Here is a 57,341-nt window from a genome sequence, read left to right as displayed (position 1 = left end):
GCCCGCCGCAAACCAAGTGTTGTTGCCTTAGCGCAAGACAGCGCAGTGGCTTATCCATGGGCGTTCGCTACGGCCGACGCTGATGATCGGCGTGTAGCGATTTCGGCATTAAGCGGGAACTTGACCACTCCCCCAGTCGATCCCCCGATCGGCTGCCCGCTTGCCGCAAAGCTAAGTGAGGTCCGGCGCGACCGCCAGACAAAACGAATCATCCTGCTCTGAATCCAGGCAAGTGTGGCGTCCTGGATACAACTCAATGATTTATCAGCATACGGTTTATAATGCTGTGGATAGGCTCGCGGCATGCGGGATTGCCGCATGAAAAAGGGCCGCTCTCGAAAGAGCGGCCCCGTGAGATCATCGTTCTCTGCGGCGTCGAATGTCTACCGCTTAGGTCTCAGCTGCGATCCAGGAGAGTTCCGGATGCAAGCCTGAGCGACCACGACATCGTCTGCCTCAAGATCCCACTCGACATCGGATCACCTCCTCTCGGTTGTTGAAAGATGGGCATAAGCTGGCACTGTTTGCGGGCTTTGAAAAGACCCTGCGATGAGGTGTCCCGGCGCGCGGCGGCGCGAAGCTCGTCCGGAACTTTGGGCGGCCCTCTCTAGCCGTGCCGTCCCGCTCGCATTTCCATCGCGCGGCCGAAGCCTGCGAGCAGCGTTCCGAGTGCGAAGAGGCCGAGAACGGCGTACTGCAGAAAGTCCTCAACACCTTCCTTGTCGATCATGTAATCGGAGATATTGGCGTCGGCCGTCTTGAACCGGTCGAGGCTTTTCTCGCGGTCCGCTTCGGCTTCCCTGATCTTGTCGGCCGGCGCGTTTACCGCCTGCAGAAGAACGATGCGGTTGTCGTGGACCGCCTTGATCTGCACCTGCGCCGATTGCTGGATGCTGAAGGTCGCAAGCCGCCATTCGATCTCGCGCTTCAGGGGATCGAGATAAAACATCTGCATCGCCGTCGATCCGAGCAGCAATACGATTCCGATCAATTCGCCGAGCTGGTAAGCCTTAAACCCCATTGATATTCCCCGCCTTCACCCCGCGCTCAATTCCATCTCGGCTGAGCGATCAATATCGATAGAACGAATAGCCCGGCCAGAATTGCGGGCACCGCGAGAATGGCAAGGACGCCGGTGGCCAAGCCGGTTTGGCCATTCGTATGAAAGCGATAGCCTGTACCGACGATTGCGATGATGCCGGCGAGCACTGTGAGCCACAGCACGATGTTGAAGGATGAAACCGAGCCGTCGCCAATTCCGACGAAAAAGAAATAGCCAGCAATCAGCAGTGCAATGGCATCGACGGCGAGGAACAGGCGGTATGTTTTCATGGCGGCGGAATGTATCGGCTCCGCCGCCAAAAGCAATCAGTGGACGCGCTGTTTCGGCCTTACCCGTCCTCAGTCGGCCTTTTGCTCCGCGTCTAGGTAGATTTCTCCACCCATCTTGCGGAACTTTTCGCTCATCTCGGCCATGCCGACTTCCTTGTCGTTCAAGGTCGCGGCGTAGTCGCGGACGTCCTGCGTGATTTTCATCGAGCAGAACTTCGGTCCGCACATCGAGCAGAAGTGGGCGACCTTGTGAGCGTCCTTCGGAAGCGTCTCGTCGTGGAAGGCGACGGCGGTATCGGGATCGAGCGACAGATTGAACTGGTCTTCCCAGCGGAACTCGAAGCGGGCGCGTGAGAGCGCGTCGTCGCGAAGCTGTGCCGCGGGGTGTCCTTTGGCGAGATCGGCCGCGTGCGCGGCGATCTTGTAGGTGATGACGCCGACCTTGACGTCGTCGCGGTTCGGCAGGCCCAGATGCTCCTTTGGCGTCACGTAGCAAAGCATCGACGTGCCGAACCAGCCGATCATCGCGGCGCCGATGCCGGACGTGATGTGGTCGTAGCCCGGCGCGATGTCGGTCGTCAGCGGGCCCAACGTGTAGAACGGGGCTTCGCCGCAGGCCTTCAGCTGCTTCTCCATGTTGACCTTGATCTTGTGCATCGGCACGTGGCCGGGGCCTTCGATCATCACCTGGCAGCCCTTGTCCCAGGCGATTTTCGTCAGCTCGCCGAGCGTTTCGAGTTCGGCGAATTGGGCGCGGTCGTTGGCGTCTGCGATCGAGCCCGGACGCAAGCCGTCGCCGAGCGAGAACGAAACGTCGTACTTGCGCATCAGATCGCAGATCTCGTCGAAGCGCTCGTAGAGGAAGCTTTCCTTGTGATGCGCGAGGCACCACTTGGCCATGATCGAGCCGCCGCGCGAGACGATGCCGGTGACGCGATTGGCCGTTAGCGGCACGAAGGGCAGCCGCACGCCGGCGTGAATCGTGAAGTAATCGACGCCCTGCTCGCACTGCTCGATCAGCGTGTCGCGATAAAGCTCCCATGTCAGCTTGACGGGATCGCCGCCGCATTTTTCCAGCGCCTGATAGATCGGCACGGTGCCGATTGGAACGGGCGAATTGCGGATGATCCATTCGCGCGTGGTGTGGATGTTGCGGCCGGTCGAGAGGTCCATCACGGTGTCGGCGCCCCAGCGGATCGCCCACACCATTTTCTCGACTTCCTCCTCGACGGACGACGTCACGGCCGAGTTGCCGATGTTGGCGTTGATCTTCACGAGGAAATTTCGGCCGATGATCATCGGCTCGAGTTCGCCGTGATTGATGTTCGAGGGAATGATGGCGCGGCCGCGGGCGATTTCGCTGCGGACGAATTCGGGCGTGATGTGCTCGGGGAGTTCGGCGCCAAAGCTTTCACCATCGGCCAACGTGTCTTTCGCGCGTGCCAGCACAGCTTCGCGGCCGAGGTTTTCGCGATGCGCGACGTAGATCATCTCTTTCGTGATGATGCCGGCGCGGGCGCATTCGAATTGCGTGAGGGGCTCGGCATTCGCCGCGCGATAAGGGTGAAAGACCGTCGGAAAGACGCGCGCGGCATGGGCGTCCGAGACGTTGCCGTTATCTTCGGGCTTCACCGTGCGGCCGTCGTAGGTTTCGATGCCGGCGCGTCCAGCCATCCAGGCATCGCGAATGCGCGGCAGGCCCTTCTCGACATCGATGGTGGCGGCCGGGTCGGTGTATGGGCCCGATGGATCGTAGACGCGGAAGGCCGGCTCGTTGACGTCGGTCAGCGCGATCTCGCGGAAGGGCACGAGGATATCGTCGTGGCCCGCAGGGGAGGAATAGACCTTCGTCGACGCGCGGTGGGTCCCGACGGTCACTTTCGGCGCATGGATATCGGCGGCGCGGGTCGGTTTGTTCATGGCAGTTTTGCTCCTCTCCGCCACTCTCTTCGCGAGGGAATGGCTGGGCGTTGCAGCACACGCGAAAAACGCGCGCTGAAATTGTGCGTGCCCGGAAAGGTGCGGATTGGTGGCGCCGTGCCACTTTGTGCTCCGTCCCTTCGCCGGCATAACCCGGATCAGGTTCGAAGGGTGCTCGCGCTTCTAGACGCGATCTCAGCCGGAACACCGGCGCCCCTCGGATAACGGGGGGACTGTGACTCCTTCGGCCGGTGTTTGCAAGTGCAGTTGAGTCCGATTGGGCGATCGCTATAATGTGGGCTTAGGCAAGTGCAGCCTGCCGCTCGCCCCTTCAGGGATGGTGAATGCACGAAATAACGACGGTTTGAGCCTCTCTTCGGGCGAACGCGTCAGCAATGCGAGCACTGACAGAGATTTCGCCCTTGCTGAGGATCGAACCATGCGTGATTTTCACGACGCGAAATTGATGGCCAAATCGCTGCGAGAGGGTCTCGTGGCGTACGGAATAAATATCACCCATAGTCGCTGTCTCGAACTCGTGGCGAAGCAATTCGGTTTTGCCGATTGGAACGTTCTTGCCGCGCTTATCGATGACCCCAATAGGACGACGGACAGGCTAAAGCTTCCAAAGGATTGGTATGTCACGTCGTCGACCGAAGACGCGAAATCCTATCGCCTCGGTCTTGATCCCGCTACGCCTGGCGCGGCCCTCATCGAGTGTCTGTTTTCACGCGACCAACGGCAGGACCTAGCGGAAAAATTTGCGGTACTGATGCAGAGTGTCCATGCGGGATCATATGTCGGTCGGCGGCTGAGGCTGACGGCGAGCCTAAATACGGAAGACGCGGATCTTGGGACGATCTGGATGCGTGTCGATTCTAACGAGAGGCGGGGACTACGCTTCGACAATATGATCGGGCGGACTTCGAACGGGCCGCTCAAAGGATCGACGGCGTGGACGGAACGAAGCGTCGTTCTCGATGTTCCAAACGATGCCGCGAGTATCCATTACGGCTTCTTCTTACGAGGCTATGGCAAGGTATGGGCGCGGTCTTTCCGTCTGGAATGCGTCGGCGCGGACGTGGCACCCACGGCGTTTCATAGCCAATACTTGGAAGGGACGAGCAATCTCGATTTTACGCAGGCCGAAGGCTGCTAAGCCGCGATGGCCTGTTTGGCGACGGCGACCCAGCCTTTGATTTTCTCGATGTCGGGCGGGCGACCTTCGCGGAGAACGCGTTTTCCGGCGGACGTCGTGACGAAGCGCAACACGTTCGCGGAAAGAGCGATTGGGTCGGCTTCGGCGACCGCCTGTGCCGTCCGGTATCCGGCGCCGACGAGCAACTGCGCGTGCGTGCCCCTGAGGCCCGGCACTGCCATCACCAGGCGCGCCTGATCCTGCCAGTCGAGAAGCGTTTCGGCATCGAAATGCGGGTCGTCCAAGGCTACGGCAAGTTTCTCGGGATCTTGCGCGAGGAAATCGCCGACGCTGTAAACGCCTGCTGCGGCGATCCGATCGGCCGTCTTCGGACCGATCGATGGCGCGGCTTCGAGCGGATCGTCCGCCGTCAGGTAGGCGTGGGCTCCCGGCAAACGCTCGTCCAACTGGCCCGCGGTCCGCGGCGGCGATCGGTCGGCCGTACGGATTTGATCGGCTTGCGCAGCCATGGTCTCTGCACGTGGTCTCGGTGCCGGAGCATCGGGGAGCGCGGGCGGCTGTTCGGAGATTGCATTCAAGGCTACTGCCGATTTGGCGACGGCGAGTTCGAGCGGAGTGTCGTCGCGCACTTCGATGCGGGCGGCGCGTGCTTCTCTGCGTTCGGCGAGCTTCGGCGCCAATACTTCGGCGTAGTGCAATTCGCGAATGGTCTTGTCGTCTTCCGAGAGCGAATGGTTGACGACGCCAGTGGCGCGAAGCTCGTCGTAAATGGCGGCGACGAGCTTCCGGTCCTCGGCATTCGCGAGGCGCTTTTCGATGAACTTGCGCGGGATTTCGGTCAAGCTGAGGAATGTTTCGGCGGTCAGCGTCACCTCGGGCACCAGCGCATTCGCTTCGGAGATGGCGTGATCGAGAACCTTGCCGAAGCTCGCGGACGCGTAAATCAAAAGCTCGGCGACGATGTTCTTGCCGATGTTGTCGAGGCCTTCTTCGGGCCGCGTCGCGCCCTTGTGAATGTCATAGTGCGCGATGAGCTTTTCGTAATAGCGATGCGAGAACTCGGCGTTGCTGCAAACGAGTTCGGAAAGCCAGCGCGGTCCGCTCGAAATGCGAATATCGGGGGTTCCGTACCGCTGCTCGCCGAGCGCGCGCAGTGCGTCGTAAGAGCGATTGATGCTCCATTCGGTGGCGCGATGGACGGCGTTTTCAGCTTCCGTCTGGCCGGTGTGAAACGGCATCACGGGATCGGTGAAGTAGTGGCTCAGCACGCCCGCGGCGTAGACAGCTTCGGGCCAGTTGCAGGCCTTGAGTTCAAAGACGGTGCGGCCGTACCATTCGTTCACCTTCTCGATCGCGCCGCCCCAGTAGTTCTCGGAGACATGGAGGACGTGGTTCTTGAAATCCTTGAACGTGTTGTCCGGGTCTTTCGAACCCTTCAGATAAAGCTCGACATGCTTCAGGAAAACGCGCGTCCATTCTTCCTTGTCGTCGCGCTCCAAGGCATTCAGGGCATCAAGCGCGAGCTTGTGATGCGTGCCGTTCGCGTGCGTGGCGTAGACGATGCGATAGAGAAGCGACATAGGAGCCTCGGGGTGAGCAACCGCTCCCGATGGTCTACGTGAGTCGCGCCGACGGCTCGATTGATTCGGTCCCGGTGTTGCCGTTCATCAACGATTTTCGCGATTCCGCGCGTTTTTTTCCGCCGCGAGGTTGATGATTTCGGCGCTCCCCCGGCGGTCGCGGGCAATCCGGCGCGCAAGCGCCGCCCGTCGCGCCAGCTGGACGACATTCAATTCGCGTGGTGACGATTCGCTAGAGAGAACGCGCTGCAACGTCTCCGGAGAAAGTCCGCACGCGGATCCGAGTGCCAGGGCTTCTTCGCGCGCGACTGCATGTGCGGCTTCGACGTAGCCCATCAACGCGGCTGCGGCGTGGGCGCTACCGAGCGGGCCCGTGCGTTCGACGTTGCCGAGAAGGGAGAGAACGCTTTCGGCGATTGCAACGGCGGCGTGGTCGCCTCCGAGTAGAATCTTGGCGTGGCCATGCGCCGTCGCCTCCGGACCGCCGATCAATGCGGCATCGACCAAAGTGACGTCCCGTTGCTCCAGAACTTCGACGAGCGCTTGGAATTCGCGCGGCGTGCGCGCACCGAGATCGACGAGGACCGTGCCCCGCTGCGGCCCTGCCGTCACGCGTGGCTCGCCGTCGCCGATGAGCAGTTGCCGGAACGTCTCCGTGTCCTCGATCGCCGCGAGTACGATCGGGCATTCAGCCGCGACGTTCTCCTCGTTCGCGCGTTCAAGCATTTCGCCATAGCTCACGGACGGGGAGCCGGCGAGCGCCGCGTACATCGTGCGAAAATGGCAGGCCGCGATGCGCTCGGCGATCGCGGAGCCGAATTCGTCATTGCCGATTACGCCGATTGGCCGATTGTCGAGAGCCTGGCCCATTGCGTCGTGCCCTTATTGCTATTTTCCCTCACGCCACCAGGCCAAAGCGATCAGGGCGAGCAGAGCCGAAAGCGCTGCAAGGCCCGTGAACATCGGCGTCAACTTCACGCCCCGGGTCAGGAAGGCTTGACGATCCTTGAGGCCAAGCCAGCCGGACCCTGCCATCACCTTGGCGGCCGACATCATTGAGATACGCGGGACATCGACATCGGTTGCAGTCGCGAGGGCGTTGGATGCCTTGGTCCAGAAGACGCCGCCGCCCGTCGCGTCGGCGATCGGCTTCATTTTCTGATCCGTCGCCGTCACTTCGCTCATTTCGCGCGGATCTTCGACACCGGCATTGGCGACGGCCGTCAGCTGGCCGTCGGGACCTTCGGTTTCGACTTTATAAAGTCCCGGAAGCTTCACATCGATGGCCGAGCGCCAGACGCCCGGTTCAACCGGAACGGCGTCGAGCGTCACGTTCGAGGTATCGCCGCCGGGACCGAGGATCTTAACCTGGCCGACCTTGTCTTCCATCGAATGGCGCTCGATCGTGAGCTTCATGCCCTTCGAGGATGCAATAAGGCGTTCTTCTTCGAGGTCCGGCTCCTTCATCAGCCAATGCGAGAGACGGCGCAGGAGATCGGTGTGCGGTCCGCCGCCGTCGTAGCCGCGCGCCCAGAGCCACGCGTGGTCGGATGTCAGCAGCGCGACGCGGCCTTTGCCTTTGCGATCGAGGATGAGGAGCGGCTTATCTTCGGCTCCGTTCATGACGACGCGGCCGCGCTGGGGCGTCACTTCGGCCTGGCGGTACCATTTTCCCCACGACGGCTGCGGCGCGGCATCCGCGACCTGCGCAGCGTTCCAGCCCGGAAGATCTTTGGTGACGGGGTGCTTTTGTCCGTCGGCCGTGACCTTCGCCTTGAACGGCATCTCAAGGACGCGGCCGGTCGGTGCTGCGGGCAGTACCGGCGCGAGCGGCGTTTTGTAGATGCTGTAGGGGCTCGCGAAATCGTCGCCGGCGGCGATCAGCAGCGCGCCGCCGTGCTCGTTCACGTAGCGGGCGATGTTGTCGTAATAGAGCAGCTGTAGGATGCCGCGATGCTCGTAGCGGTCGAAAATGATCAGGTCGAATTCGTTGATCTTTTCCGAAAAGAGCTCGCGCGTCGGAAACGCGATGAGCGAGAGCTGATTGATCGGCGTGCCGTCCTGCTTCTCGGGCGGACGCAAAATTGTGAAGTGCACGAGGTCAACGGCCGCATCCGATTTCAGAAGGTTGCGCCAGGTGCGCTCGCCGGGGTGAGGTTCGCCCGAGACGAGCAGCACGCGCAGGTTCTCGCGGACGCCTTCGGCTGCGACCACGGCGCGATTGTTTGCGGTCGTCAGCTCGCCCTCGACGGGCTGCAATTCGATCTCGACGATGTTCGTGCCCGTATGCGGGATCGGCATGTCGATTTTGACATTGCGATTGATCTCGGTGCGCACCGTCTCGTCGGGCTGGCCTTCTCGGCGGATCTTCAGCGTCGCGGCGCCGGAATTGGCGGAGGGCGCGCTTCCCGTCTCGCGCACGGCGACTTCGATCGTACGCGATTGGCCGACGAGGCCGTAGCGCGGCGCCTCCATCACTTCGATGCGGCGATCGAACTCGTTGGGCTTGCCTGTCAGCAACGTGTGAACGGGCGCGTCGAAGCCGAGGGCCGTCGCCGATTTCGGAACGTCGTGGACTTGGCCGTCCGTCACGAAGACGACGCCGGCGATGCGGTCGGGCGCCGTGTCGGTCAAAGCGGCGTTGAGATCGGTGAAGAGGTTCGTTCCGGGCGGCGCCGACTCGGAGGGAACGCCGCCGGTGACCCACTTGATGTTGAGGTTCGGGATTTTCGCGAACTTCGTCTCGAGGTCGGAACGGATCGCTTCCATCTGCTTGGTGCGGTCCGCGAGCTTCTGGCTCGGGCTTTCGTCGAGGACCACGATCGCGACGTTGGCGAGGCTTTCGCGCTGCTCTTCCTTCAGGATCGGATTGAAGAGCGCGGCAAGCAGGGCCGCCAGCGCGGCGGCGCGAATGAAGGCGCCGCGCGAACGCCGGAAGAGCAGGATCAGGATCAGCGCGACAGCCAGCACCGTCAGGCCGATGAGGACCGGGACGGGGAGCAATGGGGCGAATGTGATCGACCAGTTCAAAGACTATGCCTCTATTGACCCAGCCGCTCGAGGAGCGCGGGAACGTGAACCTGATCGGCTTTGTAGTTGCCCGTCAGCGCGTGCATGACGATGTTGATGCCGCCGCGAAACGCCATCTCGCGCTGCATCTCGCCGCCGGGCACGACCGGGTACATCGGCCGTCCGCGATCATCGAGTGCCCAGGCGGCCGCGAGATCATTCGACGTGATCATGATGGAAGTGACGCCGTCGGAGACGCGGGCTTTGTGGGCTTCGTTGTCGTTGTTCGAAATGGCTTCGACCCAGAGCTGTCCGCCATCCCAACGGCCGGGGAACGAACGCAACAGGTAGAACGATTTCGTCACGACGTGGTTTTCGGGAACGGGTTCCAGGCGCGGGACGTCGAGCTTGCTGAGCAGGCGCTGCAGGGCCGTGCCTCCGCGTCCGGCGAGGGGCAGCGTATTGGCGCCGCCCTGGCCATAGTCGCGGGTATCGAAAATGATGAGGCCGCCTTCCTTCATGTACGCGTCGATTTTGGCGATCGTCGTATCGGGAAGGGCTTCAGCGGATTCGAGGACCGGCCAATAGAGGACCGGATAGAAGGCGATCTCATCCTTCGTGATGTCGACGGCTGCCGGCTCGCCGGGTTCGACGGCGGTGCGTGTCTGCAGAACGCGGCCGAGGCCTTGCAAACCGGCGCGGCTCGTCTCGTCGGTTTCGCGGTCGCCGCTCACGACGTAAGCGAGCGTCACTTTGCTCGTGGCGTCGATGGCAGCTTTGTCGGCGGGCGTCGGGGCCGAGCGCACGACGTCGGGGCCTGATTGCTGCGAGGGCAGCGGTGCGAAATTGTCGAGCTGCGGGATGTCGCGGAAATCCGGCCGCAGTTCTTGCGCCCTTCCGTCGCTAGCGCCTGCGAACGCAAGAACGGCGAAGGCGAGTGCGGCCGCCCCGGCGCCTGCCGCTCGCGAGCTGCGTGGACGGCGCGAGAATAGGCCTCGGAGGCCACCTGCCTGCAGCAGCATGACGGCCAGGATATCGATGAAGAGGAGGGCCAGCGCCGCCGCCAGCAGCGCCGGTTTCAGGGCTGTGCTTGCGCCGTTGTCGTAGCTCAATCGCGTCACGCCTGCGGGCAGCGACGGGAAGGGCCGGAGCGCACTTTTTGCATTGAGCACGTTGAGCGCACGCGGGCTCGCCGACTGACCGTAGTAGCCGGGCGGATGCTCGAAGCTCGGCTTGGCCGATTGCAACTCGGAAGACTTCAGCGGTTCGGCCGTCGGCGGCGGCGATACGAGTGTGCCGAGGCCGTTCAGCGTTTTGAGAGGCGGAAGCACACCCGCGTCGTTGCTGGTTTTGGTTGTCGTATCGGTCTTCGCGGATGTCGTGCCGTCGCCCTGTCCGGAAGCCGAGGCACCGGCCGCCCCCATCGTCGAAAGACGGCGCAGCATCTCGACGAACAAGCCGGAGATCGGAAGATTGGACCAATCCGAATTCGCCGTTACGTGAAAGAGCACCAGCCGGCCGCTGCCGCGCTTCGTCGATGTGACGAGGGGCGTGCCGTCCTTAAGTCGTGCCCAGATTTCGACATCCGGTGTGATTTCGGCCGGATCGGCGAGCACTTGCCGGTTGATCGTGACGTCTTTCGGGATGGTGAGCCCGGAGAACGGGCTGCTCTCATCGAACGGCGCGAGCGGCTGGGGCGACGACCAGGACAACGCACCGCCGAGCGAGCGTCCGCCGGTTCGTAGCGCGACGGGAAGAAGATCGTCGCCAGCTTTTTCGAGCCTCGGTCCCGCGAAGCGGACGAGCAGGCCGCCGCGGTCGACGAAGGCGGCGACCTTCTCGGCCGCTTCGCCTGTCAGCGTCCCGATGTCGGCAAGCACCAGCACCGACACGTTCTGCTTCAGGACGGAATCGAGCCCCTGGACGAGGTTTGAATCCTTCGTGACGACAACGTCGGCGTAAGGCTTCAGCGCCTTCTCGACGTAATAGAGTGGTGCGAGCAGCGGCTGCGCCTCTTCGCGGCTTTCGCCTGAGAGAAGACCGACGCGATGCCATTGCGTCATGGCGTCGATCAGGCTGACGGCGCCAGCGGAGCGTTCGCCCGAAATTTCGATGCGCGCCACCTGATTGCGGAGTTCAAGCGGCAGCTCGAACGTTGCTTTCGCCGATGTCGCGCCTGCACCGAGACTGAACGGGGCTTCGCCCAGGCGTTCGCCACGCGCGGAAAAGGCGTTGACGGTGCCTTCGCGCGCGGGGCCTCCGGCAGACAGGACAACGGCTTCGAGCTTGCCCTTTTCGGCGAGGTTCGCGACGAGCCCTAAGGCCTCGTGGCCGTGCGTTTCATCGAGCACGGCGAACGTGCCGTTGCCCGACAGATTTTGCAGTTTCGCGGCGACACCGGCGACCTGCGATTTATGATCGATGCCGTCGTGCAGCCAGACGATGCTCGGATTTTTCACGCCTGCCACCGACAACGCCGACTGCAGCGCGCCGAATGCGGCTTCGCGGTCGGGGTCGAAGGGTTCGGGCTTCAGAGCGGCGGCGGTGCTATGGGCTTCGCCCGGCGGCTCGATCTTGACGCTATGCAGTTTGCTCGCGGCGGCGGTCGGTACGATCACGACGGGGCGTCCGCCGCTTTCGGCTTCGCCGATGATGCGTTCGATCATGCTCGCGCGTTCGGACCAGCGCGAAGCTGCGGCCCAGCCGTTATCGACGAAGATGACGACGGGACCGGTGCCGCCGAGGTTCGAACCCTTCGACGGATTGAGAATGGGCTCGGCGAGCGCGAAGATGACGAACGTCGCCGCGAGGAGGCGGATGAGCGTCAGCCACCACGGCGTTTTCTCGGCTGTCTTCTCGTCGTTCTCTAGCCCTAAGAGAATGCGCGTCGGCGGGAATTCGACCTGCGTCGGGCGTGGCGGCACGGCACGCAGCAGCCAGTAAATGACGGGCAGCGTGACGAGCGCCGCGAGCAGCCAGGGATTGAGGAATGCGAGCGGGCCGAGGCTCATCGGGCGCGCTCCTTGACATCGGTCGAGACGGCATCCGAACTCGACGACATCCAGCGATAGCCTTGCGCCGATCCGTTGAGCCGCATCAAGAGCGACAGCAGCGGTTCGGAGGCGGGGCGATCGGTGTGGTGAGTAAGAAGTGACCAGCCGAAGCGTTTTGTCATCTCGGCGAGTTCGGCGCGATGGGCCGCGAACCGCTCCTGATATTTCTCGCGCAGGGCTTCGACGCGATCGGCGACCCAGCGTTGGCTGCCGGACGGCGTCAAGAATTCAGTGCGGCCGTGATAGGGCAGCGTCTCTTCCGCCGGATCGATGATCTGTACGAGGTGGCCGCCGACGCCGTGGGCTGCATAGCCTTCCAGGCGCTCGCGGAGCGCATGCACGGGAGCGAGGAAATCACTGAAGAGGATGAGGCCCGCAAAGCGGTTGAGCCCGGCATTCGGCGGCAGGCTTTTCTGAATGAGCTCCGACTTGGCGTTGACGACGATCGTCTCGGCGATGCGCGTCGCGGCGTTGCGGTTGGCTGTCGGCAGAGTCTGTCCGAGAAGGGCGACGCGCTCGCCGCCGCGCACCAGCATCTCGGCGGATGCGAGGGCGAGCACGAGCGCGCGGTTGCGCTTCGTCACGTTCGAGAGATGGCTTTTGAAATCCATCGACGGCGAAATGTCGGGCCAGAGATAAAGCGTGTGCGCCGCTTCCCATTCGCGCTCGCGAACGTAGAGGTGATCGGAGCTTGCGGAACGGCGCCAGTCGACGTTGCTGGCGTTTTCTCCCGGCTGATACTGGCGGAACTGCCAGAAGGTTTCGCCTGGTCCGGCGCGGCGGCGTCCGTGGATGCCTTGCGCGACGGTCGAGGCGATGCGCGCCGCTTCCATCAGCAACTCGGGCATGCGATCGACGAGCGCAACGGCTTCGCGCTCGAGCCCGAGAACGCGCCGGCTTTCCGGTGCCATGCTTTTGGAGCTTTGGCCTTCGCTTCCGCCGCCTGTCCGCCCTATTGGGCCCGCCATTCGTGCACCTACTCCACGGCCGCTGCGAGACGCGCAATGATGTGGCTGAGATCTTCGCCTTCGGCGCGGGCGGCGAACGTCAACGCCATGCGGTGTTTCAGGATCGGCTCGGCGAGCGCGACGACGTCGTCGACGGAGGGCGCGAGGCGGCCGTCGATCAGGGCTTTCGCGCGGACTGCGAGCATCAGCGCCTGGCTGGCGCGGGGGCCCGGACCCCAGGCGACGAAACGGTCGGTGTCGCTGTTCTCGCCGGTGCCAGGACGCGCCGAGCGGACGAGCTTCAGGATGGCTTCGACGACCTTGTCGGGCACGGGGATCTGGCGCACGAGGCGCTGCGTCGCCATCAGCTCCTGGGCGGAGATGACGGCTTCGAGCTTCGGCGTTTCGGTGCCGGTCGTCGCGTAGAGCATGCGGCGCTCGGCGACGAGGTCGGGATAGCTGACATCGACCTGCAATAGGAAGCGGTCGAGCTGGGCCTCAGGCAGCGGATACGTGCCTTCCTGCTCCAGCGGGTTCTGGGTCGCGAGCACGTGGAACGGCGCGGGCGTGTCGTGGCGCTGGCCGGCGACCGTGACGTGATGCTCCTGCATTGCCTGCAGCAGCGCCGACTGCGTTTTCGGCGACGCGCGGTTGATTTCGTCGGCCATCAGCAGCTGCGTGAAGATCGGGCCCTTGATGAAGCGGAACGAGCGGCCGCGGCCCGGCTCGTCCTCCAGGACTTCCGAACCGATGATATCGGACGGCATCAGGTCGGGCGTGAACTGAATGCGCTTGGCGTCGAGCCCCAAGACCTTGCCGAGCGTCTCGACGAGCAGCGTTTTCGCGAGACCCGGGACGCCGATGAGCAGCGCGTGGCCGCCCGACAGGATCGTAATGAGCGTCCGCTCGATCACCTGGTCCTGTCCGAATATGACGGTCGCGGCCGCCTTGTGCGCGCGCTGCACGCGCTCGGCGGCGGCTTCGAGCCGCGGCACGATGTCAGTATGGGTTTCGACGACAGTGCTCATAAGGGAGGCCTCGCGCAGCAGCGTTTTGTCATTCTTGTTTGGCGAAAACGCCATTGGAAACAACGGCCGAGCAGCGGTGTTCCCGGCGGTTGCGTAAACGTAGACGATCCTGCCCGGCCCTCATAGGGTCAAGTGAACGTTACGTTAGGATATTGCAGTCTTTGAGGCTCGTGCTTCGAGCGAAACGTAAATGGCGAATGAAAAACCACAAGTTCCTCAGATGAACGGCAAAACTGACGCACAGCCTCCGGGCCTAGAAGCGCTGATGCGCGCGGCTGCCGAGGGTGGCGGGCAGGGCGCAAGACCGGTGGATAAATGGAACCCGCCCTACTGTGGCGACATCGGCATGAAGATCCGCCGCGACGGCACGTGGCTCTATCGGGGGAGCCCTATCGGGCGCATCGCGCTCGTCAAACTCTTCGCCTCGATCCTCAGGAAGGACGACGACGGCCGGACCTATCTCGTGACGCCTGCGGAGAAGGTCGACGTCGAGGTCGAGGACGCGCCGTTCCTCGCCGTCGAGATGGCGGTTGAGGGCGAGGGCCGTGTGCGGACGATTACGCTCCGCACGAACGTCGACGACGTGGTGACGGTCGGGCCCGAGCATCCGTTGCGGTTCGCGTCATCGGCGCCGGATGGTGGGTTGAAGCCCTACGTGCTCGTGCGCGGAAGGCTGGAGGCGCTGTGCACAAGGGCGGTTTATGCGGAGCTGGTGGAGATTGCGGAGGCGGGTGAGGGGAGTGGGGATGCGGTTGGGGTGTGGAGTGGGGGGACGTGGTGGGGGATGGGGTGAGGGGATTATGTACCGGCGCGAGTCAAGTCGTACACTTTAGGTTGGGCAGTGTTTGGTTCCTCCATCACTCGCAGCGTTTGGGCATCCTCGATGTAGATCAACATTGTTCGCATGTTCTCAGTGATGCCCAGCAGAGTGGTTCGTTTAGGGTGACCGTTATCCGAGGTCAAAGTGGCTTCGATCGCACTCCCCCGCATGGATCCGTTAATTGAAATCTTGATTGCCTCTTCTTGAGGGGGCGACATTGGATACGCGGCTAGAGCGTTCGCGAAAGCTTGCCTTGATAATTTCATTGTTCCTTGAGCCTCAAAATTCGAGCCGTCGCACCTCACTGTGAAGTTTCCAAATGACGGATGCTGCCACGAACCTGAAAGGTCAATGCTAAGGGGCGTGCCCAACGCTCTCCCGAATTTGCGGAGAAAGTCGATTTTTGTTCGCGCTCTCGATAAAATTTCGTCTAGCGTTTTTTGCTCGCTTGTGGGGAGGTCGTGTATTCTCGCGTAGGCCAAATTTATGTTGTTATTATAATCAGGAATTGATTTCGCGTGGTCGCACTCACGACGTGCTTCATCGAGAAATCCCGCGTCCATGTATCTGTAAGCTAAGTTACTCATTGCGAGGGTTTCGTGTAATTCCTTTGCACGCAAAAATGCGGAAATGGCCAAGCAGGGAAGTTTGAAGCTTGTGTAGGCTACGCCCAAATTATTGAAAGCAATTCCGGACCTCGCGTCGTCTGGAATATGTAAATAATGATAAAGGGAGATTTCTTCGCTTCCTCGCTCGGAGTGTGTATATGCTAAATTGAATCGCTCATCTATCGATGTTGGATCCAGTTCCATTATACGTTCTGTTATGCATAGGGCGGCCATGTTTTGTTCGGTTGCTTCGTAAATTTGTTTGAGTGCCCTAAGCGATATTAATTCGTTGTCTTCAGATCTCAGGCGAATTTCTTCTATTGCTTTTATTGCATCTATATTCTTACCCGCTTTGTAAAAATTTATTGCACAATTCTTTAATTGCTCGATTGCCTGTTCTTGAGGTTCTGCCAAGCTATAGGCTTGTTTGAAGGCCATGGCGGCTTCGGCATGATTTTCAAAAAATTCGAATGCAGAACCCAGCCGTGCGAAAACTTTCATGTTTCGCGGGTGCTTTTCCGAAAGCCGCTTCAATGCAGCGAGACTGCCCCCTAAGCCGGTTGAGATTTTCAGAAATTCGACACCAGCAAGCCAACTTGCTACCTCACTTTCGTCGGCCCCGTATTTAGATGCCATGAAAGACGATTCTAAAAGCTTCTGGCTCCCCTCATCCTTGCGGAGTATGGCCCGATAAATCGCTACAAAATAATTGTGAGGTTCCCAGATTGGCTGCGGCTTAGCCCAGTCGGGTTCAGACACGTTCTCAGTGGGATCCTGCCGCTCTTGTTCAATCCTTGCTTCAGGCGCCGTCAGCATAATTGATGCCGAATGAGGTGACGCCGACTTTAGCATTTCTAGAACTCGTACGAAGCTTGCGTCGGGGCGACCTCTGCTAAATTGAATGTATTCAATGTTTCCCTGAAGCCCGCCTGGAGACCGCACACCTTCTTCGACCAAAAGTATGAGTTTCAACTCGCGACCGATCGCCAAACCAATTTCTTGAATTATCCAGTCGGATGTCTTCCAGGAAATCTGGGGCCACCAAAAAAGACGGCCTATGATCGCGACTGGCTTGAACGTCAATAGGCGCTCTTTTCGTGTGCAGATGCCGATGAAGACGTTCTTGTCTTCTATTTTCTGAAGAACTTTTGCGGTTAAGTCTTTGGGTTCTGCACTCCGTGCGTGATCCCATTTGAACGGAATGACATCTTGGAGCGTATTAAAAAAATTCAGAAAAGCCTGCACTACACCTTCGTCTTCCGGAGTGAAGCTATGCCCCACGAACGCGCGTATTTCCGACATCGTGCCTCTCCCGATCACAGCGACTGGGGAGTTAGGCCTCAAAAATGGATCGTTGGCCTGCCCAATATTCCCCCACAGCGGTGATTCGTAAGATTTAACATATTTCCTCCAAAAACTTATCCCCGCTCTCTTCGGTCCCCGCATACTTCCCCGCATCTTGCCACGCTGACAAAGGGCATGAGCTCGTGCCGCGAGACGTGTGTGGTGAAGAGCATGCGGGGTCGCGCGGAGAAATCGGTATGCCGCGGGTTCGCTGCCTGCCGCGCGTGGGCCTCTCAGGAGGCGGCGCGGTGAAACGCCTTCTCGAAAGGAGATGCGGGGGCGGATGGCGGGTTCGACGGCTCAGGGATCGCTGTTCATCGGTGGTCCGCACTCATACGAGAGGCGACGGACGCAAGGGCCGGAGCCGAGGCGGAGAGTTGGCATGCACGGGGCGGCGATGGTCCGCATCCCTAAACCATTTGCAAAGAGTGAGGCCACGCCGCCCCGTCCCTTTGTTCGTCTGTGCAACCGGGTCCGCTTCGCGGAGCCGGATGGATGTGCATGCGAGCAGATGTCCGCATCGGCCCTATGCGGACTGGGAATCTGCCAAATTGGACAGCAGATCAATTCGCTTTTTTTACGTTTTTAATTACATTGTTCATGATTTCTTTGCGACCGCCAAGCTATTCATTTGCAACGCCCAAAGATCATTGAATGATCATTGGTGACCGCCGTTCTTGGGCATAGGGCAACAGTTCGAGAATCCCTAAATGCGCGTGCTGTCATGTATCGCCACGGCACACAACCCGTGGCTGGTCATTCTTGCCGCCTGCGTTTGCGTCAGCGGAAGTTGGGTCGCATTTGGTCTGATTCAGCGCGCCCTCGATCGGCAGGATCTTCAGAAGGCTGGTTGGGTCTTCCTTGCATCTGTAGCGGCCGGATCATCCGTCTGGTGCACGCACTTCATCGCCATGCTGGCATATAGCTCTCAAGCTCCCGTCGCGTTCGAGCCGTTGATGACTATGGCTTCGTTGCTCGTCGCCATTGCAGGTTCCGGGCTTGGCATATCCATCGCGGTGTCCCGCAAAGGCGCGGCCTCGCCTGTTTTGGGTGGCGGTGTGCTTGGTGCTGCGATCGCGGCCATGCACTTCACAGGTATGCTTGCGTATCACGTTGACGGCCTGATCGTTTGGGATTCGGGCTATGTCGTCGTGTCCGTCATCTTCGCCGTAGGACTCTGCGCATTGGCGTTTGACTGCTTCGTGCGTGGTTCGTTGAAGTATGCCCACACCGCGGCGCTTGTTCTTTTCGTGGGTGCGGTCGTCTTGTTGCATTTCACTGCAATGACCGCCATGTCCGTTATCCCGTTTGTCACGGGGGCCCCAGTCGCCACCGCGTCGGACATGCAGGCCATGGCGGTTGCCGTCGCGGGCGTGGGGCTTCTTGTGGTGGCTACAGGTGTCGCGAGCCATTTGATCGACTCGCGCGCTAACTCGGAGACTGTTGAGCGCTTGCAGCAACTCGCCCTCAATGACGCTCTGACCGGATTGCCGAACAGGGTTAGCTTCAACAATCATTTGGCTCGAGATTTGTCGCACGCTCTGTCGGCCAGCAGAAAGGTCGCGGTACTCGCCATCGATCTCGACAGATTCAAGGAAATTAACGACCTTCGGGGGCACCAGGCAGGGGATCAGGCTCTCATAATCGTGGCCAACCGGCTCAAGGGCCTCCTGCGCGACGGCGAATTCGTGGCGCGGATCGGGGGAGACGAGTTTGCCGCCGCAAAGCGCTACGATCACCACTCTGATCTCGTCGATTTCGCCGGCAGGATCGAAACTGCCCTCTTCACGCCCATTCGTGTCGATGATTTTGAATCGGTCGCCGGCGCCAGCATCGGTGTCGCCACCTATCCGCAAGATGGAGACACTCAAGAACGACTGACCTGCAATGCCGATCTTGCCATGTACCGGGCCAAGCTCGACGTGACGCGGGCCGTTTGCTTCTATGAATCGAACATGGACGAGGCCGCGCGCGCGCGCCGCAATCTTGCGCAGGATCTGCGACGCGCCATCGACCACAAACAACTAGAGCTTTACTATCAAGTCCAGACATCCGTTGCGACCGGTGATGTCAGCGGATATGAGGTGCTTTTGCGCTGGAATCATCCGCAGCTCGGAAAGGTTCCGCCTTCAGAGTTCATACCGCTGGCGGAAGAGACGGGGTCCATTCTTGCGATCGGCGATTGGGTGTTGAAAACGGCCTGCGTCGAAGCGGCCACCTGGAAGAGCCTGCACAAAATCGCAGTCAACATATCTGCGATGCAGCTCCTTCACGTGGACCTCCCGCAACGCGTACAGGAAATCCTTCTCGAGTCAGGGCTCTCACCGAGCCGCCTTGAACTTGAAATCACTGAAACAACTGTCATTGCGGACAAGCAGAAAGCCCTGCTTCAGCTCGCTCGTATAAGAGCGCTTGGCGTGACAGTCGCAATTGACGATTTCGGAACTGGCTATTCCTCGTTTGACACTCTTCGTTGCTTTCCTTTCGACAAGATCAAACTTGATCGCTCATTCATGAGCGAGATTGAAACCAGCCCTCAGGCAGCTGCCATTGTTCGCGCCGTACTGACGTTGGGGAAGAGCCTGGACATTCCTATTCTTGCCGAAGGCGTGGAAACAAGCGATCAGCTGGAAATTTTAAAGCGGGAGGGTTGCGACGAAGCCCAAGGATATTTTCTTGGCCGGCCAAGTCCAATCGGAATTGCGCTCACTAGGGAGAGTTCTGGCGAACCGAATGCTGCCGTCGCTGCCTGAACGATGTGGGGCTGGATGCGTCTCGCGACGCTGAAACTGTTGTCAGTTCCGCTTGTCGCTTTTAACAGACTTCTCTCTGCTCCCCGTTTGTGATTTCACGCCTCTTCTTCCCTCAAATTCCCATATGTTGTTCACTGCTTGCCGGCGTGCAGGAGGTGCGAGCCGATGCGTTGGCACGGGCATCGGGTCGTCAGCGAAGAAAGAGAGCTGCGAAATGACGAACGGCTTCGTTTGGCTCGAGCCTTGGTATTCCGTCGACGACACGGCCATCTGCGCGGGTCTCGAAGCCCAGCTTCGGATTGAAGTCTCGCGCCAGCACGTTCTTCACGGCGAGGCGGTTCAGCTGATCGCACGTCGCGGCGATACCGACGACGCTTTATTCCTGCTCTCCGATGGCCGCGTCGCGGAAGTCCATATGACGTGGAGCAAGTGCACCGAGCCCGATCCGCGCTGGCCCGCGACCGGCATTTTCGCGTCCCTCGACGACTGGGCCCGCGACGGCATGCTGCCGCTTCATCGGGAACTATCGGAAATTTCCTGAGCGTCTGGCGGCTTGGCGGGAATTGACGGGAGGGGGTGTGCGGCCGCCACGGCTAAATACCTTTTCAGCAAAGTGATGACCGGATTGTGAACGGTCTGTGAACTGTGTATTCGGAAGCGGTTCAACCGGATGCGCGCAATTTGCGTCGCGCCGGGTGGCATTGCGTTTGAATAATCCGGAAAAGAAAAAAGAAATGTGAGGCCCTCACGGCGGTAGCGCATTCAATGCGACTCGCGGCACTGGTGGTCGAATTGACGAGCGGGTGCAACCTAGACGATCCGAAAGAACTAAGAGGAATTACGAGATGAAATCTTTTACGATGATGCTGGCGGCCGTTGCGATAGCGGCCACGTCGACTGCGTCCTTCGCGGCCGCTTCGAAATCCACGAAGCCGAAGACACCTGAGTCGATCGAGTGCTCGAAGCAGGCCGACGCGAAGGGCTTGCACGGCAAAGATCGCGTCAAGTTTCGCGCTCAATGCAAAAAGGAACTGAAAGGGAAATCATCGGCGGCCTCTTCGGCTACAACGACGCCACCGCCGGCGACTGAAAAGTCCAGCACGGCACCGGCTCCAGCGAAAACCGGCAATTGAGCGGCGGGCAATAAGACGCAAAATTGATCGCAAGGCCGTTCCTACTGCAGCCCCGCCGCCCGCGGGGCTTTTTTCTGCCAAATCCTAATCCGGGTCGAACTGAGCCTTCGTCATCCCCGACCCTCGACGCGGCTCCGCCGCGCTCGGTCGAGGATGACGGAAGTGAGGTGCGCATGTTCCGGCGATTGCCGCTTTAACTTTCGCCGGCTATTTGCGCCCAAAACTTATCCCCGCTCCATCCGCTGGTGGCATACTCGCTCCTGTCCCGGCGCGGCCCGCAAGGGTGTCGTCCCTCTCTCGTTTTTACGAATAAGCTAACCATTAACAATTCGTTCTCATTGGAGGCCGCGTTCCTTAGCGTCAGCTGGGGCATTCGACGTGGGGGCATCGATGGGAACAATTCAACGCGGCGCACGCACCTTTACGCTCGCTGTGGCAGCAGTGGTGGTCGCGTCTTCGGGTGCGCACGCGACCGACGGCTATTTCCTTGATGGCATCGGAGCCCGTTCGAAGGCTTTGGGCGGTGCCGGTGTCGCCGACGGCCGGGACGCGACGTCCGCGGCGCTGAACCCTGCCGGCATCGTTCACGCGGACAACGAAGTCGACTTGGCGGCTTCGGTCTTCCTGCCGTTCCGCGAGGCTACGATCGCCGGTTCCACCGTGGAAAGCGATCGTAACGCGTTCCTGCTGCCAAACGTGGCGATCAACTGGAAAACCATCGGCAATCCCTATTTCGATGCTGTTACGCTATCCCTGTCGGGCAACGGCGGCATGAACACGACGTACCCGGCCAGTGCCAGTATTTTCGGCGCCGGCAAAGCAGGCGTCGACCTGCAACAGATGCTGCTTACGGTTGCCGTGGCCAAGAAATTCGGAAACGTGTCGGTCGGCGTTGCGCCGGTCGCAGCACTTCAGATTTTCCAGGCTAATGGTCTGGCGAGTTTTGGCGGATTCTCATCCGATCCTTCGGCTCTCACCGATCGAGGAAAAGACCACGAGCTCGGTGCTGGCCTTCGTGCCGGTATCGAATGGGCCGTCCTGCCGACCTTCCGTATCGGCGTCGCCGGCAGCACGCCGATTTGGACGAACCCATTCACCCGATACAAGGGCTTGTTTGCTGACGGAGGCGATTTCGATATTCCCGCCAACGTCCAGGCGGGCATCGCCGTCGACGTATCACCGGCCGTGACCTTGCTGGTCGACTATCGCCGTATCTGGTTCTCCGAGACGAGTGCGGTGGGCAACCCTTCGACACTTCTCGCTCCCGGTTCGTTGGGCACGGCTAACGGTCCGGGCTTCGGCTGGAACGACGTCGATGCCATCAAGGCGGGCATCGAGTGGAAATATTCGCCGAAGCTCATATTGCGCGCCGGCTATTCCTACAATACGCAGCCTATCAACTCGCGCGATGTTCAATTGAACATTCTAGCGCCCGCCGTCGTGCAGCATCACATTACGGGGGGCTTCGCCTACCGCTGGTCTGACAGTCTCGACCTGGAATTGGCCGCGGTGTACGCTCCTCGCGAACACGTTTCGGGAACTGCATTGAACCCGCCGGGCGTCCCAATCGACCTCAGCATGGAGCAGTTTGAGGTCACCGCCGGCTTCAAATACCGGTTCGGAGAGACCTCCGCGTCCTTGAAGTAGAGAGGGGCCGGCTTTCACGACGCAGCAGCAATCGCGCTGACGTTGGTCTCGAAGCGTTGGCATGGAATAGGCGCTGCGTCCTTTGTAGGATCGCATTGCTGATTGCCGGAACGAGCGCGAGGGGCTTCGAAGTTGGCTATAGCGACTGAATTTACGCCTCTGGCGTCGAGTGTGGGCGGCGCGCTGATCGGCGTCTCTGCGGTTCTCCTCCTGTATGCCAACGGGCGCATCGCAGGCATCAGCGGAATTGTGAAAAGGCTGATCGCGCCGGCGACCAATAGCAAACCCGAGCAGGCCTTGGTCTTCATCATCGGATTGATCTCCGCCCCCTTCGTCTGGACAGCTGCGACCGGCCATGCAGTCGCACAATCGGTGTCGACAAATATTCCGCTCGCGGCAATTGCCGGGCTGCTTGTCGGATTTGGCGCCGTTCTTGGCGGAGGTTGCACGAGCGGTCACGGCGTCTGCGGACTTTCGCGTTTATCGAAACGCTCCTTGGTCGCAACGATCGTATTCATGGCTGTGGCGGCACTCACTGTGTTCGTCGTCCGCCACATCATCGGAGGCGGCTCATGAGCCTCGTCATCAACCTTGCTGCGGGGCTGATTTTTGGCCTCGGACTTGTCATTTCCGGAATGGCCAATCCCGTAAAGGTGCTGAATTTTCTCGACGTCGCGGGGAACTGGGATCCCAGTTTAGCCTTCGTGATGCTCGGCGCGATCGCCGTAACAGCCACGGGCTATCGGTTCGTGCTTCGGCGGCCAAAGCCTCTTCTCGATCCGGGCTTTCATTTGCCTGTCCGGAGCGAGGTCGATCGACCGCTCGTCATTGGGTCTGCGACCTTCGGATTGGGCTGGGGGCTCCTCGGCTTCTGCCCGGGTCCTGCGATTACGTCACTGGGGCTCGCCGCGTCCGGCACGCTCGTTTTTGTCCCGGCGATGCTGATCGGAATTGCGGCAGCCGCCCTTCTTCGCAAACGAGAAGCGGCAACCGAGAAAGCGTAACCGCGTTGGCTGTTGCGCGGTTCGTCGGCGCTGAAGGGGCGAGGATTCCTACTTCTTCTTGCGCGCCGGTATGATCTCGCCGTCTTCCTTCGTGAAGTCGCCGATGTCCGCGTTCGGGAGAATGTCGAGCACCGTTTCGGACGGGCGGCAGAGGCGCGTGCCGAGCGGCGTCACGACGATGGGGCGCTCGATGAGAATCGGATGCTGAAGCATCGCATCGATGAGCTGTTCGTCCGTCCATTTCCGATCGTCGAGCCCAAGCTCGCTGTAGGGCGTTCCCTTTTTGCGCAGGAGATCGCGCGGCGACATAGCCATCGCCCGCAAGAGCCGTTTGAGTTCGGCCCGGCTCGGCGGCGTTTTGAGGTATTCGACGACGCGCGGTTCCTCGCCGCTTTTGCGGATGATTGCGAGCGTGTTGCGCGACGTTCCGCAGCTCGGGTTGTGGTAGATCGTGATCGTCACGGTTTACTCCAAGCGGCCCGAGACGCGTTTTACTACCAGAGGGCGAGGTCTTCCCATTTGCTTTCGGGAATTTCGGGGCCGATTTCGTAATCAAACGACGTCGCCCGCATCTGATCTTTCGTGACGGCGCAGGTGAACTTCACCTGATACCAGCGATGGTTGGCGCGCACCGCTCCGCCTTTGGCGACGACGGTCGTTCCGTCGAACGTGGCGCGCGAGAGGATACTCGTTTTCAGGCGATCGACGTGAGTCAGTTTCTTGGCGCGATTGATATCGAGAATGCCCTTGAGGATGCATACCTGATGCGCGCGTTCTTCCGGATCGAGCTTGAGGAGCGACTGGTCCATCGACGCGGCGCCGGCTGGCGATACCAATCCAAGAAAAATCAGAAAAAGCCAGCGACGCATTCCCCCTCCGTCGGTGTGTGAAATTCGCTCCATCCTGGGCGTGAAAACCGGCCGGATGGAGGCTCGGAATCCCGGAGGCACTTATGCCTAGAGCCAGGGCGGAACGTCACGCGATTTTTTGGTTGCGCGCTGTTTCGTCGTCCCTCGGTTCGGCGAAGTGGTCGCGTATCCGAACGTGCGACAGCGTTCGGCCGCGAAAGCGGCGGAGTGAACAATTTTTGCTTCGTTGCGTTTCGCACCTATGCAGAGGTGGATTTCAACAGTTCACGCCGCCGCTGTCGCCTCGCGGGCGATGCCAGTCGCACTGCGTTATGCAATCACTGCCGCGCTCGTGGCCTTTGTGGTCTGGGCGCAGATGACGTGGGGCGAGGAGGCGGGCAATCGTTACCCGTTCCTTTCTTTTATTCCCGTGATTTTCGCCGCTGGGGCGCTCTTCGACCGGGGCAACGGTTTCTTCGCGACCGTGTTAAGCGCGTTGGCGGTTTCGTATTTCTTTTTGCATCCGCGCCACTCGCTGGCTGTTATCAATCCGTCCGATCAGGGTGCTCTTCTACTGTTTGTCGTGATCGGATTTGCGATCTCGTCGGTAGTCGAAGCTTTACACGTCGGTCTCGTGTCACTCGCCATCGAGCATGAACGAGCGAGCGAGGCCGTTCGCGACCGGGACGTGCTGCTGAACGAGCTTTCGCACCGCACGCGGAACGATTTCGCGAACGTCGTAACGCTCCTGAATTTGCAATCTCGCTCGGCGAGCGAAGAGGCGAGGGAAGCGCTGACTTCGGCCGCCGAGCGTGTGCAGACGATTGCGCGCGTGCACCGGAGATTGGACCTTCGCGACGAGCACGTCGTGGTCGATACGAAATCTTATCTTGGCGAATTGTGCGCCGACCTCCGGCTCTCCCGGCTCGCGATGCGTCCGATTGCACTCGAGTGCCGCGCGGAAAGCCATGCGATCAGTCTCGAGAAGGCCGTTCCGCTGGGATTGATTATCAACGAGTCCGTCACGAATGCGGCCAAGCACGCGTTTCCGAATGAGAGGCAGGGGAACATTATCGTGCATTTCCAGCGGGCCGGCGATGTCTACAAGCTCGTCGTGGCGGACGATGGCATTGGCAGGACCAGCAAAGAGCCCGACGTCGCTGCACAGCCATCGCCGTCCGGTATCGGTAATCGATTAATGGAGATGCTAGCCGCGCAGCTTGGCAGCAAGATCGAGGTCGAAGACCGTTCACCCGGCATCGCGATCGTCGTGACAATTCCGGTGAAGACCGCCAAATGAACTGAAAAAAGAAGGCAGCGGGTTAGCGCTGCCTCGAGTGTCTGGTTCCTAGGCTGTCCCAGTGCGCGCGAGATTAAATCCAAGCCGTTGGAAACCGGTACTTACGATTTCGTAAAGCGTCTGCGCTGAGCGTTTCCGCGGGAATGGGCGGCGCAATTAAGACCATGGCTCGAGCCCCCGTTCTGGAATCCGGTGCGTGAACCCAATTCCAGAGGCGTCTTCGCCTCTAATGCAGCCTTAGCTCCGTGCCAATAAGCCTGAGTTCCGCTGGACGAATAAGCTTCGAGTGCGCCACAGTCACCTTGAAAAGCTTGCCTTCGATCTCCGCAGTCCAGAAATCGAGAAAGGATTTGAGCTTTGGAAAGCGCGGGGCGGAATCGTATTCTTGCCAGATATAGCTTTGGAGAAGCGAGGGATGGTCCGGCAGACGATAAAGGATCTCCGCAGTCGTCAGGCTGAAGCCGGCGAGCTGGGCTTTGAAGCCGCTGTCGCAAGACATTTCACGTACGGTCACGTAGCAATCTCCTTTCAATTAGGTGATTGGGTGCCCTCCCTGAAACGACGATGATCCAGTGAGAATCGTTCCGTGTCCATATCGATTGTTCGCCAATTCGAATTGTTAGCAGCCGCGTAAATCGAGTGCTCGGAATTTCCGCCGCGCGCTTGCGCAATATGCTGGCTCGCTGTGCAATCTCGCGGTTCGGAGCGGCAATTTCCTCGACGGCAAAGGCGTTCCAAAATGCTTGAGATGGCGCTCAAAAGCTTCCTGACCTTTTTCGTGACGATCGGGCCGATCGAAGCGGCGGTGCTGTTCGCGGCCTTTACGCCGAAGATGCCCTACGAGCATCGGCGAGCCATTGCCATTCGCGCGACGTTGATTGCATCATGTATTCTCGCCGTCTTCACCCTATTCGGTGATCCCATTCTCAGCGAGCTTGGCGTTTCGCTCGCAGCGCTGCAGGTCGCGGGCGGAATCGTCCTGCTCTTGATCGCACTCGACATGATCTTCGCGAGACCGGCGGGAGCGATCAAGCTCACCCCGCCCGAAGGTGCGGAAGCGCAGTCCAAGGACGATATTGCGGTTTTCCCTTTGGCGACGCCGCTGCTTGCCGGGCCCGGTGCGATGAGCGCCGGCATTCTGCTCGCAGCGAACGCGCACGGTGCGCCGCTCGGACTGGTGGTCGTTATGTCGGCGCTCGCATCGGTGATGATTATTACGCTGGTGCTGCTCGCGCTCGCGAACCAGCTCAATCACCTCCTTGGTGTGACTGCGCAACGCGTGCTTATCCGCGTGTTCGGGATTTTGCTGGCCGCAATTGCTGTGCAGGCCGTTTTCAACGGGATCCATGCTTCGGGGCTTATTCCCCGTTAGCGGTCGTTAGGCTGGATTTAACGCTTCGCTGTTTCACTCCCGGACAGTTCGCAAGGTTCTGTTGCGTTTGTAGCGTTGTCGAAGGCGTTCCTTATGTTCCTGTTCCCTACCGGCCGTTGGCCGAAAGCCGCTCGTGTGGCTCTCTTCTTGCTGATGGCGTCGGCGGCTGGCCTCTCGGCGGCAGGATGCGCGACCGATAACAACGCTTATGCAACAGACAACACGGCGTATTACGCCGGTTCGCCGCCGGTGTATGTCGCGCGCGGTCCGGCGGTCGAGATGGAGCAGGACGGTCTGCCCGTGCAGGCTCCGCCGTCGGCGCGCATCCGGGCGATGCCGGACGACCCGGCGCAGCCTTATAGCCGCAACTATGGCGGCCCAAATCCCGCAGACAAGAGCGCCGCACCGGTCTCCGTGAAAGTTTCGAACGGCACGGTCACGCAGCCGAATTCCATTCCGGCCGATTTGCCGCCGGCATTCCGCAGGCAGCTTGTCGCTGCGGTAGACGCCGCCGGATAGACGTGGTGTCTTCGCCGGGCAATCGCTCAACGAAGTGATGCCCGGGGGGGCCATTGAACATCTGCCGTTATCTCGACGTTGCTCTGACGCCCGAAATCGAGCGCAGCATCGACACCATTTTCTTTGAATCGAGCAATACGAAATCGTTCGAAACCGAGCGATCTCGCGTTGCTTTTCGTGACCGGTGGCTCGGGCGTTATCTCCGTGACGATCCGCAATTCGCGTATCTGGCAATGACGCCGGCGGGAGGTGTTATCGGCTACCTGGTCGGCGCGGTCGACGATCCGGCGATTGCATCGCGGTTTGCCGATATTGGGTTCTTCGCCGATTTAAGCGTACGGACGAAACAGTTTCCCGCGCATCTGCATGTGAACGTCGCGCCGGATTTTCGCAATCGCGGCATCGGCAAGCAGTTGGTCGATTGCTTCGCCGCCGACGCGAAGGCCCACGGCGCGCCCGGCGTCCACGTCGTGACCTCCGCAGGGGCCAAGAATATCAGCTTCTACAATCAGAACGGATTTGCGGAGGTCGCTCGCACTGGCGCTGGCGGCGAACTGGTGTTTCTGGGACGAGCGCTCTGAGAAAGTTGTCCACGCAGTTAGCCGTCGTGGACAGGCCCAAGCGGCGATACCTCGCAGATCATCGTTCCGATGTGGCGGGAGCAAGCTTTCGAAATCCTTCCCGGCCGTCGACGCACAGTTACAAACTGGCGGCCGGAAAGGTGAGTTAGGCCCTTGGGGGAAAAGGGCCTGGGGCTTTTGTCTAGGGGTCTGAGGTATTCGGACTTAGGGTCTGGGGTTTGAGTGACTCGGGACGTGCGCTAATTCGGCAATTCGGGCGGCAGCCGCGGCGGAACGACAAAGCCGATCGGCTCGGATTTGGGCGCCGCAATCGTGCGCGGGTCTTCCTTGGTACGGCGCGATTTGCCTTCGAACAGCGCGCCCTGCTCGATGGACAGCGACTGGTGGAAAATATCGCCTTCGACCTGGCTCGTCGTCTGCAGCATGACGCGGCGGCCACGGACCGATCCGACGACGTGACCGCGGACGATGACCTCTTCGCCCGAGATGCTGCCGGTGACCGTTGCGTTTTCGCCGACGACGACGTTGCTGCCTTGGATGTCGCCCTCGACGATGCCGTCGACCTGGACTTCACCCTTGCAAATGAGATTGCCGGTAATGGTGAGATCGGCGCCGATCACCGAGACGGATTTAGGCCCGTCTGTCGCAGTGGCGCGAGGTACGCTTAAAAAGGGACGCGGCTGGAATGCGGGTGTGTGGCTCGTTTCCGCGGCGGAGCCGGTCGGCTGCGATCTTAAATCGGCCTCGGAACGGCGAAAATTAGGCAACATATGGTCTTCCCCTCTTACACGACTTAAGCAACAATCCGCACCCAGAGCGGCCTCAACGCATTACACATCATCCAAATCTGCGGCGAGTGCGTTTGATTCGCGTAGCACTTTTGGCGCTGCAATCCATCGTAGCGGCAAACAATTTCCACCGGAAATCCTCTGCGTTGCCGCAGAAGACATAATTCTTGGTGGAGAAGTGTGGCGGAAGATCAACGGTGCCGTAATTCGCACCGGCATGGTTATCATTTGAGCGCTCTCGCCGCCTCCAAGACCTCGTCGGCGTGGCCGGGGACGCGGACTTTGCGCCAGCTGCGGGCGATTTTACCCGTTTTGTCGATGAGGAACGTCGAGCGTTCGACGCCCATGTATTTTTTCCCGTACATCGATTTTTCGACCCATACCCCATAGGCTGTCGCGATCTCCTTCTGCTCGTCGGCGAGCAGGCGGACCGACAAATCGTACTTGGATTTGAATTTTTGATGACTCTTCGGACTATCGGGGGAGATACCGACGACTTCGACCCCCTCGGCCGCGAATTCTGAGGCGAGGCACGAGAAGTCTTTCGCTTCCTGTGTACAACCCGATGTGTCGTCCTTTGGATAGAAATAGACGACGACCGGATGGCCCTTGAGTTTGGACAAGCGCACCTCTCGGCCGTTGTCGTCGGGCAGGGCAAAATCGGGCGCTTTTTTTCCTTCCTCGATCATTTGGAATGTGCCTTTCTTTTGTCGTTTTTCGGCACTGTAGCTGGCACGTCGAGAGAGCGGAGGCCAGGGGATTTAGACTTTCATTCTGAAAGTTTTTTCTGTCCGTTCCCGGCAACAGCACGGGGGACCCGGGCCGGCATCGGTCTCTGGGGGGTGAGGAGCGGAGTTGACGAAACTGGCAACCGGCGGGCGCCCACCAACTCGGCGCAACGCCGACCACAGCGCGCAGCAAAATGGCGCGCCACGAACTGCGATTTCGCAGCGCGTGGCCACGGCACCGCCGAGCCTTGCCATGCCGGACGAAGACAGCGCGATGTCCACGGGCCTGCGCCACTTCTTCAGCGGCTGCCGCGTCCTCTTTTATCTTGTCGTGCCGCTGACATTGCTCGCGATGATGGCGACGGGCCTGCTTTACGTGCGGCTCAGGCATGGTCCGATCGCACTTAACTTCGTCGTTTCTCCAATCGAGCGCGGCATCAACGCCGAGCTCGTGACGAGTTCGGTGAGGATCGACGGCGCGGAGCTTCGGCTCGGTCCGAGCGGAGAACTGGAATTCAGGCTGCGGGACGTCGGCGTGCTGGAGCAGGGCGGCGATGTCGTGCTGTCGTCGCCGCTCGCCGCCGTGAACATCTCGGTGGCGGCGTTGGCGCGCGGTCGCATTGTTCCGGCGCGTATCGAGTTGATCGATCCGATCATCGCTCTCGCCTATTCCGAGAAGTCCGGGTTCGTGTTCGAGCGCGCAGTGCCGAAACCTGTTCCCGTCCGTCCGGACGGTGCCGGGGCAGCGGCTACTGCGCCTCCGCCTGCGGCCACGGCGCCCGGGACGACGGTCATTACACCACGCTCGGTCGAAGCCGGAACGAAAGTCAATCTCGCGAAGATGCTGAGCGAGTCGTCGCGCCGCGCCCGCAACCGCCTCGACGCTACGTCGTATCTGACGGAATTCGGCCTTTCGAATGCAACCGTCGTCGTCGACTACGAAGGCCAGCGCAGTTCCTGGCGGATCGACGAGGCCAGCGTCGATTTCAATCATGCCGAGCGGCGGAGCGTGATCTCCGGTCGCGCGACGGTCGCATCGCCGCGCGGCGCCTGGTCGGTATCGTTCCTGACTGATGAAAGCGTCCAGACCGGCAGGCTCGACGTGAAGGCGACGATCCGCGATCTCGTTCCCTCGACGCTCGCGGCCACGGCGCCGCCGCTTGCATTGCTCGGCAACTTCGAATTCCCGGTTTCTGGCGATGCAACCGTTGAACTTTCGAATACCGGCGAGATCGAAGGCGGCGAGTTGGCACTCGAAGTCGGCGGCGGCCGGATGCGGCTTCCATATCTCGTCCAGCCGATGCAGATGACAGCGGGTCTTTTCAAGCTGACGTTCGACGGCAAGGCGCGGCACTGGGAACTGCAACCGAGCCCGGTGAAATGGGCCGACGGCACGATGATGTTCACCGGCAGCATGACGGACGTCTCGCAAGGAGCCGACCCGCCGCAATGGCAGTTCGCACTCGACGGCAAGAACGGAGTCCTCGAGGCCGCGGAATTCAACGTGCCTCCGGTCACAATCGACAACTGGACGGCGCGAGGCTCAATCACACCCCGGCGGGGTCTCATCGATCTGACCGAATTCCGCCTCTCGGGCGGTGGCGGAGAGGCGACGATCAAGGCGACGACCCAAGCGGGTCCGCAAGGTCAGAGCGTGTCGGCCGAGTTCGCTGTTTCGCCGATGCCGCTTGCGACGTTGAAGGCGCTATGGCCACGTGCGGTGGCGTCGGGGACGCGCGATTGGGTTGGCAAGAACGTATCGGCCGTAAACTTCAAGGGCGGAACTCTTCGGTACACGAACAGGAACGTCGGCGGCCTCGAACCCGGCTCCGTTTCGACCGAGCTTGAGCGTGTCGGCGCGAGTTTCGAGGCGAGCGATGCCGTGTTTACTCCGTTGCCCGGCATGCCGGCGATTACGGCGCCAAGCATGTCGATCCGCATCAATGACAATGTGCTCGATATGACAGTGCCGGAAGGCTCGGTGGCGTTGCCGGACGGTAGCCAGCTGCCGCTCAAGAACGGACGCCTGACGACGGATGACATCATGTCTCCTCGCACGAACGGCGAGATCAGCTTTTCCGCCGGTGGAGATCTTGGTCCTTTCCTGCAGGCCATGGAGCAGCTGCCGGTCAAGGCCGTACGGGATGCTTCGCCGTTGCCGAAGGCTGGGGAAGGGAAAGTTGACGCCCAGCTTGTGATCAAGTTGCCGTTCGTTCCGGGCGTCACCGGCGACGACATGACAATTACCGGCAAAGCTCGAATATCTGACGGCCGCTTCGGAAAAGTCGCTGGCCGCTTTGACGTCCAAGGCTTCACCCTTGATCTCAACCTCACTGACACATCGCTCGACGCGAAGGGCGACCTGCTCATCAACGGCATTCCTGCGAAGGTCGTCGGCCAGCGGCTTCTCGGTCCAGCTGCCGGTCAGCAGCCACCGCTCAAGATCGTCGCGAAGCTCGACGAAGCGGACCGGACGCAGCTCGGCCTCGACGTCAACAATATCGTTCACGGCGTCGTGCCGGTCGAACTTTCGTTGCAGAAGGGCGACCGCCCCGAGCCCGCGATCAAGCTGCATGCAGATCTCACGGATGCCGATCTGACCTTCGACCACCTGCAATGGCGGAAGCCTCCTGGGCGGGCCGCGAGCCTCGACGCCGATATCGTCACTGCGGCGGGCCGCGATACGGAATTGCAGAACTTCAAGGTGGTGAGCGACGACATCGCCGCCGACGGGCGCATCGTCATCGGTACCGACAACAAGGTCAAAGAATTCAATTTCCCTGGGCTCAATCTCAACGTCATCTCGCGCCTCGACGTCAGCGGGTCGCGGAGCAAGGATGATGTCTGGACGATGAAAATCGCTGGATCGAATTTTGACGGACGGAATTTCTTCCGCTCGCTATTCAACGTCGGCGATGGGCCGGGCCGGAAGGATAAGCCCGCGGCGGCCGGTGCGCACGTAACGGTCGATCTCGCGAACGTCATCGGCAGCTCCGACGTCTCGCTCCGCAATCTCAAGATGGCGATCGAGACGCGTAATGGAGATCTCGCGAGCCTCGACGCAAAGGGTACGCTCGACGGCGGCGCACTGCTCGTCGCGAAGGTCGATCAAGGCCAGGGCGGGCGGCGGCTCGACGTGACGTCAGGCGACGCGGGCCAAGTGATGAAACTCGTCAACTTCTATCCGAACATGCAGGGCGGGCAGATGCAGCTCGAGATCGGGCTCGACGGTTCGGGACCAGCGAAGAAGACCGGCGTTCTGGTCGTCGACAATTTCCGGGTTCTCGGCGATCCGATCGTCACCGAAGTCGTCAGCAGCGCTGATGGAGGCCGCCCGGCGATCAGCGGCAACCGCAAAGTCACGCGTGAGGTTTTCGATTTCACGCGGATGCGCGCGCCGTTTTCGGTCGGATACGGGCAGTTCGTGCTGCAAGATTCCTATTTGAAGGGACCGCTGCTGGGAGCCACGCTGCGCGGCAAGGTCGATTTCAAGACGAGGCGCGTCGATATCGGCGGCACTTATATTCCGCTGCAGGGCCTCAATGGTGCGCTCGGCGACATTCCATTGCTTGGCCAGATCCTGTCGGGCTCACAGGGCGAGGGCATTTTCGGCATGACGTTCGCCGTGCAGGGGCCGACATCGGATCCGCAGGTCATCGTCAATCCGTTCTCGCTGGTGGCGCCCGGAATTTTCCGGGACATCTTCCAGATGACGGCGATGGATCCGACCATTCAGGTGCGTGAGGACCGGACACCGCAAGCGCCGATCGAAGAGAGGGTCCGCGTCGCGCCGCAAAGCCCTGCCGATGGAAACGACAAATCGAAAGCGAAGCCAAAACCGGCGGCACAGGCGAAGCCTAAGAAGACCGCGCCCAAGGCGGACGCGCCAGCAGTCGACGGTTGGTCGTCGTCGACGACCAACCACTAAGCCGACGAGTGATTTAGTGATCAGACCGGCTTCAGAAGTACGTGCTTCTTCTTGCCGAGCGAAAGCTTGATGACGCCATTTGCATCTGCGTCGGTCTTTCCGAGGGTCGCCTTGTCGCTCGTCACCGCTTGATCGTTGACCTTCAGTCCGCCGCCCTGGACTTGCCTCCGCGCTTCACTGTTCGACGCTACAAGCCCCGCCTTGACGAAGGCCGCCAAAACACCGAGGCCGCCTGCAAGCTCGGCGCTCGATATTTCGATCGTCGGCAGATCGGCGGCGAGCGTTCCCTGCTCGAAGGTTTTGCGCGCGGTTTCGGCCGCAGCCTCAGCCTTGTCGCGGCCGTGCAGAAGGGCCGTCGCTTCCGTCGCCAGAACCTTCTTGGCTTCGTTGATCTCGGAACCCGAAAGGCGTTCGAGCTTGGCGATTTCCGCGAGCGGAAGGAACGTGAAGAGTTTGAGGAAGCGCGAGACGTCGGCGTCTTCGGTGTTCCGCCAGAACTGCCAGTAATCGTATGCCGAAAGCTGGGCCTCATTCAGCCAGACGGCGCCGGAGGCGGTCTTGCCCATTTTGGCGCCCGACGCGGTCGTTAGCAGCGGACACGTCAATGCGTAGAGCTGTTCCTTGACGCCCATCCGGCGGCCAAGATCGATGCCGGTGACGATGTTGCCCCACTGGTCCGAGCCACCCATCTGCAAATTGCAGCCATAGCGGCGGTTGAGTTCGACGAAGTCGTAGGCCTGCAGCAGCATGTAGTTGAATTCGATGAAGGACAGCTCCTGGTCGCGTTCGAGCCGCAGTTTGGCACTGTCCATCGTCAGCATGCGGTTGACCGAGAAGTGGCGGCCTACGTCGCGGAGGAAGCCGATATAGTTCAACGGCGCCAGCCATTCGGCATTGTCGACCATCAGCGCATCCGACCTGCGATCGCCGAACTGCAGGAACTTGGCAAAGACCTGCTTGATGCTGTCCTTGTTGGCTTCGATCTCCTCGACCGTGCGCATCACGCGCGTCTCGTCCTTGCCGGAGGGGTCGCCGATGCGCGTGGTGCCGCCGCCCATCAGGGAGATCGGCTTGCCGGCTCCGGACGTCTGCAGCCAGCGCAGCATCATAATCGACAGGAGATGGCCGATATGGAGCGACGGCGCGGTGCAATCGTAGCCGACATAGGCGACGACGCGGCCTTCGCTCGCCAATTTATCGAGGCCTTCGAGATCCGAGCCCTGGTGGACGAAGCCACGCTCGGTCATAATCTTGAGAAATTCGGATTTCGGTGTCGTCATCGCAATTCTTGGCTTTCGCTTGTGTGGCCGCGGGCAACACGTACGAGCCGTATCGCGGGCGGGCGGCACCTTGCACGGGAAGGTGCCTATGAGCAAGTTGCTGCGGGCGATTGGGCTGATGAGCGGCACATCGCTCGATGGGGTGGACGTCGCCCTTCTGGAGACGGACGGGGAGGACGTCGTCCTCCGTGGCCAGGCGCGCACCTATCCGTACGACAACGCCATGCGCCGTCTCCTTATCAATGCGATTGCGGATGCCGCTGGTCTCGAGTCACGGAATGAGCGGTCGCTCTCGCTGGCAGAAGCCGAGCGGGCCCTGACAGAGCGACATGCTGTCGCCGTCAGCCAGTTTCTCCAGGACACCAAGATCGACAGGGCGTCGGTCGATGTCATCGGGTTTCACGGCCAAACCGTGCTGCACAAGCCCGAGGCGGGCCTGACCGTGCAATTGGGGCTCGGAGAGCTTTTGGCAAACTTCACGCGCTGTCCGGTCGTTTACGATCTGCGCGGGGCCGATGTCGATGCGGGAGGGCAGGGTGCGCCGCTCGTTCCCGTTTATCATCGGGCGCTTACGGCGAAGCTGCCGCAGCGGCCTGTCGCGGTCGTCAATATCGGCGGGGTGGCGAATGTGACCTGGATCGGCCGTGACGGCGGTCTCGTCGCGTTCGACACGGGGCCGGGAAATGCGTTGCTCGACGATTGGATGGCCCGGAAAACCGGCGCGTATCTCGATGCTGGCGGCGCGACTGCGGCTCAGGGCAAGGTCGACGAGGAGGCCATCCGGCTGTTTCTCAGCCACGGATACTTCGCCGATGCGCCACCCAAATCGCTCGACCGGAACACATTCGTCATGGATCGGATCGATCGTCTCTCGGTGGAAGACGGTGCGGCGACGCTTGCCGCTTTCACGGCGCGCGCCATCGCCAAGGCGCGTGAGCACATGCCTGTCGAGCCCGAGCTTTGGATTGTGTCCGGCGGTGGCCGGAAGAACCGGGCCATTATGCGGATGCTGGCGGAGCAGGTTCACAACGCCGTCGTGCCGGCGGAGACCGTGGCGTTTGACGGCGACGCTCTGGAAGCAGAAGCGTGGGCTTATCTGGCGGTCCGCTCGATACGCGGCCTGCCGATTACTTTCCCAGGAACGACGGGAGTGGCCGTGCCAATGAGCGGTGGACTGCGCGCAGACCCCACCGCTCACGTCGTGCATTAGAAGAAAGGTTTAGCGACGAGGTTATTCGTCGTCGCCATCGTCGTCGCCGGAGGCGGCGGCCGCCGGAGCGCTTTGGGATTCCATGCGCTCGAGTTCACGCTGGCGCTGACGTTCGCGCTCGCGTTCCCTTTCGCGTTCCTTGTTACGTTCGCGATCCAACTCGAACTGGATCATCCGTTCGTCGAGATACGATCCGACGATGTTGCCGAGTTCTTCCGTCTTGTTCTCGAAGAAGTGGTTGGCGCCGGGCACGACCTCGTGGGTGATCTTGATGCCCTTCTGGACCTTCACCTTGACCGCCATTTCGGCGACCGATGCGGTCGGCACGACGCGGTCCATGTCGCCGTTGATGATCAGGCCCGACGAGGGGCAGGGGGCGAGGAAGGAGAAGTCATAAAGATTGGACGGCGGCGCGACGCAGATGAAGCCATCGACTTCGGGGCGCCGCATCAAAAGCTGCATGGCGATCCAGGTGCCGAACGACACGCCGGCGATCCAGCACGTTTTGGCGTCGGGCTTGACCTGCTGGAGCCAATCGAGGGCGGATGCGGCGTCTGCGAGTTCGCCCGGGCCGCCATCCCAGACGCCCTGGCTGCGTCCGACGCCGCGAAAGTTAAACCGCAGGACCGAAAATCCCCGGGCCGCAAAGGTATGGTAAAGGGAATAGACAACCTGGTTGTTCATCGTGCCCCCAAACTGGGGGTGCGGGTGCAGGATCAGCGCGATCGGGCTGTCGCCGTTGCTTTCGTGGTGATACCGGGCTTCCAGGCGACCGCCCGGGCCGTTGATAATGAGTTCAGGCATCAGAGATTACTCGATCTTTCGTGATTGGGTTCAGGTCAGCTGCGGCAGCCGGTGGCTGGCCTCCGACCGTTCAAATCCTTGTGGGTTCAATCTCAATCCTTGACTCCGGCGCTCAGGATTTCCATAACTTTAGAACCGTTCGAAATGTGCGGGTCCTGGCTCGTTTACAACAGGCATTGGATCAGGGCGGCTCTCTTAGCACAGTCCGGGGTGCCGGACGCAAGGTTTGGATTCCGTCGCCACTTGGGGCGGCGATAGTCCGGAGATAAAAGACGTGGAATTGACGACCAAAGGCCGGTACGCGGTCATGGCCATGGCTGATCTCGCCGGGCATGCCGATGAAGGTGCCATCGCGCTGTCGGTCGTCGCTGAGCGGCAGAGCCTGCCACTCGCCTATCTGGAACAGCTTTTCGTGCCCCTTCGCCGTGCTGGCCTCGTCGAGAGTGCGCGCGGGCGTTCGGGCGGATACCGGCTCGCCAAGCCTGCCGCAGACATCTCTATCGCAGCGGTGATGGAGGCGGTCGAGGAAGACACGCGCTTCACGCGCTGCTCGCATAACGATCCGCGGTGCTCCGCTGCAACGCCGTGCGTCACGCATTGGCTGTGGACGGCGCTCAGCGAGTCGATGGGAGAATTCCTGTCGTCGGTCAATCTCGCCGACGTTATCGCTGGCGGCCGGTATTCGTCGGCGCCGCTGTTTGCTGCGGCCGTGCGGGCAACGGGCAAGCGCACGTATCTCGATTACAATGCTACGGCGCCGCTCAGGCCGGAGGCCAAGGCCGCGGTGATTAGAGCGCTCGACGTCACGGGCAATCCGTCATCGGTGCATGCCGAAGGGCGGCGCGCTCGATCTGTCATCGAGAGTGCGCGTGAAAGCGTCGCGCGACTGGTCGGCGCCAAGCCCTCCGAGATCGTCTTCACGAGCAGTGCGACCGAAGCCAACAACTGGATTGTGGCGCAGCCGTGGGCGACGATGCTGACGAGCGGCACGGAGCATGATTCTGTTCTCGCGCCGGTGCGCGCGGCGCGGGGCGAGGTCGTTATGCTGCCGCTCGATACGCACGGTATCGTCGACCTGAAGCAATTAGACGAACGCATTCTGGCGCGTGACTTTGCGGGGCCGTCGCTGCTCGCGCTGCAGTTGGCGAATAACGAAACCGGTGTCGTTCAGCCCATCGCGGAAATTGCCGCGCTTGCGCGCTCACGAGGCCTTTCAGTGCATACCGACGCGGTGCAGGCGGCTGGCCGGGTGGCCATCGATTTCGCGGCGCTTGGCGTCGATACGCTGGCGCTCTCCGCGCACAAATTGGGCGGGCCCAAAGGCGTTGGAGCTCTGGTCATTCGTGACCATATAGATCTTGTGCCCTTATTCCGCGGCGGTGGGCAGGAACGGCGGCGGCGCGCTGGGACGGAGAATGTCGCAGGCATCGCTGGATTTGGTGCCGCGGCCGAAGCCGCACTTCGCGATCTCAAATCAGCGGCGGCCATCCAGGCATTGCGGGATGAGATCGAGGCCAGCGTCAAACGCATCAGTCCCGAGGCGGTGATCATCGGCGAAAGCGCGACGCGTCTTGGAAATACGACGGCCTTGGCGCTTCCCGGCAAGCTCGCCGAAACGCTGGTCATCCGGCTCGATCTTGCGGGAATTTCGGTTAGCGCCGGATCGGCCTGCTCGTCCGGGAAGGTCGGGGCGAGCCACGTTCTCGAAGCGATGGGATTAAGCCACGAGATTGCGGCGGGCACGATCCGCATCAGTCTCGGACCGGCGACGACTAAGGACGATATCGCGGCGTTTCTCGCTGCGTGGACAACGATCGCAGGAGCGCCCGCGCTCGCTGCGTAAAAGGTGAATTGGTTGAAGGCCGCTCGTTGGCGGCTTCGAACGAGAGACAAGGAAGACGAGGAAATGGCTGCTGTTCAGGAGACGATCGATCAAGTTCGGAAGATCGATGTCGACCAGTACAAGTACGGTTTCGAGACGCTGATCGATAGCATCCAGGCGCCGAAGGGCCTTGATGAGTCGACCGTGCGCTACATCTCGGCCAAGAAGGGCGAGCCGGAGTGGCTTCTGAACTGGAGGCTCGAAGCGTTCACCCGCTGGAAGGCGATGACGGAGCCGACTTGGGCGAAGGTCCGCTATCCGAAGATCGATTTTCAGGATCTCTATTACTACTCGGCGCCGAAATCGACGGAGGGTCCGAAGAGCCTTGCCGAAGTCGATCCGGAGCTGCTCGAGACCTATAAGAAGCTCGGCATTCCGCTCAAGGAGCAGGAAGTTCTCGCGGGCGTGACGGGTTCGCGCGTCGCGGTCGATGCCGTGTTCGACAGCGTTTCGGTGGTGACGACGTTCAAGGACGAGCTGAAGAAGGCGGGCGTGATTTTCTGCTCGATCTCGGAAGCGGTCCGCGAGCACCCGGAACTCGTGAAGAAGTATCTCGGCTCGGTCGTGCCGCAGTCGGACAACTTCTACGCGTCGCTGAACTCGGCCGTGTTCTCGGACGGCTCGTTCGTGTACGTGCCGGAGGGCGTCCGCTGCCCGATGGAGCTTTCAACGTATTTCCGCATCAATGCGCGGCAGACGGGGCAGTTTGAACGCACGCTGATCATCGCGGATCGCGGCGCCTATGTTTCTTATCTCGAGGGCTGCACCGCGCCGATGCGCGACGAGAACCAGCTGCACGCAGCCGTCGTGGAACTCGTGGCGCTCGACGATGCCGAGATCAAATATTCGACGGTGCAGAATTGGTATCCGGGCGACGCGCAAGGCAAGGGCGGCATCTATAACTTCGTGACGAAGCGAGGCGATTGCCGCGGCCATCATTCAAAGATCTCGTGGACGCAGGTCGAGACGGGTTCCGCCATCACGTGGAAGTATCCGAGCTGCATTCTGCGCGGCGACTATTCGCGTGGCGAGTTCTATTCGATCGCGGTTTCCAACGGCTATCAGCAGGTCGACAGCGGAACCAAGATGATTCATCTCGGCAAGAACTCGACGAGCCGTATCATCTCGAAGGGAATCGCGGCGGGCTATTCGGAGAATACCTATCGCGGGCTCGTGTCGGCGCACCGCAAGGCGACGAACGTCCGTAACTTTACGAACTGCGACTCGCTGCTGATCGGCGACAAGTGCGGCGCGCATACGGTGCCCTACATCGAAGCAAAGAATTCCAGCGCGCATTTCGAGCATGAGGCGACGACGTCGAAGATCTCGGACGACATGCTGTTCTATTGCCGTCAGCGCGGGCTTTCGGCGGAAGAGGCAGTGGCGCTCGTGGTCAACGGCTTCGTCCGCGACGTGCTGCAGCAGCTGCCGATGGAATTCATGGCCGAATCCCAGAAGCTGATCGGCATCTCGCTTGAAGGAAGCGTGGGGTAATTCCATGACCGACTATTGGTTCAAGCCGAAGAGCTACGGTTACGGAGCGACCCCCATCAACTGGAAGGGTTGGGTTTCGACGTTTGCTTTCGTCGCGGTGTTACTCGCGGTGGTCCGGCTCTTTGTTTTGCCGATTCACGGTGCGGCTTCGCATTCGCCTTGGGAAGTCGGTCTCGGTTTGGCGCTCGTATTCGCCGTCGTTGTCGTCTTTTCGTTGTTCGCAAAATCAAAGACGAACGGGGAATGGCATTGGCGCTGGGGTAAGGACGTCGACACAAGATGAGGATGGAGTTCATGACCGAGAGCCAGAAGCTGATCGGTATCTTGCTCGAAGGATCGGGTGGATGATCGCGGAGCCCCTAGATGACCAAATATTGGTACGAGAAGCGAATGTGGGGTCTTTCGCCGGTTTTCTGGCCGGTAACGTGGCACGGTTGGTTGTTCCAGCCGGCGGTGCTGTGGCTTTTTATCATCGTACCGGGTTTTTGGCTGATCTCGTACACTCCCGCAGCGTGGCAAAATGGATTGGGTTTTGCGGTCTTGATCTCCGCTTATCCACTCGCAATCGCCGTTCTTTTTCTAAAGACAAATCCCGGCCCCGGATGGTTGGCGGGTTGGGAAAAGGAACGGCGGTTCGTTCCGAGGTTTCGCTGGTTCTCGTCAACTCTGTATCTCGCAGGAACGGCTGCCGGCCTTTGGATTTTCATTACCCAGGAGAATCCCGCATTCGGGGTTCTTTTCCTGTACTTCTATCAGCTGCTCATGATCGCACTTTTGTACAAGGTCGCAGATCCGGACAAAGGCGGCGGAGAATCTCGATCAGCAGCCTCGGTATCGTCCATTCCAAGTCCAGTATCGAAAAATTCGGTCGCGGGCCTTCCGCCCGGTAAGTTCTAAAGTTGAGGAAGACATGCTCGAAATCAAAAACTTGCACGTGAAGCTCGAGGACGAGGATCGGGAGATCCTCAAGGGGCTTTCGCTCACGGTGCCGAAGGGCGAAGTGCACGCGATCATGGGGCCGAACGGCTCAGGCAAGTCGACGCTTGCGTATGTGCTCGCGGGGCGCGACGGCTATGAAGTCACCGACGGCGACATTCTGTGGAACGGCGAGTCCATCCTCGAGATGGAGCCGGACGAGCGTGCCGCGAAGGGTGTGTTCCTCGCATTCCAATATCCGATGGAAATCCCGGGCGTGGCGGGCCTCACGTTTCTCCGCACGGCGCTCAATGCCGTTCGTAAGAAACGCGGCGAAGCGGAACTGACGACGCCTGCCTTCCTGAAGCTCGCAAAGGAGAAGGGCGCGAAGCTCAACATTGATGTCGAGATGTTGAAGCGACCGGTCAACGTCGGTTTTTCGGGTGGCGAAAAGAAGCGTTCGGAAATCCTGCAGATGGGCCTTCTCGAACCGACACTGTGCGTGCTCGACGAGACCGATTCCGGCCTCGACATCGACGCCTTGCGGATCGTGTCGGAAGGCGTCAACGCGCTTCGCTCGCCGGATCGCGCGTTCCTCGTGATTACGCACTATCAGCGGCTCTTGAATTACATCGTGCCGGACAAGGTCCACGTGCTCGCGGACGGGCGTATTCAGAAGACGGGTGGCAAGGAGCTGGCGCTCGAACTCGAGAAATCCGGCTACGCTGAATATACCAACAAGGCAGCGTGAACATGAACGTAGCAGTTATGAAGACCAAGGCCGAGCAGGCCATCTCGGAGAGCTTCGAGATGGCGGCCGCGAAGCTTCCGGGCAGCGCCGCGGTGCAGGCGCGCCGTGCGCAGGCCATCGGGGCCTTCAGCGGGCTCGGGCTTCCGCACCGGCGCATCGAAGAATGGAAATACACCGATCTTCGCGCCAATCTGAAAGAGGTGCTGCCGGCCGCCGTCGAGGACAAGACGCCGCTGACGATCGCGGAGCTGATCGTTGCGCTTGGGCCTCTCGCCCACGTCGATGCGCATCGCATCGTGTTCGTGAACGGCCATTATCGCGCAGACTTGAGCGACACTGCGGATGCGGCAGGGTTGAAGATTACGACAATCGGAAAGGCGCTGCAGTCGGCTTCTGAAGAGGCTGTTGCCAGCTTGGCTTCCACGCCGGAGGGCGGAGATGCGGTTGAGGCGCTCAACACCGCTTTCATGACCGATGGCGCCCTCGTCGAGGTTGCCAAGAGCGCGGCGGTCGACAAGCCGCTTCTCATGATCTTCGTTCGTTCCGGGTCGGACGCGAATGCGGTTACGGTCCGCAATCTGATCAATGCCGGCGAAGGCGCGAGCGCGACGATCATCGAAGCCGACGTCGTGCTGCCGGGCGCCGTGCGTGACGCGCATCTCAACACCCTGACCGAGGTTTCCGTCGGCAAGGGCGCGACACTCAATCATGTCAAGGTGGCTGTTGATGAAGGCAAGTCGCTGCATCTTTCGAATTGGGAGGTGACGCTCGGGACGGATGCGAGCTACCGCGGCTTCCAGTTCTCGTCGGGTCTCGGTTTTGCCCGTAACGGCATCAACGTTCTGTTCGATGGCGAGGGCAGCAAGCTCGACCTTTCGGGCGCGTATCTCGCGCGTCATTCGGAGCACGTCGATACGACGCTCGTCGTCGATCATGCCGTGCCGCATTGTGAAAGCCGGGAGCTGTTCAAAGGCGTGCTCGACGGCCATGGCCGGGGCGTGTTCCAAGGCAAGATCATCGTTCGGCCCGACGCGCAGAAAACCGACGGCAAGCAGATGTCGCAAGCTTTGATGCTATCGGAGGATGCCGAGTTCGATTCGAAGCCGGAACTCGAGATCTATGCGGACGACGTCGTTTGCGGTCACGGTACGACGAGCGCGGAACTCGATCCCGATCTGCTCTTCTACTGCCGCTCGCGCGGAATTCCCGAAAAGGAAGCTCGCGCGTTGATGATCGAATCGTTCATTGGTGAGGCTCTCGACAAGGTTGAGCACGAGGGGCTCCGAGAAGCGCTCGCATCGTATGCGATGCAGTGGCTCGGCCGCTCACGGCACGGATAGGCCCATGGGACGTGAAACGTCGATCGATGTAGCGAGAAGCACGGCTTCGCAGGCGGGCCTGACCGGTGCGCCCTACGATGTCGAGCGCATTCGTGCGGATTTTCCGATCCTCTTCCGCGAGGTGAACGATCGTCCGCTCGTCTATCTCGACAACGGGGCGTCGGCGCAGAAGCCGCTCTCCGTCATTGAGGCGATGGATCATGCCTATCGTTTCGAATACGCGAACGTGCATCGCGGGCTGCATTACCTGTCGAACACGGCGACGGAGCATTATGAGGCGGCGCGCGAGACGGTTCGCCGTTTTCTGAATGCCGAGCATCAAGACGAGATCATTTTCACGCGCAACGCGACGAGTGCCATCAATCTCGTCGCGCGTTCGTTCGGCGAGCCACGGATCGACAAAGGCGATGAGATCCTCGTCACGATCATGGAGCACCACGCGAACATCGTGCCGTGGCACTTCCTGCGTGAGCGGAAGGGGGCGGTTCTGAAGTGGGCGCCGATGACGGACAGCGGCGAGCTGATGCTCGACAAGCTCGAAAGCCTCATCACGAAACGCACGAAGATCGTCGCCGTTACGCACATGTCGAACGTGCTCGGCACGATCAATCCGGTGAAGGAGATCATTCGGATTGCGCATGCGAAAGGCGTTCCGGTGCTTATCGACGGCAGCCAGGCGGCCGTTCATATGGGCGTCGACGTTCGCGATCTCGATGCGGATTTCTACGTCTTCACGGGTCACAAGACCTATGGGCCGTCGGGCATCGGCGTGCTCTACGCTAAGCGGCAACATCTCGCGGCCATGCCGCCTTACGAGGGCGGCGGCGATATGATCGAGCACGTGACGCTCGATAACATAACGTACAACCAGCCGCCGCACCGGTTCGAAGCCGGCACACCGGCCATCGTCGAGGCCGTCGGTTTGAGCGCGGCGCTCAACTACATGATGCAGATAGGCCGCGAGAAGATCTCGCGTTACGAAGCGGAGCTTGGGGCCTACGCTGCGGAGCGGCTCGGCGCGTTGCCGTGGCTGAAGCTTTACGGGACGGCTCCTGGAAAGGGCGCTATCTTCTCGTTCACCATCGATGGCCTCCATCCGCATGACGTTTCGACGATCATCGACCGATCGGGAGTGGCAATCCGGGCCGGCCATCACTGTGCACAGCCGCTAATGGAGCGCCTCGGGGTGTCGGCAACCTGCCGCGCCTCTTTCGCGTTGTACAATACAAAGGCCGAGGCTGACGCGCTCGTTACCGCGCTCACCAAGGCGCATGACCTTTTCGCTTAAGGAGCTTCCGCATGGACGGGAAGCAGATCGACGACCGGGCAGCGGTGAAGCAGGCGGTTGAAGCGCTCGATGCGCCGTCCCCGACGCCGCCTGACGGTGGCCTTGCGCCGGATCCCACGTTGGATTCCGGGCCGGAAATTGCAACGTCGTCAAAGCAAAGCGGATCGGCATCGGCAACGGCTTTGCCGCCGGAAGAGATCGACAGACTGACGAACGATATCATCGCCGCGCTGAAGACCGTTTACGATCCGGAAATCCCCGCCGACATCTACGAGCTCGGATTGATCTACAAGGTTGAGGTCGACGACGATCGCAACGTCGCGATCAACATGACCCTGACGGCGCCCGGCTGCCCGGTGGCCGGCGAAATGCCGATCTGGGTCGAGAATGCCGTTAATGCGGTTCCGGGCGTCGCGCAGACGAAGGTCTCTATCGTGTTCGATCCGCCTTGGGATCAAAGCCGCATGTCGGACGAGGCACGCCTCGCCGTCGGCATGTTTTGAGGATACCCTCGCTTTTGGCGGACGAATTCCCATATACTGTGGCTGTTGCCACGACTCGAAAATACGGAGGCTCCCGTGCCCTCGCTTAGAATGATGCCAAAAGTCATGACGTTGACGGATGCCGCTGCAGCGCGCGTCGCGGCGCTCATCGCCCAGAAGCCTGGCGTCAAAGCCCTCAAAATCGGTGTGAAGAAGGGTGGCTGCGCGGGCATGGAATACACCATGACCTGGGCCGAAGAGATTGGGAAGTTCGACGAAATCATCGAAGAAAAGGGCGCGGTCGTGCTGATCGATCCGGCAGCGATGATGTATCTGCTCGGCACCGAGATGGACTATAAGACTGACAAGCTCTCATCGCAGTTCGTGTTCAACAATCCGAACCAGAAGAGTGCATGCGGGTGCGGCGAGAGCGTCAATCTCGAACCGGCAACGCCGCCGGGATTTGCTCCCGCGGAGGCTTGATGCAATTGCGGGCATGACCGGGCATGTCCGCCAATGACGAAATCCTGCAAATTCTAAAGGATGCGCTCGAGCACGCCGGTCTGGTTTCCGGGCGGCGCATGTTCGGCGGTGTCGGCGTTTATTTCGAGGGCGTCTTTTTCGCCCTCATCGACGACGGTGCGATCTATCTCAAGACGTCGGAGATGACACGGCCACGGTTCGAGGCCGAGGGCTCGCACGCGTTCTCATACATAACGAAGAACGGCCGCGCGGAGCTGCATTCCTATTGGCTGCTTCCCGAGCGTCTTCTTGACGATACGGAGGAGCTGCGCGACTGGGCGTCCGCTTCGGTTGCGGCGGCTAGGCAATCCGCTTCGCAATCGAACCGAAAGGCCAAGCCGGGACGCATTGTCAAAACGGCGAAGCCTGCCGCCAAATCCAAGAGACGCTGAGCCCCCCGCTTTGGCGCTGGTCTTAGCCGCGTCCCGGGACTTTCAGCGGACGAGATGGCTTGCGCATGAACGCAGGGACGTTCTCGGCAAAGCCCAATCGCTCGTCACCCTTGTGAGGTTGCTGCTTACGCGGGGCCTCCTTGGGAGCTTCCCGCCTTTCGGGCCGGTCGTGGCGGGCTGTCCGCTGCGCGGGTGCAGGCTCGTCCGTCCATGCATCGGCCGCCGGAGCCGGTCGCGGGCGCTGCGGGCGCCGCGCGCTCTCGGAAGACCGCTTCGGCTGTTCGGCGTACTCGGGTTGCGGCGTACTTTCGGGGCGGGGTGCGCGTCTGCGCTCGTGATGGGGATGCTCGGTGGCCTCGGCGTGATGCTGACCGGGCTGAGCAGCTTTATGTTGCGGCTGACGATGCTGCCGTGGTTCCGGCTGCTGCGCGCCCTGTTCGGCCGGCCTGCTCGCGTGTTGGGAGGAACGGGGGTGATGTTCCCCGGTGCGACCGCCGCGCTGCGAGCCGTGCGACTGACGACGCGATTTGTCGGCGCCTGAGCTTTGGCCGCGTCCACCGCGTCCGCGGCGGCGTTTGCCGGCGCTTGCGAAATCCTCTTCGGTCGGAGGATCGCCAAGCCATACCGGCGCTTCGGCCGTTACCTTCTCGATGTCCTTGCAGAGCTTCAGGTCGTCGGGGCTAACCAGCGAGATGGCGTGTCCCTCGTGCCCGGCACGGCCCGTTCGGCCGATGCGGTGGACGTAGTCATCGGCAGCCCACGGCAAGTCGAAATTGAAGACGTGGGAGACTTCCGGAATATCGAGGCCGCGCGCTGCGACGTCGGAAGCCGCGAGAAGCATGATTTCGCCCGCCCGGAACTTGTCGAGCGTTTCCATGCGGCTCGCCTGGTCCATATCGCCGTGGAGTGCGCCGGCGTTGAAGCCGTGCTTCGTCAGCGATTTATGAAGGACGGCGACGTCGCGTTTCCGGTTGCAGAAAATGATGGCGTTCTTGACGTTGTTGCCGCGGATCAGGTCGCGAAGGACTTCTCGCTTCGCCCAGTCTTCGCCGTTCGGGCAATAAACGAAATTCTGCGTGATAGTCTTTGCGGTCGTCGCGGGTTTGGCGACTTCGACCCGCTCGGGGTTGTTCAGGAACTGATTGACGAGGCGTGTGATCTCCGGCGGCATCGTCGCCGAGAAGAACAGCGTCTGGCGCCGCGGCGGCAGCAGCTTGCAGATCTTCTCGATGTCCGGAATGAAGCCCATGTCGAGCATGCGGTCGGCTTCGTCAATGACGAGGATTTCGACGCCCATCAGCATAACGCGGCCGCGCCCGAAATGATCGAGCAGGCGGCCCGGGGTCGCGATCAGAACGTCGACACCGCGGTCAAGCTTCTTCACCTGGTCGTCCATCGAGACGCCGCCGATGAGGAGCGCAACCTGCAGCTTGTGATTGACGCCGTATTTTTCGAAGCTCTGCGCGACCTGGGCAGCAAGCTCTCGTGTCGGGGCGAGGATCAGTGAACGTGGCATTCGCGCCCGGGCGCGGCCCGTTTCGAGGCGCGTAATCATCGGGAGGACGAACGATGCCGTTTTGCCGGTACCCGTCTGGGCGATGCCGAGCACGTCCCTGCCGGTAACGGCAACCGGAATGGCGGCGGCTTGAATTGGGGTGGGGTTGACGTAACCCGCAGCCGTAATGGCTGCTTGAACCTTGGGCGATAGCCCGAGGTCAGCGAACGTCTTGGTTTCCAAAAGCAGGTATCTCCATCTGCACAGCTCGGATGGTCCGGCGCACTTAGGGCGTCAGACAGTCTTTCGAGAGCGCAGGGGGCGGGTGCCGAAAGGACCTAAGCCGAATAGGAGTGCGGATCAAAAAGCATTAAAAAATGCGCAAATCGATCCCCTGCGCTCCGGCACGCTCGGGTGCTCGCATACATCTCGGCCTAGCGCAAGGGAATCTCGCCAGTTTAGGCTACTCAACCCGCGGGGTTGTGTCACAGGCGAGGATTCGGGCGAGCGAATTCGGCCGCTCGCCCAGGATATCGTCCTTATGCGTCGGCCTTGAGCAGCCACCTTCCGAATAGGCCTCCAATGACGCCTCCCAGGATGGGGGCCACAAAGAACAGCCAGACCTGAGACAAGGGCACCCCGGCGGCATAGACAGCCGGTCCGAAGCTTCGGGCGGGGTTGACCGATGTATTGGAGATCGGGATCGACATGATGTGGATCGCGGTCAGGGCCAAGCCGATGGCCGCAGGAGCGAGAAGAGATGGCCCATTCACCCGGGTCACGCCCATGATGACAACGAGGAAAAAGGCCGTCAGCACGGTCTCGAGGATAAAGACTTCGGACAGGCTCGCTTTCAGCATCGAGAGTTCGCCGTAACCGTTGGCTGCGAACGTTGGGCTGGTGTGGCCGACGAGGGAGAAGATTCCACAGGCTGCGCAGGCTCCGATGAGCTGCGCCAAAATGTAGAATACGGCATTTCCTGCATTGAATCGGCCGCCAGCAACGAGACCCAGTGTTACGGCTGGATTGTAATGGCCGCCGGATACATGGCCGATGGCGAAGGCGGTTACCATGACCGTTATGCCGATGCAGAAGGCGACGCCTAGAATGCCCGCAGCGCCGGATGGTGCTCCAAAGGAGTAGAATGCTGAGCCCAGGACGGACGACATCAGCATGAATGTGCCGAATGCTTCAGCGGCGAGTGCGCGGCTGTTCATTAGATAAAGCTCCTTGTTCCTTGATTTTTTTATCGCGCGCGCTGTGGAGGACGGTTGGAAACGCCACTTTGCAGCGATACTTGGCGTGTCGATACCGGACGCGTGCGATGCGTCGCCGCGGACGAATCATTGCGGCACGCGCTCAATCGTAGCGAGGCTTGGGCAATCGGTCCGTCCCGAAAAGCGGTCACAAATTGTCCGGGGCGGAGAAGGGCTTATTTGTCGTATTAGCGAAAATGGTTTTTGGATCGATATTGAATGGCGTAAATATTTGCCGGGGACGAAGATACCGGTCGGACACGCAGGTTCGCTAAAAGTCGATGGCGTCGCCTGGTGCGGCACGATTCTCAGGTTAGAGATACGCGAGCGCCGCTGAAATTCGCTAGGATCTCGATCGATGGCTGGAAATGCTGGTTCTCCGATGGCCGATGCCGGCCTGACAATTCGCGAGACCGCGACGAGCGGCGAAACGCGGCCGAGGGGCGTCCGTCGCGCCGATGCGATCCGTGAGCTCAAGAAGCGGGATAATTACACGAATTTCCGCCATATCGCGTTTGTCTATCTCGTTATCGCTGCATCGATCGGTTTGACGATTTGGAGCTACGGCGCGGTCGAGGAGGCAGGTCTCGGGTGGTGGTGGAACATCCCCATGACGCTTTTGTGCATCGCTGCGGTCGGCGCGTCGCAACACCAGTTCGGTGGTGTCATTCATGAGGGGACGCACTTCATCCTCTTCGAAAATAAGATCCTGAATGAACTGGCGTCCGATTGGCTCGGCGGGTTTCCGATCTATACGTCGACGTTCCAGTACCGGCTGCACCATCTCGCGCATCACCAGTTCATCAACGATCCGCTCCGCGATCCCGATTGGGCTCAGCTCAATGAAAGCGGTCACGATCTCGACTTTCCGATCACGCATTTCGAGATGCTCAAGGAACTCGGGAAGCAGCTCTGGCTGCCGAACCTCTTCCGCTACATGATTGTGCGTGCTCGCTACAGCGCGCTCGGTACCGACAACAACCCATATATGGACCGCAAGCGTAAGGGCGAGCGGCTACCGACGCTGATGGGCGTCATTTACGCCGTGACGGCGCCTGCCGCTGCGATCACGCTCATCAAGACGGGGCATGGCGCGTGGGCCTTCGTGGCGCTTGGCGTGACGACGGCCGCGGCTGTCGCATATTTCTATTTTCTCGATGAGAACAAGCTACCGCATGCGCACGTCGAGACGGTGATCTCCCATCGTACGACGAATATCAGCCGCATCCTTTACATGGCGATCCTCTACTTTGCTCTCACGGGGATTGAAGTCGCGGGCTGGGGCCATGCGTGGGCGTACTTCGGTCTGCTTTGGATCCTGCCTCTGTTTACGGCGTTCCCGCTCTTCATGATCATGCGCCAGTGGGTGCAGCACGGAAATGCCGATCGCGGACGTTACACGAACACCCGGGTGTTTCTCGTCAACCCGTTCATTCGTTACGCTGTCTTTCCCTTCGGCATGGATTATCACCTTCCGCACCACGTCTTCGCCTCGGTGCCGCACTATAAGCTCAAGGGCCTGCACGAGCTGCTGCTGCAGGACCCGGAGTACAAAGAAAAAGGCATTGTGGTTGAAGGCTACTTCAACTCGCCGCATGGCACGGTCGAGGATCGCAATCCGACCGTCATCGAGGTGCTCGGCGAGAAGTACGCGCCGAAGCCGGACGGTGACGTCTACGTCGATACCAATACGCTTGAGTACGCGGAGGTTCGCGATCCCGACGCGATCGCGCGCGAAAACGTAGCCTCGGCTCGAGGCGAATAATCTCCGGCAATAAAAAAGGGAGCGGTGGTCGCTCCCTTTTTTTACTCCGATACGTGAGCCTGATTAGATATCCAGGTCCTTCGCGAAAGCCGCGTGTTCCTGGATGAAGCGGAAGCGCGCTTCGGGCTTGGAGCCCATGAGCGCGTTGACCACATCGGACAATCCGCTGCGCTCGCTTTCGCCGATGCCGACCTGCAGCAGCATGCGCCGCTTCTTGTCCATCGTCGTCTCTTTGAGATCCTTGAAATCCATCTCGCCGAGGCCTTTGAAGCGGGTGACCTTCGGCTTCTTGCCTTTGAAATGCGTGGCGAGAAGCTCGTCGCGATGCGCTTCGTTGCGCGCGTAGGCGACGTCGCTCTTGTCCGCGATCTTGTAGAGCGGCGGGACGGCCAGATAGAGATGGCCGTTTTCGACGAGTTCGGGTGTCTCCTGATAGAAGAACGTGATCAGCAGCGAGGCGATGTGTGCGCCGTCCACGTCGGCATCCGTCATGATGATCACGCGCTCATAGCGGAGATCCTCGTCACGGTATTTTGTGCCGGTGCCGATGCCGAGCGCCTGAATGAGATCGGCGAGCAGCTGGTTCTGCGAAAGTTTCGCCGATGAGGCGTTCGCGACGTTCAGGATCTTGCCGCGCAGGGGTAGAACCGCTTGCGTTTCGCGATCGCGCGCGCTCTTGGCGCTGCCGCCGGCCGAGTCACCTTCAACGATGAAGATCTCGGTGCCCGCGGCCTGCTGGATCGAGCAGTCTGCGAGCTTGCCGGGAAGGCGCAATCTGCGCGTGGCGGACTGGCGGCCGACTTCCTTCTCGCGGCGGCGCTTCAGGCGCTCTTCGGACTGATCGATTGTCCATTCGAGGAGCTTGGTCGCCTGTTGCGGTGAGTCGGCGAGCCAATGGTCGAAGGCGTCGCGTACGGCCGTTTCGACGATCTTTGTTGCTTCGGAGGTTGCGAGCTTGTCCTTCGTCTGGCCTTGGAATTCGGGTTCGCGGATGAAGACCGACAGCATGGACGCGGCCGTTCCCATCACGTCTTCCGAAGTGATCTGGATGGCCTTTTTGGCGCCGACGAGTTCGCCATAGGCCCGGAGGCCCTTGTACAGCGCTTGGCGCAAGCCGTTCTCGTGCGTGCCGCCTTCGGCCGTCGGGATCGTGTTGCAGTAGGACGACGAGAAGCCGTCCTCGTTCGCGATCCAGGCAACCGCCCATTCGACCGAGCCGTGACCGTCTTCCTTCTCCACCCGGCCTGAGAAGATGTCCTTCGTGACCTGAATTTGGCCTTCGATCGACGCGGTCAGATAGTCGCTGAGGCCACCAGGGAAGTGGAAGGTCGCCTCGGGAGGCGTGTCGTCCTTGATGAGTTCGGGATCGCATTTCCAGCGGATCTCGACGCCGCCGAAAAGGTAGGCTTTCGAGCGGGCCATTTTCATCAGGCGGGCGGGTTTGAAAGCGGCGCCTTTGCCGAAGATCTTCTCATCCGGCTTGAAGCGCACTTTCGTGCCCCGCCGATTCATGGTCGAGCCGAGCTTCTCGAGCTTGGTTTGTGGCTCGCCGCGCGAGAAGACCATGCGGTAGAGCTGCTGGTCGCGCGCCACCTGGACTTCGAGCGTTTCGGAGAGCGCGTTGACGACGGAGACGCCGACGCCGTGCAAGCCGCCCGACGTGTTGTAGGCTTTGGAGTCGAACTTGCCGCCGGCGTGCAGCACGGTCAGCACGACTTCGAGCGCGCTCTTGTTCTTGTATTTCGGATGCGGGCCGATCGGGATGCCGCGGCCGTTATCGGTGACGGTCAGGAAGCCGTCGGCTGCGAGTTCAACCTCGATCCACGTCGCGTGGCCCGCGACGGCCTCGTCCATCGAGTTATCGATCACCTCGGCGAAGAGGTGATGCATGGCCTTTTCGTCGGTGCCGCCGATGTACATGCCTGGGCGGCGCCGGACGGGCTCCAGGCCTTCAAGCACCTCGATGTGATGCTCGCTGTAGCCAGTCTCGACGGGCTTGCGTGCACGCGACGATTTTTCAGTCATTTCGCTTTCAAATTCCGGAAAGAGGTCGGTTTGTGATCGGCTCATGTTCAGCCCTTGTCCGTGCTTTGGCGTGACCTTGCCTTCGGAACGAAGCGGCGGACACGCACGACAGCCAGGGCCGCTGAAGCGAATCTTGAGCGTTCCTTATAGCCTGAGCCTGGGTCGCGCCACCATCGCGTTTGCGACTTGTGGCGGCACGGCAACTCGGCAAAGAGCTTAAACTGCGACGTTATCGATCAAGCGCGTCTTGCCGAGCCAAGCGGCGGCGAGAACGCGCAGGTCCCGGCCGTCATGGTCCGGCGGCACTGCCAGCGTTTCCGCGTCGCGGACTTCGACGTAGTCTATTTTCGTGAAGCCTGCGGACGCCAGCTTGCGCTTGGCGTTGGCGATACCGGACGCCACGTCGGCGCCGTTGGCGACGTCTTCGGCGAGGGCTGCGATAACGGCGTTTAGCGCAGGGGCGATTTTTCGTTCGGCTTCGCTCAGATAGGCATTGCGAGAGGAAAGCGCCAGACCGTCGCTATCGCGCTTGGTCGGGCCGCCTATCACCTTCAGGGGCATATTGAGATCGCGAACGACTTGTCGCAGCACGGCGAGCTGCTGGTAGTCCTTTTCGCCAAAAATCGCGATGTCGGGCGTCACCTGATTGAAGAGCTTCGTGCACACGGTTGCCACGCCGTCGAAATGAAACGGGCGGAATTCGCCTTCGAGTTCCTTTGCCGCACTGCCGGCGCGGACGCTGGCCGAAAAACCTTCCGGGTACATTTCTTCGACGCCCGGCGCCCAAACGAGATCGGCATCGGCTGCGGCGAGCTTTTCCAGGTCCCCCGCCTCGTCGCGTGGGTAACGGGAGAGGTCTTCATTCGGGCCGAACTGGGTCGGGTTCACGAAAATCGAAACGACCGTTCTGTCGGCCTTCTTTCTCGCAAGCTTGACGAGGGCGAGGTGGCCTGCGTGGAGCGCTCCCATGGTCGGGACGAGGGCAATGCTCTGGCCGCGCTGCCGCCATTTTGAGGTGGCCTTTCGGAGGTCGCGGACGCTGCGGACGACTTTGATGATCTCAGACAAAGTTCTGGCCCCGATTACAATTAGGGAGTGGTGACGGGATTACCGGCGAGCCGTCAAGTGGACAAGGGGGCGACCCGCTTTTTCGGCCGCAGGCGCGCGACGGGCAATCTGGTAATATCGATCCCGGGCGAATCGCGTTGGGCGCCCTTTGTTGATCAGCGGGAAAATCATGGTCGCGACATTGCGGCGCGAGGATAGCGTGACACAGCGGGGTCTCCCATCGCGGGACGAGTTCGCCGCGCAATATCTCATGGACGAGCCGCGGCTTGTCGGCGCTCTGATCGAACGCGCGCTTTTCACCGAAGACGAGCGGCGGAGAACGGCGGACGTCGCCCGGCGCCTCGTGCTCGCGGCACGTGCCGACAAGTCGAGCCATGCCGGCGTCGATGCGTTCATGCACGAATACGGATTGGCGACCGATGAAGGCGTGATCCTGATGTGCCTCGCCGAGGCGCTCCTGCGCATTCCCGATGCGGAAACTGCGAACGCCTTTATTGCCGACAAGATTTCCGGCGGCGCGTGGGAAAAGCATCGCGGCCATTCCGACAGCCTTTTCGTCAACGCTTCGACGTGGGGCCTTATGCTGACGGGCCGCATCATGCGGCTCAGGGAAGCCAAGGGCGCAAATCCCTTCCAAGCAATGAAGCGGCTCGTCGCGCGTTCGGGTGAGGGCACCATCCGGCTTGCCATTCGCCAAGCCGTGCGGCTTCTGGGCGAGCAGTTCGTGCTCGGATCGACGATCGAGGGCGCGCTCTCGCGGTCGCGTGCCTTCGCCGACAAGGGCTACCGGTTTTCCTACGACATGCTGGGAGAGGCGGCCCGGTCGGAGCAGGACGCGGAACGGTATTTCCAACGCTATATGGTCGCGATCGATGCGATCGGCGCCGATTCGGGGCCACTCGTGACGCCGCATGCGGATGCGATTTTCGACAGGCCGTCGATCTCGGTCAAGCTTTCGGCGCTGCATCCGCGCTTCGAACCCGGCAAGGAACATCGCCTGAGGTCCGAGCTTGCGCCGCTGATCTTGACGCTGGCGCGTGCGGCTCGGGCGAAGGGCCTGGGTCTCACCATCGACGCCGAAGAGCAGGACAGGCTCGACATTACCGCGGACCTCTTCGGTGAAACGCTCATCAACCCGCATCTTGAAGGATGGAACGGTCTCGGCATCGCCGTGCAAGCCTACGGGAAGCGCGCCATTCCGTTGCTCCGATGGCTGCGGCGTCTCAGCGAGAAGACCGGCAAGCGGATCCCGGTGCGCCTCGTCAAAGGCGCCTACTGGGACAGTGAGATCAAATGGGCGCAGGAGCGTGGTTTCGAAGATTATCCGGTGTTTTCGCGGAAACTGCACACGGATGTTTCCTATCTCGCGGCGATGCGCTTGCTGATTTCGGACCCCGTCGCCTTCTATCCGCAGTTCGCGACGCATAACGCGCATACGATTGCGGCGGCGTCCGTGGCGGGCGGTCAGGTGGAATTCGAATATCAGCGGCTGCACGGCATGGGCGAAGCGCTCTACGCGCAGGTCGCCGGTGAGGGCAAGTTCGGGCGGGCATGCCGGATTTATGCGCCGGTCGGCGGCCATGAGGATTTGCTTGGATATCTCGTGCGCCGCTTGCTCGAAAACGGCGCCAATACATCGTTCGTCAACCGGCTGGGCGATGAGGAAATGTCGATTTCCGAAATCATCGCCGATCCCGTCGAGATTGCAGATCGAGAGTTCACCTCGGGCGAGCGGGTGAAGCTGATCGCGCGGCCGCGCGACATTTTCCTGCCCGAGCGAAAGAACAGTGCCGGGTTGGCGCTGGTGCAGACGAGCGTGCGCGAAGGACTTCAGGCGGACATCGCAAAAATCTTGAAGTCTCCGTTCTTGGCGGGGCCGATCGTCAACGGCACGGTCACGGCGGGCGGGGATTCGGCTGCGATCTCGCTGTCGCCGCATGACCATCGCGACAGGATCGGTACGGTGCGGCTGGCGACGCCGCAGCATCTCGAGGATGCGATTTCATCGGCGGTGAATGGTGCATCGCGCTGGGAGAAGACGGATGCGCCGGAACGCGCGCGCATTCTCGAAGCTGCCGCCGATTTGTTCGAGAGGGATCGCGCAATTCTGATGGCGGCGCTCATTCGCGAAGCCGGAAAGACGCTGGATGCGGCGCATTCGGAGGTCCGCGAGGCGGTCGATTATCTTCGCTACTATGCGATCGAGGCGCGGCGGCTCTTTTCCGATCCGGTTTTGCTGAAGGGCCCGACGGGCGAAGAAAATACAATCTCGCTCAGAGGCCGTGGCGTGTTCGGGTGCATTTCGCCCTGGAATTTTCCCATCGCGATTTTCGTCGGCCAGGTTGCCGCGGCGCTGGCGGCCGGAAATGCCGTCGTCGCCAAGCCGGCCGAGCAGACGCCGATTTCGGGATTCCTCGCGGTCAAGCTCCTGCACGAGGCAGGTGTGCCGCGGGACGCGCTGCATCTCGTGACGGGCGGCGGTAAGCTCGGGGAAGCCATCGTCAAGGACGCGCGCATTCAGGGTGTGGCTTTCACGGGCTCCAACGAAACCGCGTGGGCTATTCAGCGGGCGCTTGCCGATCGCCGTGGCGCCATCGTGCCGTTCATCGCCGAGACGGGCGGCATCAACGCCATGATCGCGGATTCCTCCGCTCTTCCTGAGCAGGTCGTACGCGACGCAGTGCGGTCGGCGTTCGACAGCGCCGGGCAGAGATGCTCGGCAGCCCGGGTTCTCTTCGTGCAGGACGATAACGCGCCGCGCATCCGCTCGATGCTGGCGGGTGCAATCGAGGCGCTCGATGTCGGCGATCCTTTCGATTATGCGACCGACATCGGCCCCGTCATCGACGAAGCGGCGCAGGATGCGCTCGAGAGCCACAAGGTCCGCATGCAGCGCGAGGGTCGGGAGATCATCGATCTTGCCATGCCCGAGGCGTGCCGCGCCGGTACCTACGTCACGCCGTCGCTCTATGAGATCGACCGGCTGAGCAAGCTCGACCATGAGGTGTTTGGGCCGATCCTACATATGATCCGATACGAGCGCGGGAACCTGGAGAAGGTCGTCGCGGCCCTCAATTCCACCGGGTACGGACTGACACTCGGGCTGCACAGCCGCATCGAAAGCGTTGCCGATTACGTCGCGGAGAATGCGCGGGTCGGCAATCTCTACGTCAACCGCAATCAGATTGGGGCGGTTGTCGGCGTGCAGCCGTTCGGCGGCGAGGGGCTGTCGGGCACCGGTCCCAAGGCGGGCGGGCCGAATTATCTGGCGCGGTTCGCGACGGAGCGCGTGCGGGCGACCGACATCACCGCGACGGGCGGCAACTACACGCTGCTCAGCGGTAAGGGATGAGTTTTTCCGCGTCTGCCGTCACATCATGTGCAGCGGGCCGAACGCGCAAATTTTACTCATAAAACGCGTAAAATTTCTTGGCGGCTTCAACGATTTCCCACGTGCCGGTGAAGCCTGCGGGTGTCACGAACGCGTCGCCGGCGCGGAAGGTCGCCTCGGACCCATCGTCGCCGCGGACGATGATGACGCCTTCGAGGATGTGGCAGAATTCGCTCTCGGTGAAAACGACGCGCCACGTTCCTGGCTGGCCGCTCCAAATACCGCTGTTGAAGCGGCCGTCGGGGCTCTGGAACAGGTTTTGTGCGGACTGAACCGGATCGCCGGAGACGATGCGGTCTCCCGCGGGCCGATAAACATCGGCGGCGGGCAGCACGCCCTGGAAGAGGACGAGCTTTGGGAATTCTTGATTGGCGGTCACGTGGGAACCTTGGTCGAAGGGTTGCACGTGATGGTACGACTAGGCCGCTTTGGCCGGCAAGTCCGTCAGTCGCCGGCCATCACGAAGCAATCGACGGCCTGACGGCGCAGGGCATTGCAGGTCGATGTCGCGTGGTTTGCGTCAAAGCCCGTAAAGCGGGCGCGGTATACCTGCTGTCCGCCCTTGGTCGTCGGATTCGTG

The 57,341-nt window shown here is 61.0% G+C and carries 49 protein-coding genes and 1 riboswitch (1 of these 50 cut by a window edge); of the genes, 26 read left to right on the top strand and 23 right to left on the bottom strand.

The window, feature by feature from the left end; translation table 11 throughout:
• Positions 1-607 precede the first annotated feature (607 nt).
• The 3 genes from AB4Z24_RS04350 to thiC form a co-directional block, all read right to left on the bottom strand.
• The gene (locus AB4Z24_RS04350; RefSeq protein ID WP_441706182.1) at positions 608-1,021 is read right to left on the bottom strand and encodes a hypothetical protein; all 414 of its coding nucleotides are present in this window, start codon (positions 1,019-1,021) and stop codon (positions 608-610) included.
• A gap of 26 nt (positions 1,022-1,047) precedes the next feature.
• Positions 1,048-1,332, bottom strand: a complete 285-nt coding sequence (locus AB4Z24_RS04345) for a hypothetical protein (RefSeq protein WP_441706181.1) — start codon at positions 1,330-1,332, stop codon at positions 1,048-1,050.
• Positions 1,333-1,401: 69 nt separating this feature from the next.
• Positions 1,402-3,252 (bottom strand): phosphomethylpyrimidine synthase ThiC, encoded by a 1,851-nt coding sequence (thiC, locus tag AB4Z24_RS04340; protein ID WP_441706180.1) that lies wholly within the window; start codon positions 3,250-3,252, stop codon positions 1,402-1,404.
• A gap of 118 nt (positions 3,253-3,370) precedes the next feature.
• A riboswitch (TPP riboswitch) is annotated at positions 3,371-3,480 on the bottom strand.
• Between the two features lie 211 nt (positions 3,481-3,691).
• Here thiC and AB4Z24_RS04335 point away from each other — a divergent pair.
• Complete coding sequence (locus AB4Z24_RS04335; RefSeq protein ID WP_441706179.1) at positions 3,692-4,411, top strand: glyoxalase superfamily protein; 720 nt, start codon at positions 3,692-3,694, stop codon at positions 4,409-4,411.
• On the opposite strand, the gene AB4Z24_RS04330 is transcribed toward AB4Z24_RS04335, so the two are convergent.
• From AB4Z24_RS04330 to AB4Z24_RS04305, 6 genes are all read right to left on the bottom strand, one after another.
• Positions 4,408-5,991 (bottom strand): DUF4332 domain-containing protein, encoded by a 1,584-nt coding sequence (locus AB4Z24_RS04330; protein ID WP_441706178.1) that lies wholly within the window; start codon positions 5,989-5,991, stop codon positions 4,408-4,410. The two genes, AB4Z24_RS04335 and AB4Z24_RS04330, sit on opposite strands and share 4 nt — an antisense overlap.
• 87 nt (positions 5,992-6,078) lie before the next feature.
• The gene (locus AB4Z24_RS04325; RefSeq protein WP_441706177.1) at positions 6,079-6,861 is read right to left on the bottom strand and encodes an NAD(P)-binding domain-containing protein; all 783 of its coding nucleotides are present in this window, start codon (positions 6,859-6,861) and stop codon (positions 6,079-6,081) included.
• An 18-nt stretch (positions 6,862-6,879) separates the two neighbouring features.
• Positions 6,880-9,021 (bottom strand): hypothetical protein, encoded by a 2,142-nt coding sequence (locus tag AB4Z24_RS04320; protein WP_441706176.1) that lies wholly within the window; start codon positions 9,019-9,021, stop codon positions 6,880-6,882.
• Positions 9,022-9,032: 11 nt separating this feature from the next.
• Positions 9,033-12,011: a DUF4159 domain-containing protein gene (locus tag AB4Z24_RS04315; RefSeq protein WP_441706175.1), complete on the bottom strand. Its 2,979-nt coding sequence runs from the start codon at positions 12,009-12,011 to the stop codon at positions 9,033-9,035.
• Complete coding sequence (locus AB4Z24_RS04310; RefSeq protein ID WP_441706174.1) at positions 12,008-13,021, bottom strand: DUF58 domain-containing protein; 1,014 nt, start codon at positions 13,019-13,021, stop codon at positions 12,008-12,010. The genes AB4Z24_RS04315 and AB4Z24_RS04310 overlap by 4 nt, the downstream gene beginning before the upstream one ends.
• A gap of 8 nt (positions 13,022-13,029) precedes the next feature.
• A complete protein-coding gene (locus tag AB4Z24_RS04305) occupies positions 13,030-14,028 on the bottom strand; it encodes an AAA family ATPase (protein WP_441706173.1) in 999 nt (332 codons plus the stop codon).
• Between the two features lie 190 nt (positions 14,029-14,218).
• On the opposite strand from AB4Z24_RS04305, the gene AB4Z24_RS04300 reads away from it, so the two are divergent.
• On the top strand, positions 14,219-14,821 hold the full coding sequence (locus tag AB4Z24_RS04300) for a DUF1285 domain-containing protein (protein ID WP_441706172.1): 603 nt from the start codon (positions 14,219-14,221) through the stop codon (positions 14,819-14,821).
• 5 nt (positions 14,822-14,826) lie between these two features.
• On the opposite strand, the gene AB4Z24_RS04295 is transcribed toward AB4Z24_RS04300, so the two are convergent.
• Complete coding sequence (locus AB4Z24_RS04295) at positions 14,827-16,758, bottom strand: hypothetical protein (protein WP_441706171.1); 1,932 nt, start codon at positions 16,756-16,758, stop codon at positions 14,827-14,829.
• 752 nt (positions 16,759-17,510) lie between these two features.
• Between AB4Z24_RS04295 and AB4Z24_RS04290 the strand changes: the two genes are divergently transcribed.
• The 6 genes from AB4Z24_RS04290 (at position 17,511) to AB4Z24_RS04265 (ending at position 23,337) form a co-directional block, all read left to right on the top strand.
• Entirely contained in the window at positions 17,511-19,553 is a 2,043-nt protein-coding gene (locus tag AB4Z24_RS04290) for a putative bifunctional diguanylate cyclase/phosphodiesterase (RefSeq protein ID WP_441706170.1), read from the top strand.
• Between the two features lie 214 nt (positions 19,554-19,767).
• The gene (locus tag AB4Z24_RS04285; RefSeq protein ID WP_441706169.1) at positions 19,768-20,094 is read left to right on the top strand and encodes a hypothetical protein; all 327 of its coding nucleotides are present in this window, start codon (positions 19,768-19,770) and stop codon (positions 20,092-20,094) included.
• A 304-nt stretch (positions 20,095-20,398) separates the two neighbouring features.
• Complete coding sequence (locus AB4Z24_RS04280) at positions 20,399-20,686, top strand: PsiF family protein (protein ID WP_441706168.1); 288 nt, start codon at positions 20,399-20,401, stop codon at positions 20,684-20,686.
• 390 nt (positions 20,687-21,076) lie between these two features.
• Positions 21,077-22,333, top strand: coding sequence for an OmpP1/FadL family transporter (locus AB4Z24_RS04275; RefSeq protein ID WP_441706167.1), 1,257 nt, complete (start codon positions 21,077-21,079; stop codon positions 22,331-22,333).
• 132 nt (positions 22,334-22,465) lie between these two features.
• Positions 22,466-22,909, top strand: a complete 444-nt coding sequence (locus AB4Z24_RS04270) for a YeeE/YedE family protein (protein ID WP_441706166.1) — start codon at positions 22,466-22,468, stop codon at positions 22,907-22,909.
• Complete coding sequence (locus tag AB4Z24_RS04265) at positions 22,906-23,337, top strand: DUF6691 family protein (protein ID WP_441706165.1); 432 nt, start codon at positions 22,906-22,908, stop codon at positions 23,335-23,337. The genes AB4Z24_RS04270 and AB4Z24_RS04265 overlap by 4 nt, the downstream gene beginning before the upstream one ends.
• A 48-nt stretch (positions 23,338-23,385) precedes the next feature.
• Here the strand turns inward: AB4Z24_RS04265 and arsC are convergent, their stop codons facing one another.
• Positions 23,386-23,799, bottom strand: a complete 414-nt coding sequence (arsC, locus tag AB4Z24_RS04260; protein ID WP_441706164.1) for an arsenate reductase (glutaredoxin) — start codon at positions 23,797-23,799, stop codon at positions 23,386-23,388.
• A gap of 32 nt (positions 23,800-23,831) precedes the next feature.
• On the bottom strand, positions 23,832-24,206 hold the full coding sequence (locus tag AB4Z24_RS04255; protein ID WP_441706163.1) for a DUF930 domain-containing protein: 375 nt from the start codon (positions 24,204-24,206) through the stop codon (positions 23,832-23,834).
• A 292-nt stretch (positions 24,207-24,498) separates the two neighbouring features.
• Here AB4Z24_RS04255 and AB4Z24_RS04250 point away from each other — a divergent pair, with 292 nt between their 5' ends.
• Positions 24,499-25,485, top strand: coding sequence for a sensor histidine kinase (locus AB4Z24_RS04250; RefSeq protein WP_441706162.1), 987 nt, complete (start codon positions 24,499-24,501; stop codon positions 25,483-25,485).
• A 226-nt stretch (positions 25,486-25,711) separates the two neighbouring features.
• Here AB4Z24_RS04250 and AB4Z24_RS04245 read toward each other — a convergent pair whose 3' ends face one another.
• Positions 25,712-25,984, bottom strand: a complete 273-nt coding sequence (locus AB4Z24_RS04245) for an usg protein (RefSeq protein ID WP_441706803.1) — start codon at positions 25,982-25,984, stop codon at positions 25,712-25,714.
• A gap of 240 nt (positions 25,985-26,224) precedes the next feature.
• Between AB4Z24_RS04245 and AB4Z24_RS04240 the strand changes: the two genes are divergently transcribed.
• From AB4Z24_RS04240 to AB4Z24_RS04230, 3 genes are all read left to right on the top strand, one after another.
• Complete coding sequence (locus tag AB4Z24_RS04240) at positions 26,225-26,857, top strand: MarC family protein (RefSeq protein WP_441706161.1); 633 nt, start codon at positions 26,225-26,227, stop codon at positions 26,855-26,857.
• A 93-nt stretch (positions 26,858-26,950) separates the two neighbouring features.
• Complete coding sequence (locus AB4Z24_RS04235) at positions 26,951-27,376, top strand: adhesin (RefSeq protein ID WP_441706160.1); 426 nt, start codon at positions 26,951-26,953, stop codon at positions 27,374-27,376.
• 53 nt (positions 27,377-27,429) lie between these two features.
• Positions 27,430-27,957, top strand: coding sequence for a GNAT family N-acetyltransferase (locus AB4Z24_RS04230; protein ID WP_441706159.1), 528 nt, complete (start codon positions 27,430-27,432; stop codon positions 27,955-27,957).
• Between the two features lie 239 nt (positions 27,958-28,196).
• Here the strand turns inward: AB4Z24_RS04230 and AB4Z24_RS04225 are convergent, their stop codons facing one another.
• Both AB4Z24_RS04225 and bcp read right to left on the bottom strand, forming a co-directional pair.
• Entirely contained in the window at positions 28,197-28,727 is a 531-nt protein-coding gene (locus AB4Z24_RS04225) for a bactofilin family protein (protein ID WP_290992888.1), read from the bottom strand.
• 242 nt (positions 28,728-28,969) lie between these two features.
• Complete coding sequence (bcp, locus tag AB4Z24_RS04220; RefSeq protein WP_441706158.1) at positions 28,970-29,434, bottom strand: thioredoxin-dependent thiol peroxidase; 465 nt, start codon at positions 29,432-29,434, stop codon at positions 28,970-28,972.
• A gap of 292 nt (positions 29,435-29,726) precedes the next feature.
• On the opposite strand from bcp, the gene AB4Z24_RS04215 reads away from it, so the two are divergent.
• A complete protein-coding gene (locus AB4Z24_RS04215; protein ID WP_441706157.1) occupies positions 29,727-33,401 on the top strand; it encodes an AsmA-like C-terminal region-containing protein in 3,675 nt (1,224 codons plus the stop codon).
• A gap of 20 nt (positions 33,402-33,421) precedes the next feature.
• Here the strand turns inward: AB4Z24_RS04215 and tyrS are convergent, their stop codons facing one another.
• On the bottom strand, positions 33,422-34,681 hold the full coding sequence (tyrS, locus tag AB4Z24_RS04210; protein WP_441706156.1) for a tyrosine--tRNA ligase: 1,260 nt from the start codon (positions 34,679-34,681) through the stop codon (positions 33,422-33,424).
• 88 nt (positions 34,682-34,769) lie between these two features.
• Here tyrS and AB4Z24_RS04205 point away from each other — a divergent pair, with 88 nt between their 5' ends.
• Entirely contained in the window at positions 34,770-35,891 is a 1,122-nt protein-coding gene (locus AB4Z24_RS04205; RefSeq protein WP_441706155.1) for an anhydro-N-acetylmuramic acid kinase, read from the top strand.
• Between the two features lie 21 nt (positions 35,892-35,912).
• On the opposite strand, the gene AB4Z24_RS04200 is transcribed toward AB4Z24_RS04205, so the two are convergent.
• The gene (locus tag AB4Z24_RS04200) at positions 35,913-36,695 is read right to left on the bottom strand and encodes an alpha/beta hydrolase (RefSeq protein ID WP_290992878.1); all 783 of its coding nucleotides are present in this window, start codon (positions 36,693-36,695) and stop codon (positions 35,913-35,915) included.
• 274 nt (positions 36,696-36,969) lie between these two features.
• On the opposite strand from AB4Z24_RS04200, the gene AB4Z24_RS04195 reads away from it, so the two are divergent.
• The 10 genes from AB4Z24_RS04195 to AB4Z24_RS04150 all read left to right on the top strand — a co-directional run bounded on the left by AB4Z24_RS04195 (position 36,970) and on the right by AB4Z24_RS04150 (position 45,761).
• Entirely contained in the window at positions 36,970-38,538 is a 1,569-nt protein-coding gene (locus AB4Z24_RS04195) for an aminotransferase class V-fold PLP-dependent enzyme (RefSeq protein ID WP_441706154.1), read from the top strand.
• Positions 38,539-38,601: 63 nt separating this feature from the next.
• The gene (sufB, locus tag AB4Z24_RS04190) at positions 38,602-40,071 is read left to right on the top strand and encodes a Fe-S cluster assembly protein SufB (protein ID WP_441706153.1); all 1,470 of its coding nucleotides are present in this window, start codon (positions 38,602-38,604) and stop codon (positions 40,069-40,071) included.
• Positions 40,072-40,075: 4 nt separating this feature from the next.
• Positions 40,076-40,354 carry a hypothetical protein gene (locus AB4Z24_RS04185; RefSeq protein WP_441706152.1) on the top strand — a complete coding sequence of 93 codons (279 nt, stop codon included), beginning with the start codon at positions 40,076-40,078 and terminating at the stop codon, positions 40,352-40,354.
• Between the two features lie 80 nt (positions 40,355-40,434).
• On the top strand, positions 40,435-40,968 hold the full coding sequence (locus tag AB4Z24_RS04180; protein WP_441706151.1) for a hypothetical protein: 534 nt from the start codon (positions 40,435-40,437) through the stop codon (positions 40,966-40,968).
• Positions 40,969-40,981: 13 nt separating this feature from the next.
• The gene (gene sufC / locus AB4Z24_RS04175; protein ID WP_441706150.1) at positions 40,982-41,737 is read left to right on the top strand and encodes a Fe-S cluster assembly ATPase SufC; all 756 of its coding nucleotides are present in this window, start codon (positions 40,982-40,984) and stop codon (positions 41,735-41,737) included.
• A 2-nt stretch (positions 41,738-41,739) separates the two neighbouring features.
• The gene (gene sufD / locus AB4Z24_RS04170; protein WP_441706149.1) at positions 41,740-43,077 is read left to right on the top strand and encodes a Fe-S cluster assembly protein SufD; all 1,338 of its coding nucleotides are present in this window, start codon (positions 41,740-41,742) and stop codon (positions 43,075-43,077) included.
• Positions 43,078-43,081: 4 nt separating this feature from the next.
• Entirely contained in the window at positions 43,082-44,365 is a 1,284-nt protein-coding gene (locus tag AB4Z24_RS04165; protein WP_441706148.1) for a cysteine desulfurase, read from the top strand.
• A 137-nt stretch (positions 44,366-44,502) separates the two neighbouring features.
• The gene (locus AB4Z24_RS04160) at positions 44,503-44,868 is read left to right on the top strand and encodes an SUF system Fe-S cluster assembly protein (RefSeq protein WP_441706801.1); all 366 of its coding nucleotides are present in this window, start codon (positions 44,503-44,505) and stop codon (positions 44,866-44,868) included.
• A 75-nt stretch (positions 44,869-44,943) separates the two neighbouring features.
• Positions 44,944-45,330 (top strand): HesB/IscA family protein, encoded by a 387-nt coding sequence (locus AB4Z24_RS04155; protein ID WP_441706147.1) that lies wholly within the window; start codon positions 44,944-44,946, stop codon positions 45,328-45,330.
• Positions 45,331-45,353: 23 nt separating this feature from the next.
• The gene (locus AB4Z24_RS04150) at positions 45,354-45,761 is read left to right on the top strand and encodes a TfoX/Sxy family protein (RefSeq protein WP_441706146.1); all 408 of its coding nucleotides are present in this window, start codon (positions 45,354-45,356) and stop codon (positions 45,759-45,761) included.
• Positions 45,762-45,783: 22 nt separating this feature from the next.
• Here AB4Z24_RS04150 and AB4Z24_RS04145 read toward each other — a convergent pair whose 3' ends face one another.
• Both AB4Z24_RS04145 and AB4Z24_RS04140 read right to left on the bottom strand, forming a co-directional pair.
• Positions 45,784-47,499 carry a DEAD/DEAH box helicase gene (locus tag AB4Z24_RS04145; protein WP_441706145.1) on the bottom strand — a complete coding sequence of 572 codons (1,716 nt, stop codon included), beginning with the start codon at positions 47,497-47,499 and terminating at the stop codon, positions 45,784-45,786.
• Between the two features lie 296 nt (positions 47,500-47,795).
• A complete protein-coding gene (locus AB4Z24_RS04140; protein WP_441706144.1) occupies positions 47,796-48,473 on the bottom strand; it encodes an aquaporin in 678 nt (225 codons plus the stop codon).
• 397 nt (positions 48,474-48,870) lie between these two features.
• Here AB4Z24_RS04140 and AB4Z24_RS04135 point away from each other — a divergent pair, with 397 nt between their 5' ends.
• Positions 48,871-50,277, top strand: coding sequence for a fatty acid desaturase family protein (locus AB4Z24_RS04135; protein ID WP_441706143.1), 1,407 nt, complete (start codon positions 48,871-48,873; stop codon positions 50,275-50,277).
• A gap of 63 nt (positions 50,278-50,340) precedes the next feature.
• Here AB4Z24_RS04135 and parE read toward each other — a convergent pair whose 3' ends face one another.
• Both parE and panC read right to left on the bottom strand, forming a co-directional pair.
• Complete coding sequence (parE, locus tag AB4Z24_RS04130; RefSeq protein ID WP_441706142.1) at positions 50,341-52,347, bottom strand: DNA topoisomerase IV subunit B; 2,007 nt, start codon at positions 52,345-52,347, stop codon at positions 50,341-50,343.
• Between the two features lie 171 nt (positions 52,348-52,518).
• Complete coding sequence (panC, locus tag AB4Z24_RS04125; RefSeq protein WP_441706141.1) at positions 52,519-53,370, bottom strand: pantoate--beta-alanine ligase; 852 nt, start codon at positions 53,368-53,370, stop codon at positions 52,519-52,521.
• Between the two features lie 169 nt (positions 53,371-53,539).
• On the opposite strand from panC, the gene putA reads away from it, so the two are divergent.
• Positions 53,540-56,722, top strand: a complete 3,183-nt coding sequence (gene putA / locus AB4Z24_RS04120; RefSeq protein ID WP_441706140.1) for a bifunctional proline dehydrogenase/L-glutamate gamma-semialdehyde dehydrogenase PutA — start codon at positions 53,540-53,542, stop codon at positions 56,720-56,722.
• A 52-nt stretch (positions 56,723-56,774) separates the two neighbouring features.
• Here the strand turns inward: putA and AB4Z24_RS04115 are convergent, their stop codons facing one another.
• Positions 56,775-57,140, bottom strand: coding sequence for a cupin domain-containing protein (locus AB4Z24_RS04115; RefSeq protein WP_441706139.1), 366 nt, complete (start codon positions 57,138-57,140; stop codon positions 56,775-56,777).
• 65 nt (positions 57,141-57,205) lie between these two features.
• Positions 57,206-57,341: the final stretch of a serine hydrolase gene (locus tag AB4Z24_RS04110; RefSeq protein ID WP_441706138.1), read on the bottom strand. 1,610 nt of this gene lie beyond the right edge of the window; the window shows 136 of its 1,746 coding nt (coding positions 1,611-1,746); the start codon falls outside the window, past its right edge; it ends in the stop codon at positions 57,206-57,208.

The organism is Hyphomicrobium sp. 2TAF46, from assembly GCF_052114865.1.
In the GTDB taxonomy this organism is placed as follows: Bacteria; Pseudomonadota; Alphaproteobacteria; order Rhizobiales; family Hyphomicrobiaceae; genus Hyphomicrobium_B.
Note: the sequence above shows the minus strand (reverse complement) of the source record. Positions and strands in the feature narration are given on the sequence as shown.

What these genes read in the sequence shown, in the direction of transcription:
- AB4Z24_RS04350 (WP_441706182.1), bottom strand. Translation starts at nt 1,021, where the DNA reads ATGGGGTTTAAGGCTTACCAGCTCGGCGAATTGATCGGAATCGTATTG.
- AB4Z24_RS04345 (WP_441706181.1), bottom strand. Translation starts at nt 1,332, where the DNA reads ATGAAAACATACCGCCTGTTCCTCGCCGTCGATGCCATTGCACTGCTG.
- thiC (WP_441706180.1), bottom strand. Translation starts at nt 3,252, where the DNA reads ATGAACAAACCGACCCGCGCCGCCGATATCCATGCGCCGAAAGTGACC.
- AB4Z24_RS04335 (WP_441706179.1), top strand. Translation starts at nt 3,692, where the DNA reads ATGCGTGATTTTCACGACGCGAAATTGATGGCCAAATCGCTGCGAGAG.
- AB4Z24_RS04330 (WP_441706178.1), bottom strand. Translation starts at nt 5,991, where the DNA reads ATGTCGCTTCTCTATCGCATCGTCTACGCCACGCACGCGAACGGCACG.
- AB4Z24_RS04325 (WP_441706177.1), bottom strand. Translation starts at nt 6,861, where the DNA reads ATGGGCCAGGCTCTCGACAATCGGCCAATCGGCGTAATCGGCAATGAC.
- AB4Z24_RS04315 (WP_441706175.1), bottom strand. Translation starts at nt 12,011, where the DNA reads ATGAGCCTCGGCCCGCTCGCATTCCTCAATCCCTGGCTGCTCGCGGCG.
- AB4Z24_RS04310 (WP_441706174.1), bottom strand. Translation starts at nt 13,021, where the DNA reads ATGGCGGGCCCAATAGGGCGGACAGGCGGCGGAAGCGAAGGCCAAAGC.
- AB4Z24_RS04305 (WP_441706173.1), bottom strand. Translation starts at nt 14,028, where the DNA reads ATGAGCACTGTCGTCGAAACCCATACTGACATCGTGCCGCGGCTCGAA.
- AB4Z24_RS04300 (WP_441706172.1), top strand. Translation starts at nt 14,219, where the DNA reads ATGGCGAATGAAAAACCACAAGTTCCTCAGATGAACGGCAAAACTGAC.
- AB4Z24_RS04295 (WP_441706171.1), bottom strand. Translation starts at nt 16,758, where the DNA reads ATGTCGGAAATACGCGCGTTCGTGGGGCATAGCTTCACTCCGGAAGAC.
- AB4Z24_RS04290 (WP_441706170.1), top strand. Translation starts at nt 17,511, where the DNA reads ATGCGCGTGCTGTCATGTATCGCCACGGCACACAACCCGTGGCTGGTC.
- AB4Z24_RS04285 (WP_441706169.1), top strand. Translation starts at nt 19,768, where the DNA reads ATGACGAACGGCTTCGTTTGGCTCGAGCCTTGGTATTCCGTCGACGAC.
- AB4Z24_RS04280 (WP_441706168.1), top strand. Translation starts at nt 20,399, where the DNA reads ATGAAATCTTTTACGATGATGCTGGCGGCCGTTGCGATAGCGGCCACG.
- AB4Z24_RS04275 (WP_441706167.1), top strand. Translation starts at nt 21,077, where the DNA reads ATGGGAACAATTCAACGCGGCGCACGCACCTTTACGCTCGCTGTGGCA.
- AB4Z24_RS04265 (WP_441706165.1), top strand. Translation starts at nt 22,906, where the DNA reads ATGAGCCTCGTCATCAACCTTGCTGCGGGGCTGATTTTTGGCCTCGGA.
- AB4Z24_RS04255 (WP_441706163.1), bottom strand. Translation starts at nt 24,206, where the DNA reads ATGCGTCGCTGGCTTTTTCTGATTTTTCTTGGATTGGTATCGCCAGCC.
- AB4Z24_RS04250 (WP_441706162.1), top strand. Translation starts at nt 24,499, where the DNA reads ATGCCAGTCGCACTGCGTTATGCAATCACTGCCGCGCTCGTGGCCTTT.
- AB4Z24_RS04245 (WP_441706803.1), bottom strand. Translation starts at nt 25,984, where the DNA reads ATGTCTTGCGACAGCGGCTTCAAAGCCCAGCTCGCCGGCTTCAGCCTG.
- AB4Z24_RS04240 (WP_441706161.1), top strand. Translation starts at nt 26,225, where the DNA reads ATGCTTGAGATGGCGCTCAAAAGCTTCCTGACCTTTTTCGTGACGATC.
- AB4Z24_RS04235 (WP_441706160.1), top strand. Translation starts at nt 26,951, where the DNA reads ATGTTCCTGTTCCCTACCGGCCGTTGGCCGAAAGCCGCTCGTGTGGCT.
- AB4Z24_RS04225 (WP_290992888.1), bottom strand. Translation starts at nt 28,727, where the DNA reads ATGTTGCCTAATTTTCGCCGTTCCGAGGCCGATTTAAGATCGCAGCCG.
- bcp (WP_441706158.1), bottom strand. Translation starts at nt 29,434, where the DNA reads ATGATCGAGGAAGGAAAAAAAGCGCCCGATTTTGCCCTGCCCGACGAC.
- AB4Z24_RS04215 (WP_441706157.1), top strand. Translation starts at nt 29,727, where the DNA reads ATGCCGGACGAAGACAGCGCGATGTCCACGGGCCTGCGCCACTTCTTC.
- tyrS (WP_441706156.1), bottom strand. Translation starts at nt 34,681, where the DNA reads ATGACGACACCGAAATCCGAATTTCTCAAGATTATGACCGAGCGTGGC.
- AB4Z24_RS04205 (WP_441706155.1), top strand. Translation starts at nt 34,770, where the DNA reads ATGAGCAAGTTGCTGCGGGCGATTGGGCTGATGAGCGGCACATCGCTC.
- AB4Z24_RS04200 (WP_290992878.1), bottom strand. Translation starts at nt 36,695, where the DNA reads ATGCCTGAACTCATTATCAACGGCCCGGGCGGTCGCCTGGAAGCCCGG.
- sufB (WP_441706153.1), top strand. Translation starts at nt 38,602, where the DNA reads ATGGCTGCTGTTCAGGAGACGATCGATCAAGTTCGGAAGATCGATGTC.
- AB4Z24_RS04185 (WP_441706152.1), top strand. Translation starts at nt 40,076, where the DNA reads ATGACCGACTATTGGTTCAAGCCGAAGAGCTACGGTTACGGAGCGACC.
- AB4Z24_RS04180 (WP_441706151.1), top strand. Translation starts at nt 40,435, where the DNA reads ATGACCAAATATTGGTACGAGAAGCGAATGTGGGGTCTTTCGCCGGTT.
- sufC (WP_441706150.1), top strand. Translation starts at nt 40,982, where the DNA reads ATGCTCGAAATCAAAAACTTGCACGTGAAGCTCGAGGACGAGGATCGG.
- sufD (WP_441706149.1), top strand. Translation starts at nt 41,740, where the DNA reads ATGAACGTAGCAGTTATGAAGACCAAGGCCGAGCAGGCCATCTCGGAG.
- AB4Z24_RS04165 (WP_441706148.1), top strand. Translation starts at nt 43,082, where the DNA reads ATGGGACGTGAAACGTCGATCGATGTAGCGAGAAGCACGGCTTCGCAG.
- AB4Z24_RS04150 (WP_441706146.1), top strand. Translation starts at nt 45,354, where the DNA reads ATGTCCGCCAATGACGAAATCCTGCAAATTCTAAAGGATGCGCTCGAG.
- AB4Z24_RS04140 (WP_441706144.1), bottom strand. Translation starts at nt 48,473, where the DNA reads ATGAACAGCCGCGCACTCGCCGCTGAAGCATTCGGCACATTCATGCTG.
- AB4Z24_RS04135 (WP_441706143.1), top strand. Translation starts at nt 48,871, where the DNA reads ATGGCTGGAAATGCTGGTTCTCCGATGGCCGATGCCGGCCTGACAATT.
- parE (WP_441706142.1), bottom strand. Translation starts at nt 52,347, where the DNA reads ATGAGCCGATCACAAACCGACCTCTTTCCGGAATTTGAAAGCGAAATG.
- putA (WP_441706140.1), top strand. Translation starts at nt 53,540, where the DNA reads ATGGTCGCGACATTGCGGCGCGAGGATAGCGTGACACAGCGGGGTCTC.